This is a genomic window from Shewanella septentrionalis, from assembly GCF_025370265.1.
In the GTDB taxonomy this organism is placed as follows: domain Bacteria; phylum Pseudomonadota; class Gammaproteobacteria; order Enterobacterales; family Shewanellaceae; genus Shewanella; species Shewanella hafniensis.
In genome coordinates this window covers 1-57,671 of the sequence record NZ_JAMTCC010000013.1, presented here as the reverse complement: position 1 = coordinate 57,671, position 57,671 = coordinate 1, and the positions used below count along the sequence as shown (strand labels likewise).

Genomic DNA, 57,671 nt, shown 5'->3' with positions numbered 1-57,671 from the left:
AGCCATTATCGAAGGCATGATAGTGCAAAAAATGGCATTGACCGCTGGCGCTCAGGAAATCCGCGTGGCCGTGATAAGCGATCCCGTCTTTGGTCCAGCGATTTGTTTGGGTGAAGGTGGCTCTGAATGGGATCCAACTAATGACGCCGCCGTTGCCCTGCCACCACTGAATATGGCACTGGCGCGTTACATGGTGATCCAAGCGTTAAAGACGCATAAGTTGAAGGACAGGCATTTACCGCTCGGTTTAGACATGAATGCCCTGTGCGTGATGCTAACGCAAATATCCCACATCATTATCGATTGCCCCGAAATCGCCTCTTTGGATTTAAACCCGGTATTAGCCGCGGGTGAAAACATTACGCTGCTCGATGTGAATACCCGTTTGCACGATGCCAATGCCGACAGTTCATCACGGATGGCCATCATGCCGTATCCGAAGGAATTAGAAGAAGTTGCCGAGCTTAAAAATGGCCTTAAGGTAATGCTAAGGCCGATTCTGCCCGAAGATGAACCCAAGCATTTGGCTTTTGATAATTCGCTCTCCGATGAAGACAGATACAAACGCTATTTCGGGGTGCGCTCTAAAATGACCCATGAAGAAATGGCGGTATTAACCCAAATCGATTACGCCCGTGAGATGGCTTTTATCGCCACGGCCAAAGGCCCAGATGGCGATGACATCACCTTAGGTGCCGTGCGTGCGTCTATCGACCCCGACAATACTGAGGCCGAATTTGCCATGGCTGTGCGCGGCGATCATCAAGGTATAGGTTTAGGTAAATTGTTGCTCGAAAAACTGATTAAGTATTATCAAGCCAATGATACGCCCGTGCTCACCGGCTTTACCATGTTCGAGAATCGCAATATGGCTAGCCTTGCCAAGAGTCTTGGTTTTAAGGTGACCTTCGATATGGAGGAGCATTTGATCAAAATGCATATGGATTTAAAGTCGCCCACTGATAAATAGCCTTATCCTGACTAACAAAAACGCCGCAATGATTTGCGGCGTTTTGTTATCATATCTGCTGGAATCCACAGTACAACCACAAAGTTCAATTTTTATGCAACTGACTCTTATCGATTAATCACTTAAAATGTCAGATGCTTGAGAAGTGTATAGGTAATGAGCCAAGGCTGTGCACCGTTGGCTGAATAAACGCAGCAAAATAAAGCTGTTTATGGTGACTGAACCAGCAAAACTCAGCCGAAAATCACCTATCTATTTATACCCTATCTATTTTATCCCCTGACGCAGTTACGGCCTTCGGACTTGGCTTGATACAGGGCCTTATCGGCGCGACTAAATAGAGTTTCGGCATCGTCGCCTTGCTGCAATGAAGCAAGGCCAATCGAAACAGTAATGGCACCAAGGGAAAGTTTTTTGTCTTTTCCTATGGTTAAGCGGCGCTCAGAGATACGTTCCCGTAGATTTTCAGCCACTTGTAATGCATCGTGAAAATGAGTGTTAGGCAACACCACCACAAACTCTTCGCCGCCATAGCGCGCCACAAAGTCATCCCCTCGCACACATTGTTTTAAGGCTAATGCGACATAGGCTAACACTTTATCGCCGGTTAAATGGCCATAAGTGTCGTTAAAGGCTTTAAAGTTATCGATATCGATCAGTAAAAGGCTGCAACGGGTTTGATGATCTTGGGAAAGGTAGATTTGATCTTGAATACTCAGTTCATAGGCACGGCGATTGTGCAGCGAGGTTAATTGGTCAGTCATCGCTGCCAGGCTCAGGTTTTCCATTTCCGATTTAAGATTTTGCACTTCTTGGCCCATGGTGCACAGGCTTTGCTCCATCTCACGGTTGTTGATGAGCAGCATCTGCATTTCATCGACTACACCATCAACCAGCTCGTTTAAGGTATTAATGTCGGGATTCGTCTGTAGACGTAGACCAAACTCGGCTAATGAACCTGAAAACGCCGCGGTGCCTTGACTCAACTGGCTGATTTTACTTAACAAACTATTGATCAGGATTTGCGTTTCAATCTGCACATTTTCAATCACTTCGGGTGACTGTTCTTGAATGAAGTTCTTATACAGGCTGGTATTGACCTCCTTAGTAAAAGAGACCGAATTAGCCAGAAAGCCATCAATCGCACGATTTAAATCGAGATTTGTCCCTGCAAAATATTCATACCAAACAGTGTAGTTTTCAGGTGTAACGGGGATATCGAGGGCAGACATTTGCGGTACGGCCAAACGCAAAATTTGCGCGGCAGAATCAAGCTCTTTATTTTCTGCAGTAGAAGGCATAAATCGCGAACCATAGACTTGTTATGTTTTTGTATGCATTAAGTTAACTCAAGTGCTTCGATTTGGATATGGGAGAAATCAATTATTATGATAGGGAGCAAAAGAAAAGAGGATGTTGCCATCCTCTTTGAAGTTCGAACTTGGATCGACTAAGACAAACTAACTAGGTATCACTCAATAACTTGTGGTCAGTAGATCATACTTAGTCACAAGATAACATTGAGTCGCACGATAATGTTAGCGACTCAATATTGATGCGTTAATGGGTTGATTAACCTCGGCAACTGGCAAAGATATCTAACTTAGGCTGATATACCTCGGTCTTGACATTCATTAGGCCTAAAAGACTGTCGAATAAATTGTCGTGGGAGAAACCGCCCTTCGCCGCGTGCTCAGCTAAACAAGCCATATCTAAGTGGTTATCTTTACTGAAATCTTCAGATACCCAAGCAAGCATAGGAATACTCGTCTGTTCGATTGGCGCAATGCTATAAGGTGCGCCATGTAAATACATGCCCTTCTCACCTAAAGACTCGCCGTGGTCGCTGAGATACAACATGGCTGGATCAAATTTATCTTGCTGATTTTGTAACTTCTTCACTACTTCGCTGATGATGTAGTCAGTATACAAAATGGTGTTGTCGTAGGTGTTCATCAGCTCATCTGGGCTACAGTTTTGGATATCGCTGCGCTGACAATCCGGTGTGAACTTACGGTGCTCCGGTGGATAACGTAAGAAATACGTCGGTCCATGGCTACCAATCACATGCAACACAATCACAGTATCTTTGCGTTCTGCAGTGGCCAAGGTTTCATCTAATTTGTTGAGTAACACTTGGTCGAAACAATATTGGCCAGTACACAACTCAGGATCGCTGTTCAAATCAATTGTAATGTTTTCAACTTGATCGCACACGCCTTTACAACCAGAGTCATTGTCAAACCATTGCACTTTAATTCCGCCATGGTTCAACACATCTACCGCAGTATCTTGGGCATAGGCGCGGCGTGAATCGTAATCATCCCGTCCCATGCGCGAGAACATGCAAGGAAGAGAAACCGCCGTTGCCGTGCCACATGAACTGGTATCTTTAAAGACAATCAAGCCTTGATCTTGGGTATGGGCGTTGGTTGGCTTGTCATAACCATAATACTGATAACTCATAGACCGCGCGGTTTCACCGACCACAAGAACTAATAAGTTAGGTTTACCATTAGGGTTGGCACTGACATTTTTGGCATCGAGACCCAGTGGCTGATATTCAATCGGCGTTTGCAAATAATGCACATTAATGTACTTAGACGCAGCGCCAATAAAGTACGTCGGCACAATATAACGTTTTGGCTCATCGTTGTTGCGGCCAAAGGCGGCGTAATCTTGGAAATAGAAGAAAGCAATAATGCCGAGTCCCGCCAACATCGCCACCATAAACAACACTTTATGTAGTAACTCTTTGAAAAAAGGCTGGTACTGAATATCGGCCTTATAAATAAGGTACGCAGGTAAAATCCCTGTCAGTAACATATTCATTATCGAAGCAAAATTCACATACATCAGCGCTTCGGCATGATTGGTTTGAAAGGTGTTTTCTATCATGCCGTAATCAAACACGACATTGTATTGATAGGCGGCGAAGAACACACTTGATGACAACAAGGTGAGTATGATGAAAAACGGCTTAACGAGGTACTTCACCGTAAATAAGGAAAACACAAAACTGAGGGCAAAGGCTAAAAACAACGGCATAGTAGCGATGAAGATTGGATCGACATCCGGTTGTTTTTCGATGCCTTTTTTAATGATGCCAAATAGTGGGATATTGAAAATACAAACGTAAAATAACGCTGTGATAAAAGTGAATCGATTCACCGATAGAGTCTTAAATCTTGCTAGCACTGATAGCTCTCACTCAAATTAGTTGTTTGTCGAGACTAACTTAATATTCTTAAGGTAATCTTAGGCTGTAACAGTCAAATTTTTTGCCATAGTAGCAAGCTCTTGGTAATGGCTCAAATTATCTGTGGTTAATGCTCACATTTTAAAAACAAAGTTAAAAAAACGGCCGAACCTCAATGAGTTCGACCGTTTTTTGCTCCCCAACCTATTAGGGCCTTGCTCGGTTTTATCACCAACGAATTAACAATTCATGTTAACCCTGCGGTGATTATCGTAACTGCTGTAATAAGTAGGCAAACGCCATTGAATTAAGTTCCGCAGCTTGATTATTATCTGCAGCGCCGGCGTGGCCACCTTCGATATTTTCGTAGTACAACACATCAATCCCCATGTCTTTCATCTTAGCGACCATCTTACGGGCGTGACCTGGGTGAACCCTGTCGTCACGGGTAGAAGTGGTGAAAAAGACCTTTGGATAATGCACGTCTTTATGCAGGTTATGATAAGGCGAGTAGGTTTTAATATACGCCCATTCTTCTGGAATATCAGGGTTACCGTATTCGCCCATCCAGCTGGCACCCGCTAGCAACTTATTGAATCTAAACATATCAAGTAAAGGTACTTGGCACACGACAGCATTATAAAGATCTGGTCTGCGGGTAAATGCCGCGCCCATTAACAGGCCGCCGTTGCTGCCGCCTTGGATGCCTAAATGTTTGCTTGAGGTGATTTTACGGGCAATCAAATCTTCAGCGATTGCCTCAAAATCCTCATAGGCTTTATGTCGATTTTGCTTTAACGCCGCTTGATGCCAAGCAGGACCGTATTCGCCACCGCCACGAATGTTGGATAACACATAAACGCCGCCCTGCTCTAACCAATTCTTACCAATGGTGGCCGAATAAGATGGACGCAACGACACTTCAAACCCGCCGTAGCCGTAAAGTAGCGTGGGATTAGTGCCATCTAACTTAAGATCCTTAGCCATCACCACAAAATAAGGCACTTTAGTGCCATCTTTAGACGTCGCAAAGTATTGCTCGGTTTTAAACTTGTCCGCCGCAAACTGTTGCGGCATACCTTTAATTTTCTGCGGATTTAGGGTTTTAGCATTCACAGTGTAGAGAGTTGAAGGTTCAAGAAAACTGGTGTAATTCACAAAGAAATCATCACTGTCTTGCTCAACATCCATTACAGTCAAGGCGCCATTCGCTTCGAATGGGACTTGGGTACTTTGCCAAGCGCCCTTTTCGTCTTGCTCATAACGCACTAATTTGCTTTTCACGTTATCGAGCCAATTAACGAAAATTGCACTCTTACTAAAACTGAGCTGCGCTATCGATGCGGTTTGAGTCGGGCTTACAAATAAACTGAACTTGGCTTTTTGAGCGATAAGATCCGCCACATCGGCATACACGACCGCGCCTTGCTTAAAGTTACCGTCTTGATTGGTTAAATCACTCTTTAACTCAATGAATAACTTACCTTTGAAATAACCTTTAATCTCAGCATCTTGCGGTAAAGGCAATCCAATAAGTTTACCGTCTTGGTACACATATTGGCTGGCGGTATAAAAAGTATGCGCTTCGGTGACTAAACTCAGCGGCGTTTTATCATCAAATAACACCCAGCCAGAAACTGCAACTGAAGCCTTATCGCCAGTAAAAACAGGCTTAGCTTGCTCGAGTGGCGTGCCGCGTTGCCACAGTTTAACGCCCCGTGGATATCCAGAGTCCGTCATGCTTTGACCATCACCAAAATCTGTACCGACAAAGGCGTGATCTTTATCTATCCAGCTCAGACTCGATTTGGCTTCTTTTAAAAAGAATGGTTTATCTTTGGCAGCAACAAAGGATTTAGTGTTGAGATTAAATTCACGCACTTCCACCGCATCAGCACCGCCGCGAGACAATGAGACAAAACAGCGCTCATTTTCGGGATACTGACAGCTAATATCCTTAAATACCCAATTGACGGCTTCGGCTTTACCTAAGGCATCGATATCGAGCACGGTTTCCCATTTAGGATCGACCTTGGCATATTCTTCCATTGTGGTACGGCGGTAAATGCCGCGCACATGGGTATCATCCTTCCAAAAGTTATATAACTTGTCACCAATATGGGTGGCGTAGGGAATGCGTTCTTTATCGTTCAGGATGGCGAGACTGTTCGCCACTAAGGTATCAAAACCTTTAAAGGCTTTAATTTCGGCGGCAGATGCGGCATTTTGGGTTTTCACCCATTCCATTGGCTTAGCGCCTTCAACATCTTCCAACCAAATGTATTTATCTTCTTCTGCGTGAAGTTGACCGCTCATTCCGAGCACTCCTGCAATGCACCAAGGCAGTAATTTATTATTCATTCTATTCCTTTTAAACAGAGTCCATCTTGAGATCTGCCCTTACATTACCTTAATTGGTATCCAGTTCAACTATTAATCCAACAAGAATGTAACAAAAGGTAAGATATTGTAATGGCTGATGATTAATCTAGAATGAATCGCGTTTTTAAAGATGACGTGCTATAAAAAAGCGTCCGAGAAGGACGCTTTTTAGTGGATGAAATAGGGTAAATTAAAACTCGTTATTCATGCGTGACAGTAAATTAAGCAGCACGATTCGCTCTTCACTGCTCATTTTTGCGGTGAGATCTGTGGTGAGTTGTAGATGCAAAGCATCATGTTCGAGGAACAAGGCTTGCCCCTTATCGGTTAACTCCACCAGAATCGACCGGCGATCGGTTTCATGGGGACGACGCACAACCCACTGTGCCTCTACCATTTTATCGATTTGAACTGTTAATGTGCCGGTTGTGACGCCAATCTTATCCGCCAGTTCTTTCATCCGCATGGCGCCGTGCACGCCGAGTAACTCAATGGTGTGCACCTGCGATAGACTAAACCCTTTGTCGCGCACAATGGCGTGTTCCCATGACGACAGCTTTTCATAAAATTCAATAATCACATGATTTAATGCATGATCTGTTGAATGCGCGGCCGTTGAATGTCCAGCTGTTGATTGTGCAGCAGGCAAATGTGCCTCACTTGCATGCAGGTTTGATGAGGGATGATGTTCAACAGTCATTTAGGCTTCCTTAGCCATACACTCGCGCTGACGACAAGTATGGAGTTCAATGGTGATATGAGCCAATTCAGGAAATTGTGACAGTAACTGATTAAAATAACTGACATCTTTCGGTGAATGGGACACGATGGACACCATAATAGCATGGTGATCGGCGCTCACTCGCCAAAGATGTAAATCGGCCACTTGATGATCCGGTACGGCCTCAAGAGTTTCCACGACCTTACGCTGCAATGATGCTCTAACGCCGCCGTCCAGCAAAATAGGGCTGGTTTGCTGAATGAGTCCCCAAGACCAACGGCTGATAATCACAGCGCCGACAATCCCCATAATCGGGTCGAGCCAAGTTAGTCCCATGTATTTACCAAACAACAAAGCAGCGATGGCGAGCACTGACGTTAACGCATCGGCCAGTACGTGAAAATAGGCCGCACGTAGGTTGTGATCATGGCCACCGTGGGCCTTCTGGCTCTTGTGCTCATGCTCATGCTCATGCTCATGCTCATGCTCATGCTCTGCAGCATGTTGGTGATCCTGTTCATGTTGGCAATGGCTATGATCATGATGACTTTCATCGTGTGAATGTGCTGTATGGGCATGATCGTCATGGGGGTTTGCTTGGCTGTTATGATGCGCGTGAGCATGTTCGTCTTCATGATCATGGTCGTGACTATGATCATGTCCATGCCCGTGACTATGACCATGAGCGTGCCCATGGTCGTGGGTATGATGATCTTTAAGTAAAAACACACTCATTATATTGACGCTTAAACCAATAACGGCCACAAAAATAGCTTCGTTGAAATGAATTTGCTCGGGACTAATCAGTCGCATTCCCGATTCAATCAACATCACCAGTGCCACAAGTCCTAGCGCTATTGCGCTGGTATAACCGCCAAGCACACTCACTTTGCCAGTACCGAAAGCAAAAGCAGGATCGTTAGCGTGTTTACGGGCATAGGAATAGGCGAATAACGTGATCATAAAGGCCGCGGCATGGGTTACCATATGCCAACCGTCGGCGAGCAGTGCCATAGAACCGTAAATGGTTCCGGCAGCAATTTCAGCCACCATAGTGATGACAGTTAAATACAGTACATAACGCGTGTTCTTTTCGCCATCGCGGTTTTGGCTCGAAAACTCATGGGAGTGTTGCCACTGGGCGAGTGAGTGCCCTTGGCGGTGGGCAGTAGCTTGATGCTCTGTCACTTGCTCGGCTGTAGTTGATTTCATTGTGTTATTCCTACTCCTTGTCCATCGCTATCAATGATTAAAAAACGTGTTGCCTGAATTATAGTTTGATAATCAAAATATATGAAGTTCAAATTAACTATTTATCAAGATATACCGTTTTCAAACTTTTAAACGTGCATGTGGACCCCCATAATGCATCTGTACTCCTGCCATCAGTCGAGACGCCAGTATGTGAAGCAAGAAAGATAACTAGACTAGGCAAAATAGTTCAGGCAAGGTTTAATGAGTAATTGATTTACTTGTAAATAACTAACTCAGCAAAGAATTGAAATCGCCGTTAACGTATAAAATTAGTCTTTGGAGAGTGTCATAAATCCTTATTATTCAAATTGATAAAAATTTTTCGGGTTAAAAATAAATTTTTATTAAATAATTTAACCCTTTCTTGCTTCTGCTGCGTTTATAGGGGCAGAACATCGACAAATTTGTCGACAGCCATTCAGTTCGATTAGGAGAAACAAGATGAAATTTAAGACCTTATTTAGCGTTAGCGCCGTTTCCCTTGCATTTGCACTATTGTCATTTAATGCCACGGCAGTCAGTCCACCACACCCAACAGGGTTAAATGCACCTATGGTTAACATTCAACGTTTCGATAAAAATGATTACCGCGCACATGAAGCCACTAAGATGTTCCCTGCTCCAGCAGCTGGCATGGTGCAGCACATTTTGAGTTTGCCTAAGTTAGAAAACGAAGATGACTACATGATCGAAATCCAAATTGGCCAGACTCAAATGGTCGATTGCAATAAACATGGATTAAACGGGGAATTGAAGGAACTGACTGTACAAGGTTGGGGTTACAATTACTATCAAGTGGATGAGATAGCTGAAGGACCGAGTACTATGATGGCCTGTTTTGAACTGGCGAAAAAAGAGGCTTTTGTTCGTATTCCAGGTGAACTAAAAATGCGCTACGACAGCCGTTTACCTAAGGTATTTTATCTACCTGAAGGTGCTGAACTGCGTTTCAGAACGTGGAAAGTAGATTCAACCTATCAATATTCCAAGTAAGTAGCCTGACTTTAACGTTCGAATCATACATCAAATTCACTTCGCGTCTTTGCTGATTGATAGCAGCAAAGATGCGAAGCACATTGGCTAGAATCGTTTAATTCTAACAACTTGCATGATTTCTATCTCAAAGCCTGCCACCGTTTCTGTCTCTGGATAGTAAATGACATTAACCTTTTGGCCTTGTAGATTCTTATACTTTTTTACGCGTCTGAACTTAAACGGCACATCACAATTTTCAATCATAACAGTATGTTGCACCCATTCAGCCTTTTCCCTTTGCATATGGGAAACCACAGTTACACCTTCAGAGTGAACTAAATGTTCATGGGTGGCTAACATCTTTTTTACGGCCTTATTCATGTTCAACTCTTTTATCATCTAGTTGCGACAACAGTGACTCAACTTTCTGTTTAATTTCAGCATATCTCAATTTTTCACAGCGGCCGAAGCCACTTAACTTACGCACTTGGAACCGACTCACCAAGGGCACCGACATACCAGCGAGGCAACGACAATAGGTATCAAGTGACAAAGTCTCAATGCCCTTTGCCGTTAAATGATGTTTCAACTCTCGCAAATCAGCCAATATCTGCAGATCTGTCGGCCACGTCGGTTCGGTCGAATAACTCAACTTAGCAAAATGACCGCGGCAAACACTGCAATGACCGCATGCAACCGGTGTTGCATTATCATCAAAATATCGAGATAAATTGTGGCTTAAGCATTTATCAAGCTCAAAAAAACGCACTAACTGCGCTATTCGCGCAATTTCTTTCTGCTCTTTATCAATAAAATAATGGTACAGCTCATCGATGAGTTCGGGACGCGCTAATGCGGCAACATCCACCCGATAAACATCGGTAATTCGTTTAGTCTCTAATTCAATCAACTGATGTTCAGCTAAATATTCCAGCGCGGCTAACACGCGGCTGCGCTCATGACCCGTTGCACTGTACAAGGCATCAAAATCTAACGCGCCCCATATTTTCTTCATCTGAGTATGATTAAAAATCTGCATCAAAAACGCCTGCCGCTCGGGATTAAATCGGCTCAGAATGGCGTGTTTGTCGACCAAAAACTTGTAATTAACGTCAGCGTAGTAAGCGAATAACGGCTTAACCACACCTAAAATTTCTAGCTGCACAAGTAACGTTTTTAACGGTAACTGGCGAATATTACTCGCCGTCGACACGCCATTGAGCTGACATTCCCACTGACCGAAATCTTGTTCAAGTCGAATAGTCTCAATGACTTGTGCTATACCTTCTCGCTCCGGCGTATCGCCATACACAAAATTTTCAACGGTATTGAGCCCGTCAAGATTGGCCAAAGTGACACAATGGGATAACGCACCATCACGCCCTGCTCTGCCGATTTCTTGGCTGTAGTTTTCAATGGATTTAGGCAAATCGTAGTGGATCACAAAACGAATATTGCTCTTATCGATTCCCATGCCAAAAGCGATGGTTGCCACTACCACTTGCAGCTTATCCTGCATAAAATCATTTTGAATTTGTTGACGTTTTTCATCTTCAAATCCAGCATGATAGGCACTGGCGACTATACCTTGTTGGCTCAAAAGTCGTGCGACCGTTTCGGCGGTTTGCTGCAAAGTTACATACACAATGCCGGCACCTGAGAATGATGCAATCTGCTGAACCAGTAAGGTATTCTTCTCTTGCGTTGATACAGGCAGAACAGTCAAATCTAAATTGGGTCGATAAAATCCCGTTTGCACTATGTGTTCAGGCGCAATATCAAAGCGCTTGGCCATATCCAGTTTCACTTTACGTGTTGCTGTGGCCGTCAATAACAGTACCAATGGGATCTCAAGCTCACGCCGATAGTCGGGCAATTTAAGATAATCGGGCCGAAAATTATGGCCCCACTCTGAAATACAATGCGCCTCATCGACGACCAGCATTGACAGCGGAACCGATTGAATAAATTGCCGAAAACGTTCATTTTTGAAACGTTCAACCGACACCATCAAAATTTTCAACTTGCCAGAACGCGCATCTGTCATCACTTGCTGACTTTGCTCAGCACTTAAGGTTGAATCTATGCTAGCCGCATGAATTCCCTTAGATTGTAAAAATTCCAACTGGTCTTTCATCAAGGCGAGTAAAGGTGAAATCACTAAACTCAAATGGGGTAATTGCAATGCTGTAAATTGGTAACAAAGGGATTTACCAGAACCCGTGGGAAAAATAGCCAAACTCGACTTCCCCGCCAACAGTTGGGTTATCGTTTGCGCTTGGCCAGAACGAAATTCAGAAAACCCGAAATCCCGCTGCAACAAACTAATGTATGGATTAGTTTCTGGAATGGAATTAAACATCAACCGTCCTTTACACTCATCCTTACCACCCCAAAAATTGGGTATACCGCAAGAAAAAGATTCAGCATTAAGTGAGTCGACTAGTCTAGCAAATTTTGAGCTACTTTACGGAGTTAATTACCGACAACTGAGTTTTGACGCTGAGTTTATCAATTGGAATCAATGATGCCGCAGATGAAGAATGATGGTTAATGTATTGATTTTATGAGAAGTAAATAGCCATTTTTATAAAAAATTGAATGCGAAAATAAAAATGGCTTTAGATATTTGAGCTATGGCTAACGTATGCGCCGAGGCTAAAGCTGAGGTTAATCTCGGCAAAGCAAAGCCTTCAGTTTACGGTTTTCTCGCAAGGTATAAATTAATCAGCGAGGTGAGTTTATCCTGAAATCTTTCTTCAAAACTATCAATATCACGTCCGATAGAGACAAGATATTTAGTCGCTTGTTCGCGGGAAAGTAATTTATTGGCAACACTGTATTGCATCTCTTCCAAGGTTTTATCGTATCTTGGGATCAGCAACCAAGTGCCAACATCGACGTCGAAATGTTGCATCGCTTTCTGGGCCAAAGCACAAAAAGCCTCAATATGATCCACACCATCTGGTCCGAGACAGCCAGGTTCAATTCGGCACAGGACAGCAATTTTCCTTTCATTTGCAATGCTTACACTCATTTCTGATGCCCCATGTTACTTAATCCTAAACTAAAAATATCCCTTTAAACTTAACAGCAATTTTACGTGTCTGCACAGATAAGTCACGGCTAACTTGCTCATTTAAGCGATTATTAATCACGTATCTCGACGCCAATAATATTGTCAACAATGTCATCTGGATGCTGCAAATGGCTTTGTGAGATATCGGCATCATGCTCTGACAATAAGTTATCAATCGCCTGATCAAAACTGTCTAACTTTTGTGTCTCCATATAACGCTTTAATCTCTGAATAATATCCCTACTTACCTCTATATGGGATTTTTTCTGACGCTTTTTTATTTGAGATAGCTCTTTACGAACCATGCGCCAACCCAAATCAGTAAAATACTGATTGAGCATTTTATTTACCTTCATGAGCTCGTTGTCGAGTCGCTGTGCCTTTTTGCGTAATCGGACTAATTCATTTAATTGCGTCACCAACTCAGTATATAAAACCGTTTGTAACTCAGCGCCACAAAACCAATCTGGTTTAGATGCGACGGCTTCAGGATTGATAAGGCGATAAATTAAGGGTAAGGCAAAAATCAATTCTGCTTCCTCAAGCAATAATAATTTTCTGCCTGAGGTTGGTTTGTCTTGTTGATATATCCAAGCTTGCGGTTCCATAAATACGTTTCTTCAGTTAAGCATGCGTTCAATGCGGATAAAATAAATGGGAACTCATGCTAGTACAAATCGACAAGTATTAATATATGGTTCAACCATTTTATTGATTAATGATCGATTCCTTATGCTTCATTTTACCCTAGACTGAAATAGCTCAATGCATATCACCTCAATAACCAGATAAGCGGTTGTCGTTATTCGCTTAAATTTCACCCAACATACAAGCCTAGTTTAACGGCCTTCTATTCAAGAATGGCAAATAAAATGGTTACACCATTCTTTTAATCTGCACATCTGTGGCTAACCGAGTTCAAAACTATCTCATATACAAAGTATAAATTTCATACTAAATTTGGCTCTTATTATAACTCTGCTGAATTAATCACCATTGTTATAACGGGTTTATCTTGGCTATTTTTTAAACTAAACAATCCAACTTAATGATATTTAATTTCCCCTTCACTGATAAAAGAGGATTATTTAAACAAATAAGCACTCTACCAGTGATAATGACGATTATCACTGGTAGATATAGCCATGATTTGCGTATAATTATGCCTTCTTAATTCAATATCAGGTGACTTCAACGGCATGTCTAAAATCATCCGGACAAATACTAATGCTCAAAATAACGCCAATATATTGAATGAAAGAGCGACTGGCTCAGATCATCACCAGAATAACCGTGCTGAGCAGCCACGTTTTTTTGAAGAGTCTTTCCTACCACAATCGGTTCGAAGTGATTATTTAAGCGCCGCCGAAGAAACTGAATATGAAATTTCAGTGAACACTCGCCGTGTTTATAATACGAGCTTTAGTGTATTCAGTCGTTATTGTGCCGAGCACCAACTGCAGGCCCTGCCCGCAGATCCACGAAGCGTGATTTCATTTATTGGTCATCAAAAAGAATTGATCCAAGAAAGCACTGGCGTTCAACTTTCTAAGCAAACATTAACCACAAGATTAGCAGCAATTCGCTACCATCATATTCAAGCGGGATTCCACTCGCCTACCGAACATCCCCTGGTGATGAGAGTAATGCGCGGTTTGAGCAGAAATCAATCCCGCTATGTGAGTGATTATGATCAGCAACCCATTATGTATGATGAAGTGGAAATGTTGATCCAAGCTATCGATGAACAAGAGCAGCCATTAACCCGAGCGCGGGACAAAGCAATTATTCAGTTAGGACTGCAAGGTGGGTTTCGCCGCTCTGAACTCGCAGATATAAAAGTTCAGTATGTCAGTTTTCTGCGTAACAAATTAAAAGTACGTTTGCCCTATTCGAAGAGTAATCAGCAAGGCCAGCGTGAATGGAAAGACTTACCAGATCATGAACCTTTTGCAGCACTCGATGCAGTAAAAAATTGGTTATCACTAGCCAATATTGAAGACGGACATTTATTTAGATCGCTTTCCCGTGATGGAAAAAATTTACGGCCGTATCAAATGAAGGATCGACATTCCGGAGCGAGTTCATTATTGAATAAAAATAGTGGTTTCCTTACTGGCGATGATATTTATCGCATCATAAAAAAATATTGTACTAAAGCAGGATTGCCCGCCAGATTTTATGGTGCCCACAGTTTGCGTAGTGGTTGCGTAACACAACTCCATGAAAATAATAAAGATCATTTGTACATCATGGCCAGAACCGGACATACCGATCCGCGTTCACTTCGTCATTATTTAAAACCTAAAGATTAACACTTAACTGTTAAAGATTAAGTGTCAACATTATCGACTCATCGGAAAACTAACCGCATAAATATCGTTTTCTAAGCATATAAATAATTTAAACTTTTTTATTTTAAGAATATTAACCTGAGAAAATCCTATGAGTTGATAATGATTTCACTATCAACTCATATTTTATATTTATTTCAAGCTTCAAATTGGAGCAATAAGTCTAATTAATGTTATTTTAAGTTTTATGCCTTGTTATCTTAAAAAACACATCACGCCAGTTCTAACATTATTCAAACATATCGATTGGATAACTCTTTAAATTATTCCTGTAATATAAAATCAGCTTTATTGTCATATTGGTACTTTAGCCTTAGGCACGAAATTTAATTCATCGTACTAGCCGGAGTAAAACATGAGTAAGGCCACCTTTGATCCTACACTTTATAATAAAAGTAATAATGAACCCTTTAATCAAGTGTTGGATAAGCATTTATCTCGCCGTAATTTCGTAAAAAGTGGTCTAGGCCTCAGCGCTATGACTGCTTTTGCCAGTGTTGGCTTAACCGCTTGTGGTTCAGACAATGAAGCTATTCCTAAACCTGTCGATCCAGTCACGCCAGTGCCACCGACTAAAAGTAGTGCCAAGCTTAACTTTACATCGGTTGCGGGTTCTCGCTTAGATGCGGTTGTCGTGCCTGAAGGTTACACAGCGCAGGTGTTAGCACCTTGGGGCACGCCATTAAACGCAAAAGCGGCGCCATGGAAAAACGATGGTAGTAATACGGCCGATGACCAAGCCAACTCAGTGGGTATGCACCACGATGGCATGCATTTCTTCCCATTAAACGATGCGGGTGATGACGGCCTACTCTGCATTAACCACGAATACATTGACGAAGATGCCTTGCATCCTACGGGCCAGACATTTGACCCCACTTCTGGTCTTCGCACTGTGATCGATGAAGTGCGCAAAGAAATTAACGCCCATGGCGTGTCGGTTGTACGTATAAAACTGATGAATAATCAATGGGAAGTCGTCAGTAATGATGGTCATAACCGTCGATTCACTGGCGCGACTGTGATGGATATCAGCGGTCCTCTGGCCTACTCTTCGCTACTCGAAACCCGCTATTCTCCCGACGGCAGCCAAGCACGCGGCACCTTAAATAACTGTGGTAATGGCTACACGCCTTGGGGCACTTACCTGACCTGTGAAGAAAATTGGCCAGGCTATTTTGCCAATCGTGGCAGCTTAACCGCCGATCAGAGTCGCATCGGGATCAGTAAAACCAGTACACGTTATGGCTGGGACGATCTTGCGGGTCATGATGAAGAACGCCTCGATGAATTTGCCCGTTTTGATGTCACGCCAAAGGGCGCAAGTGCGCAGGATGACTACCGTAATGAAGCAAACGGCCACGGTTATATTGTCGAAATTGACCCGTACAATGCCACATCTCGCGCGGTAAAACGTACCGCCCTTGGTCGTTTCCGCCATGAGGGTTGTACCTTTGGTAAATTAACCGAAGGCAAGCCCGTGGTGTTCTATTCTGGCCACGATTCGCAATTCGAATACCTCTATAAATTTGTTTCAAATGCGGCCTGGGATGCAAAGGATGCTGACAGCAGCAACCGCCTTCAAACTGGCGATAAGTACATGAATGAAGGTACTTTATACGCGGCTAAATTCAATGAAAATGGTGGCGGTATTTGGTTGCCTTTGACGTTAGATAGCCAAACCACAGACGGCAAAACCTTAAGCGATAGCTTCGCAACTTTGGCCGACATTATTTTAAACACAGCGGGCGCAGCGGACCTAGTCGGCGCGACACCTATGGACCGACCTGAATGGTGCGCGGTCGATCCATTCACAGGTTCAGCTTATTTGACCCTGACCAACAACTCGAAACGTACCGAAGCGAATCCTGCCAACCCAAGATTGAAAAACTATTTCGGCCATATTATCCGTTGGGATGAAGGCGACAAAGCGACTGAATTTACATGGGATATTTTTGTTTTTGGCTCTCCCAGCGATGGCAATGCTGAGACCAACTTGTCAGGCTTAACCGATCTCAATCAATTTGCCAGCCCAGATGGTTTAGCCTTTGATAAACGCGGTATCTTGTGGGTTCAAACCGACAACGGCGCCAAGGAAGTTGCCGAAGAAACTAACGATCAAATGCTCGCAATAGTGCCTTCAACACTTGTAGATGGCCAAGAGAAACAAGTAGGCGTAACCGCCGATAATCAAATGGAATTAAAGCGTTTCTTTGTCGGCCCCAACGACTGTGAAGTGACAGGTTTTGCCATTAGCCCAGATTACACTTCGGTATTTGCTAACATTCAGCACCCAGGTAACTGGCCTTATTCGTCTAATGCCGCTGAACAAACACCAGCCGGAATCACATTACGGCCTCGCGCCGCCACTGTGGTTATTCGCAAATTAGATGGTAAAGAAGTCGCTGTATAAGTCGTTATCTGTGGATATATCGGCATTGGTCGAAGTGTAAATAAAACGTTATTGCCAAAAAATATATACGCTTATATAAACTCCCCTTACCTGAGGGGAGTTTTTTTATTTAAGATAATAGCGGACTTAAATGCTTTAAATACACATTCATTTAGAAGATGAATTAACGCTTGCCGTTATTGGCCTGTTCAAAAGCTAGTTCAAAGGCATCGGTAAAATCTGTGATTGGCAGAAGATCTTCGCGGCAACGACGATTACGACCCAGTAATGATGATTCGACAAACAAATCAAACCATGTACTTAAGGCTTTGCCATTAGCCGCTTCGCCAATCGCCCCTAAAGCTAATGATGCCACCTCGGCGGTGCCAAGTTGAAAGTCATGGCTGCCTTTACGCAATGCATAGGTTGCCAGCGTATCTGGGTCAAAGGAAAGCAGTGGCAAAGAATGCAAGTATGGACTCTTACGGAACATTTTAATCGCTTCACGCCAACTGCCATCGAGCATGATTAACAACGGCCGTTTGCCTTCGGCTAACATCGACATAGGTACCTGATTTAGTACCGTTTGTCCTTGCTCCGCATATTGGGCAGGAAACACTAAATAGGGTTGATATTGCGGCGAATTGAGTAAGGTAAGTAATGCCGCTTCAGGTTCAGTGCGCGACCAAATATAGGCGTGTGTATCTGGGATGAGATCCGCAATCAAGCGCCCACTGTTAGTTGGTTTTAGCACTTCATCGTTGTACATGATCAGCAGAAAACTCGCTTGAGTCTGTAACTGACGGCGCAGCGCGCAGGTACAGAACTGCTCACCTAAAAGACATAATGGACAGCGGATCAGTTTTTTACCACGGGCACCAAAGGGCTTAGTCGATAGAGACTTACGGTACTGATATAAATGGTGCACTGCATGTGGGGCTAAAGCCATAAAACCTATTCTCTTTCAAACTTATTAGGGATTGCAGCTAAGTTATTCAGCACTTTCCTCTCGCGGTGGCGCAGTTTATCCCTTGGCCGTAAAGGGCGCAACAGCTGTAATGCCAAACTCCATGTCACCACATCGCTTTTAACACAGGGTTAGCGAAGTTAACGCTTTAGTTACCTTCAAAGGGAAAATAATGCTAAATATCAGTAAGGACTTAACTTAATGGGGAATTACCGTAATATCGTGTGCAATCTCTACTCTATAAATGCAATTTCGATAAAAGGTCAATTATGCAACGACATACCCTGCTCGCTACCATGCCGTTATTAAGCGGTGTATTGCTCACTGCAACGCTTTTTTCTAATGTCACGACGGCCGAAACGCTTAATACCAAAGACATCCAGTCACTTGTTGATTCCGCAGTCAAACCTCTGATGGCCGAGTACGGTATTCCCGGTGCGGTGATTGGCATCACCATTGAGGGTAAACAGTATTTTTACCAATATGGCGTCAGTTCTAAAACCACAGGGCAAAGTGTGACTGAACATACTCTGTTCGAGATTGGCTCTATCAGTAAAACCTTTACCGCGACACTGGCGAACTATGCACAAATCGAAGGCAAATTATCACTCACGGATATGACTAGTGATTATGTTCCGGCATTAAAAGGCAGCCATTTTGACAAGATTAGTCTCATCAATCTAGCGACTCACACTGCGGGAGATCTGCCGATGCAAGTGCCCGACAAGGTCACGAATAACGCAGAATTAATGGATTATCTTAAGCATTGGCAACCGTCATTTGCCCCAGGGACGCACAGGAATTACGCCAATCCAAGCATTGGCCTGCTCGGCATGATTGCCGCACAGAGTTTAGATAAAACGTTTCAACAAGCTCTTGAGCAAACGCTATTTCCACAATTGGGTATGGCTAGCAGCTATATTCAGGTTCCGAGCAGCAAAATGGCTGATTATGCCCAAGGCTACAATAAACAAGACATGCCAGTGCGGGTCAATCCCGGTGTATTAGCCGATGAAGCCTATGGCGTTAAAACCACAGCCACGGATCTGCTGCATTTTGTGGAGGCCAATATTCAAATGCACCCGCTAGCTAAGCCACTGCAAACGGCACTCGATGAGACCCACACGGGATACTTTGATGTGGGCATGATGACCCAAGATATGATTTGGGAGCATTACTCCTATCCTATTGATCTTGATAAAATACTTATGGGCCACACTCAGGAAGTGGTGTTTGGCAGTACGCCAGTTAAACCCATAGTGCCGCCCCTCGCGCCGCAGCAAAATGTGTGGATTAATAAAACCGGCTCAACCGGCGGTTTTGCCGCTTATGCAGCATTTATTCCCGCGCAAAAGCTTGGCATAGTATTGTTAAGCAATAAAAATTATCCCGTTCCGCCACGGGTGACTGTGGGCTATCAGATTTTAACTGGCATAGAGAAATTACAAAAATAGCATCTTGCTGGTAGCGACTATCTAGCATTAAGGGAAATAAGGGGATAGCCCGATTCGCTATCTCCTTTTTTATTTGTTCCTTATCTATATTTTTAGCGTGATTTTTTTAGGGTGGCTTGTATTAGACATCTTATCCACTTGCTTACCTCCAATCTCTTAATAGCCAATATTTTTAAGCAAACTCCCATGTAAGAAAATAGGCAGTGAAGGGTTAATCTGAGTATTAATTCATTTGCAATTATTCGACCTGGTTAACAGATAAATAACCCTACGTAAGTTTAGCTTTACAGCTAAAAATGAAGAGAAAAACTTATGCGTCGCATTAAAAATTATTTCATCAAATCAATATGATTGACACTTGAAGTTACGCTTTTAGGGAGTAAGATGCGCGCAAATACATTAAGTGACCTTTTTCGGAAATATCATGTCAGGCACGCCTCACTCTCCTATTCATCACGATGTCGCTCCAACGGCGAGTCAGTCTAGTTTACTGTTAATGATTGTCTTTATGGTCGCCTGTGGCCAAATGGCGCAAACGATTTTTGTGCCTGCCCTTCCGCAAATTGCACTCGGGCTCAATGTGGACGCCAGTCAGCTACAAGCAGTGATGGCCTGTTACTTACTCTCCTACGGGATGTTTCAATTTGTGTATGGCCCAGTGTCAGATCGCGTTGGTCGTAAAATGCCACTCATCGTGGGTATCGCAATTTTCGTTCTAGGCGCAGTGTTCGCGGCGAAGGCCACAAGTTTTAACCAACTGATAATGGCAAGCCTTATCCAAGGATTAGGCACAGCCAGCGCAGGCGCATTATGCCGTAGCATTCCCCGCGATCATTACTTTGGCGACCGACTGGTAAAATTTAATAGCTATGTCTCTATGGCTGTGGTGTTTTTACCTTTACTGGCACCATTTATCGGTAGCGCCAGTGCGGCCTACTTTGGCTGGTAAGCCGTGTACTGGGTGTTAGCGGGATTCGGTGCCGTGGTCTGGCTGTTATTGATATTCGCCTTTAAAGAATCGTTACCTAAGGCGCAGCGGGAACATCAAGCCGTTATCGCATCCTATCGGCATGTCCTGCGCCATAGAGCATTTCGAGCTTATCTATTTTCATTGATCGCAACCTTTGCGGGTATTGCGGCGTTTGAAGCCATTGCCGGCGTTCTCTATGGCCAATATCTTGGGCTGACGCCTTTTATGGTCAGTTGCTATTTTGTGGCGCCGATTCCAGGCTATTTATTGGGCGCGCTGATCGCAGGTCGACAAAATAAGCCGCAAAGAGTTATCTATCAAGGTGTTGCGCTGCTCGGTGCTGGCGCCTTATTCATGTTGATCCCGGGGCTTTTCAATTTAGTCGTCGGTTGGAGTTTACTGGTTGGATCGATTTTATTCTTCAGTGGCGCTGGCATGCTGTTCCCTACCCTGACCTCGGCGGCTTTAGAGCCATTTCCACGTCAAGCAGGAATTGCGGGGGCATTACTGGGAGGATTACAAAATTTTGGTGCCGGACTTGCCGCATTGACTATGTCTTTAGTGCCTATGGGCGGCCAGTTGAGCATAGGTTTATTAAGCGCTGTCATGGTGGTGTTAGTGATTTTGTCTTTGTATTACGCCAGAGATCAAAATGACACTCACCACAATTTGATGCCACAGATTTAATACCCTAAATTTAAGATCCTAGATTTAAAACCATAGATTTAATGCCGAAAAATAGACGCGATAGCGTTCTTAGCTTAAGCAAAATCTATTGTCGTAATTAAACAAAAAAGCCCACTACAATGTGGGCTTTTTAATCGGTAACAAACTGTACTTAAACAGAAATATTGGCAAATTCGTTGTGCTATAGAACCCAGCGTTACAGAATACGGCGCAGTAAGAAATCGGCTTTAAGGCGACGAATTCGGGTCATGATCTTCTTCACAGGTGCAGGATAACTCTGCAAGGTATCCACTTGGCTGTAGTGATATAACCGCTGTGTGTGCTCAAGAATATGCGCCTGCTCGGCTTCAAACTGAGCTTTCCAGCAACCAATTTCATCTTGGATCAACAAACCATTCTCAAGATCCAGCGCCCAAGCTCTTGGATTCAAATTCGAACCTGTAATCAAATGCTTATTGCCGTCAGCACTGATGCCCTTAAGGTGATAACTGTTGATGCCGTGTTTCCACAGATGGATATTCAGCTGACCATTATCAATCGCCCACTGTTGGCGTTTAGCAAACTTACGCAATGATTGCTCATACATATAGGGCAAAGCACCAATGGTGGAGAAATCCTGCTCAGGCGGAATATAAAAATCGTTAGCCGTCTTATCGCCCACCACGATGTCGATGCGTTTGCCATTGCGTAAATGCTTAGCTAAAGCACGCACCAAAATATACGGCGGATTAAAATAGGGCGTGCAGATAAACAGCGAGTCCTTTGACTCTTCCACCAAGGCGACAACCACTTTATTGAGTAAGTTTTTCTTGCGCCCTAGCCCAAGTAACGGCGTGATGCGGTTGCCATCACGGGTTTCCTGAAACTGGTACTCAGCGTCAGACAATCTCAGCTTAAAGCTGCGCATGTCCGTCTTAGGCGGTAGTACTTCTTGCTCTGCGTCTTGGGTTAACGAACACACAGCAGGATCGGCAATGATATTTTTCTGGATCATCGCACGCATACTGCGGGCTAACTCGGCCGACTCAATCAAGTGATAACGGTCGAAACGATACTTATCATTTTGTTGTAAATAGATATTATTGAGACTGGCACCGCTATAGATCACCGCATCATCGATAATAAAGCCCTTTAGATGCAGTACGCCCATAAATTCACGGGACTTAACGGGGACACCTAAGATATCGATAGGATGTTCGGCTTCAGCCATCACTTTGCGGTACATTAAATAGTTACCGCTATCGCCTTTATGGCCAATCAAACCGCGTCTTGCGCGGTGAAAGTCCACTAATACTTTAACATCAAGCGCTGGATTTGCTGCTTTGGCATCCATCAGGGCTTGTAATACTTCACGGCCAGCTTCGTCATCTTCTAAATACAGCGCCGCAATATAAATACTGTGCTTGGCGCTCGCGATACGAGCGAGTAATTCTGCCTTGAAACGGCATGGCGTGAGCAACCACGTTAAAGCCTCGGGTTGAACGGCTATTCCACCAAGCTTATCTAGCAAGGCATCCTCCTTTAATCATGCTGACCACCCCGATAGGAAGCACTGGGGTTCAGTGATAAAAACATCACAGCAATATGTGTTAACTCTGGATAGGCCTCTGTCACTGCCTGCCTGATCGTTTGTTCTACTTTAAGATGGATATCAGGGTCCTTAGGGAACCAGAGTAACTCAACTTGGACGAAGCGTTGATCAATTTTTCCATTTCGAAAACTGATGCTTGGGATCCAATCTAACGTGAAACTCTCTGCATTACCTTTACATATATCCGCCAATGACTGCAGTAATGTTTGGCTGAACGCTGCAACGACCGCTTGTGGTAAGCCGCGCATACTAATATGTGGCATGGTTTAGTTGTTACCTAAGAACCTAAAATCGTAAGGGGTAGAAATTACCGACTTCACCTCGTCTCGGCAAGACTTTTCTCCCAAAAGCTCTGTTAAAGCTCGCGGTTTTGCTGGTAATTTGACCTTACGCGATGTTATCCCGCTGTAGCGCCACTATTTAGCTAGAAATCATGTCTTTTGGGCAAGGATTACAACCACATTTAAGGGCTGATTTTTTGGTACAACTATCATGTTAAGGGCAATGCAAAAGTGTGAATATTATCGCTTCTATATTAACCTGACAGTCCCTGAATTAAATGATGTTTAACGCAAGCTGCCTATACAAACCGTCGCTGGCTTTACTGAATATCTGCAAAAATGTCGGTCAAATCACAAAATAATCTTCAAACCTATTTCGTTTACCCCGAACCCAATGATTTAGCGTAAACTAAAACGCCTATTTGCGATTAAATCAACACGATAAAAGACCAAAACCATGAACAAAAAAATTCTGCTGACGTTAGCGCTGACACTGCTGTTTGCTTGGGGTATTTTCCATTTTAAAGCCCAATTGGGATTACTGATCCTGCCACTGTTTATCGGACTGGTATTGTTTGTTACCCTACGTTTATATCGCTTGATGGAAAAGGATGACGGCAGCAGTGAAGATTAGCCCTGCATTGTTTCACTTTAACCTGAAGGCCCATGATGTTCTTAATAAAAATGGCCAATCGCTAACATGGAAACGTTACTGAAAACCACTCTGTATGCCAGCCTACTCTTAGCGGCGAGCCACAATATCGCCCGCGCTGAGCAAATCGACGCAGGAGCGATAGAGATCCAAACCACTTCGCTTAGCCAAGCGGTCAGCAAAATCAGCCCTCGTCACTCGCAAATTGCACTGCTGGCAATGGACATGTCGAGCAATCAAGTGATCTTTAGCCAACAGGCCGAGACGCTGTTTATTCCCGCAAGCACGCAAAAGTTGCTCACAGCTGTGAGTGCCATGGCCCAGCTTGGGCCTGATTTTCGTTATATCACTGAATTATGGACGGACGCACCAATACGCAAGGGCCATATCGCCGGCAGCGCTTATCTGCGTTTTAGTGGCGATCCGACGCTCACTCAACCCGATCTCAAGGCCATTTTTGCCAGTCTCGTGAAACAAGGCATTAATCGCATTGATGGACATCTGTATTTGCTCGGCGATAAACAAGAGCAAATGCAAGCCCCTGGTTGGGTTTGGGATGACTTAGGCATTTGTTTTGCCGCGCCTGTGTCGAGTTACATTATCAATCAAAACTGCGTCTATGGTCAGTTCAATCCCAGCACGGCCAACAAACCTTCACAGGTGAGCCTGCGCACGGGGAGTTATGGGGTAAAAGTCAGCAGCGATGCGGTATTTGATCCCAAGGCGAGTCGTGAATTTTGCCAGCTCGATTTGGTACGACTAGCCCAAAACAACTATCATCTACGTGGTTGTTATCCGGGTGGTGAAGCGATTGGGCTGGCGATTGCGGTCAGCGATCCGTTCAAATTTGCCCAAGATAACCTCACCTCGCTGCTCAAAGGTGAGATGTCACTGGCGGGTAAAGTTAAGCTCGGCACTAGCTTGCCCAAAAAGGCGAAACTGATTGCCAGCCATAGCTCGGCGCCACTGCCTGAACTGCTCGATGCTATGCTGCTCAAGTCGGATAATTTGATTGCTGATAGCCTGTTTAAACAGCTTGGCAAAAGTTATTTCAATGCCCAAGGTAGCTTTACTAATGGCGCGGCAGCCATGCAGCGGATTTTAACGGAGTTAGGCGTCGATCTGAGTAACGCTAACATTGTCGATGGTTCAGGGCTGTCACGCTATAACTTGCTCAATGCCCAGCAGTTAGCGGCGGTATTGGCACTCATCCATAAGGACAGCCGCTTTAGCCCGTTAATGACCAGTCTGCCGCAAGCAGGAATAAGCGGCACCTTAAGGTATCGCATGGGTTACAACAAGCCGCCGCTGAAACAGCAAATTTTTGCTAAAACAGGCTCGATGCAAGGCGTGTCTAACTTAGCGGGGTTTATCCGTTTGCCTGAGCACAGTGACACCCTGTTTGTGGTGCTTGAGAATGGCATGAGTCCCGAGCTTAAACATCAGCATAAACCATCGTTTAATGCCGAGTTTCTCAAGCAATTGATTTCAGTGCTGCAAGTGCCATCCCCCACCACTGCAGCGCTTAGTACCGCAGCTCACTCGGTCCAAGATTAAATACTGCCGAGTTGAAATAGCATGATATAAAACAAAAAAGCACTGAGTCATCAGTGCTTTTCTCGTTTTTATTTCGTTTCTATTTAAACGAATCTATCGAAGCCTTGTTAAAACAACTCTGCAGGCATCGCCATAGTGGTCGCATCACCGGCTCTAACTTGAGCGATATGGTAATCCGCTTTAGGCAGTAACTTATCAAAATAGAACTTAGCTAAATAGGCTTTCTGCTCGGCGAAAGCTTTATCTTCATGATCAGCGACTTTATCGACCATAGCCAACCAGTAGAAACCATAAAGGGTATAACCAAAGGCATCTAAAAAGTCGACCGCGCAAGCATTAATAAGCGCAGGCTGAGCGACTTTGTGCTCATTAATCGACTCAGCGACTATGACCAAGGCATCTAAACGTGCGCATACTGCCGCCACTTTCACCGCATCAACGTGAGTAAATGCGCGCATTTGTGCTTTCAAGTCAGCGACAAATTCATTTAATGCGGCAAGATTATCGCCTGTGACTTTACGGCCGAGGAAATCGATGGCTTGAATGCCATTGGTGCCTTCATAAATCTGTGCGATACGGGTATCACGAACTAATTGCTCAATACCCGTTTCACGAATATAACCATGTCCACCAAAGACTTGCTGCGCCATGATCGTCGCATCAAGACCGCGATCGGTTAAAAAGGCTTTAGCGACTGGCGTTAATAAACCCACATAACGCGCCGCTTTGGCTTTAACTTCATCTTGAGCATATTTGGCCAAATCTAGCTGTTGCCCAGTAAACACAGACAAAGCACGGCCCGCTTCTGTCATCGCTCGAATGGTCAACAACATACGGCGCACATCGCCGTGGACGATAATAGGATCAGATTCACTGCCCGTCGGCGAGCCGCCAGCGGCAACGCCTTGATTACGCTCTTTAGCATAATCAGCTGCCATCTGATACGCCGCCTGAGCACTGCCCAGCCCTTGAATACCAATCGCTAAACGCTCGTAGTTCATCATAGTGAACATGCATACGAGACCGCGATTGGGTTCACCAATCAAGAAACCTTGTGCATTATCAAAGTTCATCACACACGTTGCTGAACCTTTAAGGCCCATCTTGTGCTCGATAGAACCGACTGATACACCATTCGCATTAGCTAAGCTGCCATCAGTATTTACCGATATTTTAGGCACTAGGAAGAGTGAAATCCCTTTGCTATCCGGTAGCTTGGCAAGCACTAAGTGGATGACGTTTTCAGTTAAATCGTGATCGCCACCCGTAATGAAAATCTTGCTGCCCGTAATGGCATAACTACCATCATCCTGCGGTAAAGCTCGAGTGCGAATATTACGCAGATCAGAACCCGCTTGCGGCTCTGTCATATCCATAGCACCCGCCCATTCGCCGGAATATAACTTAGGCAAATAAGCTTGTTTTAATGCTTCGCTGCCGTGGGCATTGATACATAAAGCCGCACCCGCAGTTAACGAGCCATAAAGCGTAAACGCATTACAGGCACTGTAAGCCATTTCGTCAACTAAGATCCCCAGCATCTTTGGCATGCCCATGCCACCAAATTCAGGATCGCCACACAAGCCAATCCAACCGCCCTGCGAATACTGTTCATAAACGGCTTTGTAGCCATCAGGAGTAATCACTTGATTGTCTTGATGCAACACGCCCTGCTCATCGCCCGTCCGGTTCAACGGATGGATCAACTCACTGCTGATCTTGGCTGCTTCTTCAAGAATGGCATTGGCCGTGTCGATATCGACCATTTCAGCAATCTCAGGCAATTGTGCCCAAGTGTTTGGGGCATCAAATACCTGTTCCAGTAGGAAACGCATATCCGTTAACGGGGCTTGATAAGGGTTCATTGGTAGACTCTTAAACGTAGGATTAAAACAGTTGTTTTAATTTATACCAGTTCACTGTAGAAAACAATCTCATTACAAATACAGCCGCGAATAATATGGAGGTAAGTGAGCCCAGTATAAATCCAACCCATAAAAAAACCCTTAAGCTTGAACTTAAGGGTCTCTATTTTATAAGCTTTACCACAGGATTGTCACAGCGTTAGCTCACAGGCTTGTGCTTATTACCACATTAAATCATCTGGGATCGCATAATCCGCATAGGGATCATCTTCAACCACCACAGCTTTAGATTCATCCTGCTGCCACAGATAACCACACCACTGCGGCACCAGCAGTTTCACTCGCTCGGCTAACTTATGTGGTACTAAGTAACTCTTATCTTCGTATCGCACTATGCCTAACTGCCCTTTGAGCAATTCTGCCTGCAGTTTTTCATCTATGTATAAAGAATAGATTTTATTATCAAGAGTATAGTTAAATTTCACTTCTGCATAAGCTGGGATCTTAATCGCAGACTTAGTGAACTCTGTGATTAAACCGCGCACCTGTCCACGCTCTGATGCTTCTGCAAAACGTTGCTCATTTAGCGCTTTATCTTTTTCCGCCTGCAGCCGTTTTTGCTCGGCCACTTCTTGCTTAAAAGCACTGGAGCCATCATCAACTCGTGATTTTTTGTCACGGCGTTTTTGAGTCTTAACGTCGCGAACCTTTTGTTTACTGGCAAGCCCTGCTTTGAGTAGCTGCTCTTGTAATGCATTAGCCATGGATCATTACCTACTTAATTTCTATAAAATCAAAGTTCTCGATTTTGAATATCAAACATCTAAAACCAAACTACATTTTCGCGGCCAGTTCGCCAAGCTCTGTCATCGCAATACTGGCGCCGCCAAGTGACCAACCGCCATCAACCGGTAGCACAACTCCCGTAATATAGGACGCCAATTCAGAGCCTAAAAATAACGCTGCATTGGCGATATCCTGACCTGCGCCGTTGCGTTTTAATGGAACGGATTGGGCAACCTTCTGCTGTAATGCGGCGCTGGGTGCAAGGCGATTAAAGCCTTCAGTGTTAGCTATAGGGCCTGGCATAATCGAATTAATTCTCAGCCCCTCACAGCCCCACTCTAAGGCTAAGGTTCGCGTCAGCATATCCACGCCCGCTTTTGCCGCACACACATGAACTTGCATGGGCATAGCAATCGAAGCCTGCGGCGCCGAAATCTGGATAATATTGCCATTGGGGCGACGTAGCAAAAGATAAGCCTGCTTTAGCACTTGAAAACTGCCGAGCAAATCAATGTCCATCACCGACTTAAAACCATTGGCCGAAAGCTTTGCGGCGCTGGCGGGGAAATTACCCGCCGCGCCGCTAACCAGCACATCGATAAAACCAAACTCAGAAGCGACTTTATCAAAACCGACTTCAAGGGCGCTAAGATCGCGCACATCAAAACTCACACCTAAATGAATACCGTCAGGATTGGCCTGTTGCAGCTGCAATACCGCGGCATCAACTTTATCTTGGCTGCGACTCGCGACTGCGACATTGGCGCCAGCCTGCGCGAACGCAATTGCAATGGCGAGATTTATCCCACTGGTGCCACCGACAACGACAACATTCTTACCTTGATAGTTAAACATCGTAGCATTAAACATGGGCGTTCTCCGTGAACTGTGAGATATGCACTCAGGGTGTGATTAATTATTTTATGTTGTCATTCAAGATACTATTTCAATTTTTATCCATCATATCAAGGTTACTAACGAGCGATTTCAAGCCTTTTTTATTCAAACGACGGTCAAACCGCGATTGAGACGACTATTGAAACGTCTATGCCAATGATTGGTGAATCGCTTGCAATGCCGCTAATGGATCGGCGGCTTTGGTGATCGGACGGCCTATCACTAGGTAATCTGAGCCCGCTGCTATCGCTTGAGGCGGCGTCATCACGCGGTGTTGATCGCCAGCATCACTACCAACTGGGCGGATCCCCGGCGTCACGAGTTTGAAGTCCTTACCTAACAGTGATTTTAACGCTGTTGCTTCTTGGGCTGAACACACCACGCCGTCGAGTCCTGCTTGCTGCGTCAGCTTAGCTAAACGTTGCACATGCTCAAACGCAGGCACATTGATGCCGAGTAATTTAAGATCATCATCACTCATGGAGGTTAATACCGTCACAGCGATCAGCATAGGCGCTTTGTCGCCGTATGGCAGCAAGGCCTTTTTGGCCGCTTCCATCATGGCTAAACCACCACTGGCATGCACGTTCGTCATCCATACACCCAGCTCTGCGGCAGCGGCCACGGCTTTGGCGACAGTATTGGGAATATCGTGAAATTTCAAATCGAGGAACAAATCAAAGCCACGATCATGGATATCTTTCACCAGTTGCGGGCCAAACAGGGTAAACATTTCTTTGCCGACTTTAAGGCGACACATGTTGGGATCGAGTTTTTCTATCAGTTGTAAAGCGTGGTTTTTGTTATCGTAATCAAGCGCTACGAGGATAGGTTTAGTCGTCATCATCTCTCCAACAGAGTTACACTAACTATAGATATTATCTTATTTACTCGCCGTCTAAGCCTCTGATCCGCTTGATACTGCCCCAGTTTTTACAGGAAGGACAATGCCAGTAAAGTGCATGGGAAGGGAAACCACACTCTTTACAACGGTAGCTTGGACGGAATTTAATTTGTTGCTCAACGAGCTGCTCTAGCATAGTTAAACTTTGCTTGGCTTGCCCTTCCTCTGCTTGACGCAAATGCATTTGCATCAAGTGCTGAAAACCTTTCATGGTCGGATGGCGATATAGGGCATCGAGCACCATGGTCTCTGCCGCTTTAATCTCATCCAGACTTATCATGTGCTGCGCTAAGGCAACAACCACAGATGCACCGGCACCGTCGGCCATGGCGCCCGCCAGTAACTCTTGGAAGCCTTCTTTGTCTTGCGTGTCGCGATAAACTTGTTTGGCCGTGGGGATTGCATCGGCAAAAAGCTCGATATCGGCTTTTTTCAGTTGCAGCAGCATTTGCTTGCACTGGGCATAATCTTGAATATCGAGGAATTTTTTCGCCAAGGTCAATAACGCACGTCCGCATTGCGGATCTTGCTTTAGCGCTTGTTGCAGCAGTTTAATCTTCTGTGCATCGTCGCTGGCTTCATCGGCTAACTGGCAATAGAAATGCGCCGTTAACGGCTTTAAGACTTGCTGACGTTTACGACTCAAACGCTTAGTGATATCAATGGCTTTTTGCCACTCTTTAATCACTTGATAGATAGCAATCAGCTGAGTTTCAGATTCTTCGCTGTGATCATCTTGGCTAACCAAGTTGATAAAAATTTCTTCGGCCCTGTCGTAAAAACCCGCGGCCAGATAATCTTTACCCAGCTCCATCATAGCGATGTCGCGCTGCTCATTGGCTAGGTTTGGACGGGCAATTAAATTCTGATGGATACGAATGGAGCGGTCGACCTCGCCTCGCTTGCGGAACAGCGAACCAAGTGACAGATGGGTATCTATGGTTTCATCGTCAACATCTAGCATACTGATAAACAAATCAACCGCTTTATCCGATTCGTTCGACAGTAAGAAATTGAGGCCAGTAAAATAGTCCCGGCTCAATTGTTTACGTTGATTGCTTTGATTCTGCCTTATGCTCCGTCGCCCCATATACCAACCGTAGGCGGCAGCAATGGGAAGCAACAGAAAGAGTATCTCAAGCATATTAGGCGTCTACATCCTGAGGGGCTTTAGCCATCACTTGGTTTAGTTTCTTTCTCGTTGTCGCTAAGCTCAATTTCAAGCGCACGATATAGTAGCTTGCAACTAACCAGCTCAAGATGAAACCAGCAAAAAAGACGATCGCTAGCACAACAGGTAAACGATATTCACCCTGTGCGACAAAGTAGCTGATGGTCACCACTTGTTCGTTACGCGCGCCAAAGATCAACGCCAGAATAAATAACAGTGCCACAAGCACAGTTGCTACAAATGATTTCACGCTGCACTCCCTAAACGCGTTTCAATTTAATGATTATCCAAGAAATTCACTGAGCTGACCAGCATTGCCTTGCAATAGATACAAAAAAGCCTCCTAACGGAGGCTTTTTACTATGCGGTCAATCACACATTAACGGCGTCAACACGCTCGCGCAGTTCTTTGCCTGGCTTAAAGTGCGGGACGTATTTACCTTCCAAATCGACTGATGAACCAGTCTTTGGATTACGGCCAGTCCGCGGTGCACGATAGTGAAGCGAGAAACTACCAAAGCCACGGATCTCAATACGATCACCGCTTTCTAATGTTGTTGCCATTTGCTCCAACATTTCTTTGATTGCGCCTTCAACCTCTTTCGCCGACAGCTGCGACTGCCTGGTGGCGAGTTTTTCGATAAGTTCAGATTTCGTCATCCTAGCTATCCCCTATTATCAAGCCAAACACAGTCGCCTAATGGGGAGAGAAGTCTCCCCAAACAACAGGCGATTATTTACGAGCTGCTTTAAACGCTTCAGCCATTGCATTGCTAATAACAGCGTCATCTTGTTTGTTCAGAGTCGCCATTACTTCTTTCTCTTCAGCTTCGTCTTTCGCTTTGATTGACAGGCTGATAGAGCGGTTCTTACGGTCAACACCCATGAACTTAGCTTCGATTGCATCACCTACATTATAGACAGTAGATGCATCTTCGATACGCTCACGTGAAATGTCAGCTACACGGATGTAACCTTCAACAGTGTCAGCCAGTTCAACAGTCACACCTTTAGCATCAACAGCAGAAACAGTACCGTTTACGATAGTACCTTTCTTCTTGTCAGCCAAGTATGCGTTGAATGGATCATCTTCAGTTTGCTTAACACCTAAGCTGATGCGCTCACGCTCTGGATCTACAGACAGAACCACTGCATGGATTTCATCGCCTTTCTTGTATTCAGAAACTGCGTCTTCGCCAGTACCGTTCCAAGAAATGTCAGACAGGTGAACTAGACCATCGATACCGCCGTCAAGACCGATAAAGATACCGAAGTCAGTGATTGACTTGATCTTACCAGAAACCTTGTCGCCTTTGTTGTAACGAGTTGCGAAGTCATCCCATGGATTGGTCTTACATTGTTTCAGACCAAGAGAAATACGACGACGCTCTTCATCGATGTCCAGAACCAGAACTTCAACTTCATCACCTAAGTTAACAACTTTAGATGGGTGAATGTTCTTGTTAGTCCAATCCATTTCAGAAACGTGAACCAGACCTTCAACGCCTTCTTCGATTTCTACGAAGCAACCGTAGTCAGTTAGGTTAGTAACGCGACCAGTTAAACGTGTGTTTTCTGGGTAGCGTTTGCTGATTTCTAACCATGGATCTTCGCCAAGTTGTTTCAGACCTAGAGACACACGAGTGCGCTCACGATCGTACTTCAGTACTTTAACGTTGATTTCATCGCCAACATTGACGATTTCTGATGGATGTTTAACACGTTTCCACGCCATATCTGTGATATGTAGCAGACCGTCAACACCACCTAAATCTACGAATGCACCGTAGTCAGTCAGGTTCTTAACGATACCCTTAACTGCTTGACCTTCTTGCAGGTTTTCTAACAGTGCATCACGCTCAGCGCTGCTTTCTGATTCGATAACTGCACGACGAGAAACAACAACGTTGTTACGCTTCTGGTCTAGCTTGATAACTTTGAATTCTAATTCTTTGTACTCTAAGTGAGCGGTGTCGCGAACTGGGCGCACGTCAACTAGAGAACCTGGTAAGAAGGCACGGATACCGTTTAATTCAACAGTGAAACCGCCTTTAACTTTACCATTGATGATACCGATTACAGTTTCAGCATCTTCATAAGCTTTTTCCAGAACGATCCAAGCTTCATGACGTTTCGCTTTTTCGCGAGACAGTTGAGTCTCACCGAAGCCGTCTTCAACAGAGTCAAGAGCTACGTCAACTTCATCACCAACAGCGATTTCTAAAACACCTTGAGCGTTTTTGAATTGTTCAGCTGGGATTGGGCTTTCAGACTTCAGACCCGCGTCAACCAGTACCATACCGTTTTTGATTGATACAACAGTACCACGAACGATAGAACCTGGACGGAATTCCAGAGTTTGAAGGGATTGTTCAAATAGATCAGCAAAAGATTCAGTCATGTTTAGGTTACTTTCTTTATTAAACCACTGTCCGTCCTAGACGTGGAGTCAGTCAAATTATCCGTATCATCCTTAATACGAATACCTATCCGGTGGGCTAACTTAGTTAGTGTCGGATAATTTTTGGTTGATAAAGTTAAGCGCAAGCGCTAACACTTCATCAATACCCTTTCCGCTTGTATCGATAATGAGCGCGTCCTCGGCGGGGACTAAAGGAGCCACCGGACGATTCATATCGCGGTCATCACGTTCGATAATTTCACTTAAAAGGCGCTCGATATTAACATCGAAGCCCTTGTCCTGCAACTGATTATAGCGTCTTTGGGCACGCTCTTCAGCTGAGGCGGTTAAATATAATTTTGCCGGCGCACTTGGGAAAACCACAGTTCCCATGTCGCGACCATCGGCAATTAATCCTGGCGCCGTTTTAAAGGCCCGTTGACGACGTAATAAGGCTTCTCTCACCCGTGGAAACGCGGCGACTTTTGAAGCGGCATTCGAGCACTCTTGAGTGCGAATGTCAGTGGTGACGTCTTCACCTTCCAATATCACTTGAACAGGATCGGTATCATTGCCTGTTAAAAACTTCACATCGAGATGTGCCGCTAACAGCGTGATAGATTCTTCATTTTCCAGTTCAACGTTATGATGAATTGCTGCGAGCGCAAGAACTCGGTAAATAGCACCACTATCAAGTAGTTGCCAACCTAGATGCTGAGCCAATAATTGACTAATTGTACCTTTGCCAGCACCACTTGGGCCGTCGATTGTGACTACAGGAGCCCGTTCAGACATACATTCCTCCGCAAAAAATAACCATCATCCGTGAGTTCATCAAGTGAGCCCCCGAAAATGAGCGCGCAGCATTGTACAACAAAAGACAAACAAAATCCGTGGATTTTTTATGAAGATTAGCAGCCGCGCAAATACGGCTGACTATTCTTGACATCGCTTGTTGTTACAATAACGAAACAAACGGACTTAGCCTTGCAGACTCGCAAACTGCTTAAAGTAGTCGGGGAATGTTTTAGAAGTGCAATCAGGATCATTGATAGTAATACCGCAATCGGCAAATGCCAGCATCGAAAAACACATGGCCATACGATGATCATTGTAGGTATCAATTTCTGCGGTGTTAATCACCGCAGGCGGGGTGATTTTAATGTAATCGTTGCCCTCTTCCACTTCAGCGCCTACTTTACGTAATTCCGTCGCCATGGCCGCTAAGCGGTCGGTCTCTTTAATGCGCCAGTTATAGATATTACGAATAACGGTCGTGCCTTTAGCAAATAACGCTGCGGTAGCAATGGTCATAGCCGCATCGGGAATGTGGTTCATGTCTAAATCAACGGCCGTTAATTGAGAGCCACGGGCAATAATATAGTCATCACCCCACTCGATATCAGCACCCATTTTTTCAAGCACATCGGCAAATTTCACATCGCCTTGAATACTTAAACGGCCCACACCGGTGACTTTGACTTCACCGCCCTTAATCGCCCCTGCGGCGAGGAAATACGATGCCGATGACGCATCACCTTCGACCAGCACTTTACCCGGTGATACATAACGCTGGCCTGCAACAATCTCAAAACGGGCATAGTCATGGTTGATGACAGTTACGCCAAATTGCGCCATCAGGGCCAACGTAATATCGATATACGGCTTAGAAACTAACTCGCCTTTGACATGGATATTTACGCTGCCCTTTGCAAGCGGCGCCACCATCAATAGGGCTGTTAAAAATTGGCTCGATAAATCGCCCGCAATTTCAACATCGCCGCCACTAAGACCCGTCGCATTAATCGTCAGCGGGGGGAAACCGTCATTTTTAAGATAAACGACATTGGCACCGAGTTGCCTTAAGGCATCGACTAAGTCGCCAATCGGGCGCTCTTCCATACGCGGTTCGCCCGTGAGGGTAAATTCGCCTTGGCCAAGAGTTAAGGCGGCGCACAAGGGGCGCATTGCCGTGCCCGCATTGCCTAAAAACAATTCCTGCGCAGATTCTGAGGAAATCACACCGCCTAAGCCATCAAGTTCACACACAGTATTGTTTTGAGATAAACGATAGTTCACCCCTAACTGCTTGAGGGAGGCCAGCATGTGGCGAATATCATCTGAGTCGAGCAGATTGGTAAGCGTGGTCGTGCCTTGGGCTAAGGTGGCCAATAATAAGGCACGATTTGAAATACTTTTTGAGCCCGGAATATTGATCTCACCGCGGACTTGCACAACAGGTTCAAGACGTAATTGCTTCATGAATAAATCTTCTTTCTCTATAGGGCGTCATCATCACGATCACGCGGACTGAATACGCAAAATGGCAACTTCACGCTACACAGCGTCAAGTTAAGATTACAAATAAAAGGAGATTGGGGCCTTGTTGGTGCTTCGTCGTTATAAAATTACCGATTGTCGCTAAGGATTCAACCGTTTTTTCGAGAAAAATGGCATTTTGGTCAGATTATTTACTGAGTTCAGTGTAAAAATAACAAAAACGCAAAATTTAAGCGGTTAATTTAGGATTTAATCGTATTTTTGGCAGACTTTTTTGCCAAGATAACTGGCGTGTAATCACAGTTTTCACTTTAAATACGTTACCTTTCCGCGCTATTCTAAGCCCCAAACGATAAATAACGCATATCTGATACAAACAATCACGTTTGCACTATAACCAGAAAGGTAGATGGAGCTATGTTTAACTCACTCATCGCAATGCCAGCAGATCCCATCCTTGGCTTGTTGACTCAGTACCGCGAAGACACCCACCCACAAAAAGTTGATTTAGGTGTGGGCGTTTATAAAGACCCTACAGGCGTGACCCCGATCCTGAGCTGCGTGAAAAAAGCCGAGAAATTCCGTCTCGATACCGAAACCACTAAAGTGTATATCGGTCCAACCGGCTCGCCACAATTCAACACCTTGATGACTGAACTCGCCTTTGGTGCTGGTCACAGTGCCATCATAGCTAACCGTATCCGCACTGTATCGACACCCGGTGGTACTGGTGCACTGCGCGTGGCCGGCGACTTTATCAAACGCTGCAACCCGAATGCGGTGTTATGGGTAAGCGACCCAACTTGGGCAAACCACATCGGTTTGTTCGAAGCGGCTGGTATTACCGTTAAAACCTATCCTTATTATGACTACGATAGTAAATCATTGAAATTTGATGAGATGCTTGCTGCACTATCGCAAGTGAGTCCTGACGATGTGGTGTTATTCCACGCCTGTTGCCATAATCCGAGCGGAATGGATTTAACCACAGCGCAATGGGATAAAGTGGTTGCCCTGACAAAAGAGCAAGGCTTTACCCCACTGATTGACATGGCATACCAAGGCTTTGGTGATGGCGTTGATATTGATGCCTACGGCGTGCGTCAAATGGCGGCAGCAGTCGATAATATGATCCTTTGCAGCTCATGCTCGAAAAACTTCGGTTTATACCGTGAACGTATCGGTTCGTGTTCTGTGATTGCTAAAGATGCCAATACCGCCAATGTAGCGCAATCAGTGCTGCTTTATGTGGTTCGCTGCCTCTACTCTATGCCACCTGCCCACGGTGCCGCGATTGTTGAGACGATTTTAGGATCGGCAGAATTGACCCGAGAATGGCGAGATGAGCTGAAAGTGATGCGTGATCGCATTAACGGCAACCGCGCCATTTTAGTGGATAAACTTAAAGCCAATGGCGTAGACCGTGACTTTAGCTTTATCGCCCGCCAAAAAGGCATGTTCTCCTTCCTTGGGGTGGATCCAGAGCAAGTGGCGCGCCTGCAAAAAGAATTCAGTATTTATATGGTGGGTTCAAGCCGCATCAGTATTGCTGGGATCAGTGAAGATAACGTCGATTACTTAGCCCAATCGATCGCTAAAGTGCTTTAAGCACGACTGAGTTTATCTGCACAGCTTACTCTGCTGTATTGCTTCGATTCAGGATGCAGTAGAGTTAATTTCCCCCTTACAAGCTTAAAGCTTTGCAATTATCACACTGCAATCAGAGCTAACAAACCTCCCTTCAGTTCTGAATCCCCAAAACCTTATCAAGCAACGCTAGATCTTACTGTTCAAACTTTTATTTTCAATGGTAAAAACTACTTTCTCGCGTTTAAAAAACAGTCGTTTAATGCAATAAATCTCAAGTTGTGACCTCGGTCGGCGGATTTCCATTTCATCAATCAGGGCTGCGGCTATTTTCACTTTTTAAAGCCAGACCTCCCCAGTAGATTAGTGGTCATCATAGAACTTGTGGTTATTCTGCCATGTTATTACAAGATAAATTAGTGCAAATCGTCACCAACCCGCAGCTTTCACCTAAGCAAAAATCCAACTATTTAGCGTTGGAGGCAGAGGCGAGCTTGCCCTACATGCCGATATCGACTGAGGTAAAAGCGGCGATGAATGATGGTATTATTTGCGACATGTTTGAAGGCCATGCGCCATTTAAACCACGCTATGTGTTGCCAGATTATGCCCGCTATCTAAAGCAAGGTTCAGAATATTTAGAGCTTTCACCTGCGCAGGATTTAGATGAAGCCCTCAATGCTTTAACCATCCTTTATCACCACGTGCCATCGGTGACCAATATCCCCGTGTATTTAGGTCAGCTGGATGACATATTAATGCCTTTCATCGAGGGAATGGATGCGGAAGTCCTTTATCGTAAACTTAAACTGTTCTGGATCATGCTCGACAGAACCCTGCCCGACGCCTTTATGCACGTCAATATTGGCCCGACAGACAACCTAGTTTGCCGCACCCTACTGCGCATTGATGCCGAGTTAAAACAAGTTGCCCCCAATTTGACCTTTATGTACAACCCCGCCGTCACGCCGGATGATTTGTTGCTGCTTGCGACCACCAATATTTGTCACTGCAGTAAGCCGCATATCGCCAATTATCCTCTGCATGCCAGTGTGTTTGATGAGCACGGTTTTGGGATTGTCAGTTGCTACAATGCCTTGCCGTTAGCGGGCGGCGCCAATACCTTGGTTCGGCTCAATCTTAAAGAAGTTGCGTTAAAGGCCAATTCTATAAACGATTTTTTTGATACTGTATTGCCAAATTACTGCTCACTCACCTTTGAACTTATCGAGGCACGCTCGGCATTTTTGCATCAAGAATCACACTTCTTTGACAGTTTTTTAGTTAAAGAGCAATTGATTGATGAGTCGCGTTTTGCGCCTATGTTTGGCATTTACGGCATGGCGGAAGCGGTGAATATTCTGCAATCATTAACAGCCAGTGGAGAAGTTAAGCAAGCTAAACACGCTAGATATGGCCATGAAACGGATGCAAATCAGCTGGGCTATCGTATTTCTGCCACGCTCGATGCCATAGTGAAATCCACACCCGTCGCGCATGGTTACCATGGGCGAGCACTGCTGCATTCACAGGGCGGCATCAGTATCGATAAAGACGTGACCCCAGGCGTTCGCATCCCCTATGGCACAGAACCCAATCCCATCGCCCATATTCAAGCCCTAGCACAACATCATCAATATTATACGGCGGGAATTAGCGATATTTTGACTATCGATGAAACCGTAAAATCCAATCCTCAAGCCATGTTGCAACTGTGTAAAGCCGCGCTTGAGTTAGGTTTTAGGGAGTTTACCGCCAATGTCGCCTCTAACGATTTAATGCGCGTGACTGGCTATATGGTAAAACGCTCAGATATTGAAGCGTTTAAACAGTGCGGCTCGCGTCTCAATACCACAGGCTTAGCCGCAGAAGCTGCGGTCAATACGGGAATATTGCAACGACAAGCACGCGTTATAGCCCATGAGCATTCCCCCTGTGTCGTTAAATAAGCCAGCCATAAATAAACAGGCAATAGTCAGTCAGCTGTTGCCCTTTTCTTGCGTCGACGGGCCTGGTAGCAGGCTAGTGTTATTCCTGCAGGGCTGCAACTATCAATGCAAAAACTGCCATAACCCACATACCATAGGTTTATGCGATGCCTGTGGCGATTGCATTGCCACCTGTCCTGACAAGGCACTGACTTTGATAAACCTCAATAACAAGCCTCGCATTCGCTGGGATAATGAGCGTTGTAGCCAATGCGATACCTGTCTTGCCGTGTGCCCGAAACAAGCGAGCCCTAAGGTCACGCATTACACCGTTGAGGCGATACTGACGATTCTCCATAGTCAGCGTCACTTTATTAATGGTATTACCGTGAGTGGCGGCGAAGCGAGTCTGCAACTGCCATTTATTATTGCGCTGTTTCAAGCTATTAAGGCCTCAAAGCCGTTATCACACTTGAGTTGTATGCTCGACACCAATGGCAGTTTGAGTCTAACGGGTTGGCATAAACTACTGCCGTTTTTAGATGGCGCTATGGTGGATCTTAAAGCATGGCAGCAAGATACCCATAGGTATATTACCGGGCGAGATAACCATGCGGTATTCAAATCCATTCAGCTATTAGCTAAACAGCAAAAACTGTATGAGGTGAGATTGCTGCACATTCCGAGCATCACGGATTACGAGGAAGAAATAGACGCACTAGCGACCTATTTACTTCTGCTAGGCCCAGATACGCGAGTTAAGTTAAATGCCTTTCACCACCATGGTGTTGTCGATGAAGCACTCAATTGGCCAAGCTGTAAACAAGCCGATATTGAACGCTTAGCCGCAACGCTTGCAAAGCGAGGCGTAACCAATCTCGTGTTACCGTCCATCTACCTTTAACGACTGCAAAGCAAAATTTGCTCATAAAGCCAGCGCAGTGCGGGATCTTTCATGCTTTGTTTATGCCAAACGAGGCTATAAGCCACTTTGCCATATTCTATGGGTAAAGATTTAATCGTTAAGCCTTTGGCTTGGCTAGCGATGGATGCCCAGCGGCGCGAGCAGGTAAAGAGCAACTCACTGTGATGGCACATTAACGCCGCACTGCCAAAGTCTGGGACCGAAATGGGCACGGCGCGTTTTTTAGATTGCTGGGCGAGTAAAATATCAAAATATGGCGTGCTCAGATCTGTGTCCGTAATGCCGATATGGCTAAAACGTAGGTAATCATCAAAGCTGATGTGTCGCTGCTTTGCCAAGGGATGGGATGAATTCATCAGGCAGACCATTTCATCGCTGAATAAGGTTTCCCACACCAGATCGTCTTGAAGAGGATTAGGTTGACTCAGATCATGGGGTAACAACACAAAATCTAACGAGCCTTTGATGAGTCCATCAAAACCAATATTGTCTTTGCTATAAATATCGAGATGAATATGGGGCGCCAAACTCAAAATATGGGCGCTGAGTTTAGCGGCCAGTAGCTCAAAGGTACTTTCGCGCATCGCAAGCGAGAAACGCCCCTCAAAATGGGCAGGATTAAACGCATCCTGACTCATGATCTGATTCATATCATTGATCATTTGCTGCACGCTTGGCCCTAATCGTTTTGCCAATGGCGTTGCTACCAGTGAGTTGCCGTTACGATAGAACAGTTCATCGTTTAAACTGTCCCTAAGCTGGCTTAAGGTTTTACTGACGGATGAGGGGCTAAGACATAAACGTTCGGCGCTGGCGGTTACGCTCAGGGTATCGAGCATCACATGTAAAGTGATCAAATGCTTCATACTAATGCGCGAAAGCTTGGCCAAATCCATCTGTGACATCCTATTGATTTATCTTCTATGCACACTCAAACGCGTACTTTTAAGCATGATAAACAATAGCATGCAACTGACCAAACATATTGCTGAGAATATTCCCCAGTAATGCGCGCCAGCTCACAGGCTTGCTCACTGCTCTCTCTAATTCAAGCCATGTCTAATCCAAGTTATCTTTAATATAAGGTTCTTCCCAAGGTCATCTTGCTTAACGCCAATAATCGATAAATTACAGCCAACAAAAAAGCGAATGCATTTGAGCATTCGCTTTTGGGATATCTAACTTTGGATAGCTAACTTGGAATGGCTAGCTGATGATAAACATTCAATAAGCATAACGTTTATGTGCAGGCAGCAAAACCTAGGCGCTAAGCGCCGCAAGCTAGAGAGTGACTATATAGCTAAGCCTAGCTATGTTTAGCCGCAAACTCGTTCATAAACTTGACCAAGGCAACTATGCCATCGAGTGGCATCGCATTGTAAAGGCTAGCACGCATGCCACCTACGATACGATGGCCCTTTAAGGCAACGAGTCCAGCTATTTGGGCTTGCTTTAAGAACTCACCATCGAGCGCTTCGTTGACTAACTGGAAGGTCACGTTCATTTGTGAGCGGTTCGCTGCAACAACACCATTACGGTAGAAAGCATTACCATCAATGCATTGATACAACATCTGCGCTTTTTGTTGATTAATTTTCGCAATACTCGAAATACCGCCAGTCGATTTCAGCCAAGCAAAGACTTCAGCGGCAAGGTACCAAGCAAAGGTTGGTGGCGTGTTGAACATAGAATCATGCTCGACGGCTAGACGATAGTCCATGATGGACGACTGCGGTAAACTCGGCAGTTTTAACATGTCATCGCGTACTATCACTATCGACAGACCCGATGGGCCTATGTTCTTTTGCGCACCGGCGTAAATCAAGCCGTAGCGGCTGACGTCGATCTCACGGGACATGATTGTTGACGATAAATCGGCAACAATCGGCCATGGTGAGTCTAATTCGTCAAAAATTTCGATACCATCTACTGTCTCATTGGGACAGTAGTGAACATAGCGATAATCGGCATCGATTTTATGTAAGTCAGGTAGGACAACGGCATTGAGTCCGTTGTGTTTTTCAACAATGTTCAGACTATCAATCTGTGCTTCACCCGCTAGTTTCTGCGCTTCTGCTAACGCGGCAGATGACCATTGGCCACTGACTAAATACAGGGCTTTACCCTGCTCGCCGAGAAAATTATTCACGACAGCAGAGAACTGTCCGCGACCACCGCCGTGCATAAATAGCACATGGTAATTTGCAGGGATCTGCATCAGTTCACGTAAATCGGACTCGGCTTGCTCGGTCAGCGCGATGAACTCTTTACTTCGGTGGCTGATTTCCATCACGGAAACGCCTTGGCCATTCCAATCAAGTAATTCCTGTTGTGCTTTTTTCATTACCGCTGCGGGTAACATTGCAGGTCCAGCACAGAAATTATAAATCGCGCTCACTGACACTCTCCTTAATCCCAACCATGATGTATGTATTGATAAAACGAAACCATTCTAAAACGAACAATGCTACCAACAATCAATGCCATTAAAAAAACGAGCGTCCAATTGGACGCTCATTAATATGACACTTAATTACTCTTCGTCTTGCTCATCATCAGCAAGCTCGTCTTCATCTTCGTCCAACTCTTCTTCGTCATCCAGCGCTTCTTCAAGCGCCTCGTCGGCTAATTCGCCTTCGATAATGACAGGAACAATCGGTAAACCGTTTTCATCCAGCTCGACTTCATCTTCATCAGTTTGGATTTCGTCGATACGTTGCAGGCCAACCACTTTCTCGTCGCCCGCGGTGCGGATAATCGTCACACCTTGGGTGTTACGGCCAATGATAGACACGCCGCCCGCTGGTGTACGCACTAAGGTGCCTTTATCACTGATGAGCATCAGTTCGTCGTTAAGACCCACTTGCACTGCGCCAACAACTGCGCCGTTACGCTCGCTCACCTTGATTGAAACCACACCTTTAGTCGCACGGCTCTTCGCAGGGTATTCAGAGAGTTGCGTCCGTTTACCGTAACCGTTTTCAGTCACAGTCAGAATCGCGCCATCACCTTTAGGTACGATAAGCGACACGACTTTTTGACCTTCTTCTAAACGGATACCACGAACGCCCGTTGCAGTACGGCCCATAGGACGTAAGGACAAGACTTCTTCACCGGTTTCTGGATCGAGTTTCACTTCGCCTGTTTCAGAATCACGGACTTTCTCACCAAAGCGAACCACTTTACCTTCGTTCGAGAACAACATGATTTCGTCATCACCGTTCGTGATATCGACACCGATCAGTTGGTCACCGTCTTTGAGGTTAACGGCGATAATACCGTTTGCACGTGGGTTGCTATAAGCAGTCAGAGCGGTTTTCTTCACAGTACCGTGTGAAGTCGCCATGATGATGTATTTATCAGCGGCGTATTCACGTACTGGCAGAATCGCCGTAATGCGTTCACCTTCAGCCAAAGGTAGCAAGTTAACAATTGGACGACCACGTGCCGTACGGCTCGCTAATGGCAATTGATACACTTTAAGCCAGTACATTTTACCAAAGTCAGAGAAGCACAAAATGGTGTCATGGGTATTGGCAACTAACAGTTTTTCAACGAAATCTTCGTCTTTTACCTTAGTTGCCGCTTTTCCTTTACCACCACGGCGCTGAGCTTGGTAATCGGTTAACGGTTGATACTTGGCATAACCTAAATGCGACAGTGTGACCACAACGTCTTCTTCGTTGATAAGATCTTCAAGACTCATATCGACTTCGTTAGCATTGATCACAGTACGGCGTGCATCACCGTATTCTTCAAGAATGAGTTCTAACTCTTCCTTGATGACTTCCATCAAACGCTCAGGGCTACGCAGAATAAACAGTAGCCCCGCAATAAATTCGAGCAGTTCTTCGTATTCGGCGATGATCTTATCGTGTTCAAGACCAGTTAAACGGTGTAAACGCAGTTCCAGAATCGCCTGAGCTTGTTGCTCAGTCAGGAAGTATTGACCGTCGCGGATGCCATATTGTGGCTCTAACCACTCAGGACGCGCGGCGTCGTCACCCGCTTTTTCAAGCATGCCTTGAACGTGGCCTAATTCCCAACCTTGCTCCACCAATTTCACTTTGGCATCCGCAGGCGTGGGTGAGGCTTTGATCAGTGCAATAATCGGGTCGATGTTAGCCAGAGCAACCGCTAAGGCTTCCAAAATATGGGCGCGTTCACGGGCTTTACGCAGTTCGAATACGGTACGGCGCGTTACCACTTCACGGCGATGAAGAATAAAGCATTCGAGCATTTCTTTAAGGTTAAACAGTTTAGGCTGACCATTAGTCAGAGCCACCATGTTAATCCCGAAAGAACACTGCATTTGTGTTTGAGCATACAGGTTGTTTAATACCACCTCGCCCACTTCACCGCGCTTGATTTCGATAACGATACGCATACCGTCTTTATCAGACTCGTCGCGTAGACCGCTGATCCCTTCAAGTTTTTTATCTTTAACCAGCTCGGCAATCTTCTCGATTAAACGGGCTTTGTTCACTTGATACGGGATTTCAGTGACGATAATGCGCTCACGGCCATTATCTTCGGTTTCCACATCTGCCAGTGCACGCATGATCGCGCGGCCACGGCCAGTTTTATAGGCATCAATAATGCCTTTGCGACCGTTGATAATTGCTGCCGTTGGGAAATCCGGACCTGGAATGTATTCCATCAACTGTTCAATCGACAGTGAAGGTTCTTCAATCAATGCCAAACAGCCTTTCACCACTTCCGTTAGGTTGTGTGGTGGGATGTTGGTTGCCATACCGACCGCAATACCCGATGAACCGTTAATTAACAGGTTAGGTACGCGTGTGGGTAGTACGGCGGGAATTTGTTCAGTGCCGTCGTAGTTAGGGACGAAATCCACTGTCTCTTTTTCAAGATCGGCGAGTAATTGATGCGCTAACTTATCCATACGGATTTCGGTATAACGCATTGCCGCCGCTGAGTCACCGTCGACCGAACCGAAGTTACCTTGGCCGTCTACTAAGGTGTAACGCAGTGAGAATGGCTGGGCCATACGAACGATAGTGTCATAAACAGCAGAATCACCATGGGGGTGATATTTACCGATGACGTCACCGACCACACGGGCAGATTTTTTGTAAGGCTTGTTCCAATCGTTCTTCAATTCACTCATGGCAAACAGAACGCGGCGATGAACCGGCTTTAAGCCGTCGCGCACGTCTGGTAATGCACGTCCCACGATAACGCTCATGGCGTAATCAAGGTACGAATTCTTTAGTTCGTCTTCGATATTAATTGGCGAAATAGATGATGCCAGATCAGTCATAAACTGCTCGTTCCCCTGAAAAATAGCCGACAACGTATAATCCGTATCATTGCCTAGCCCAAAAACGTGATTTGGCATTCTAACACAGTTATTTAATGTCGCCAGACCTATCCTTATCGAATTGAGAGTCTGGTGGCTTAATAGATGAAAACACTGTCAATTTGGTCGTTTGAACGATAAACAAGCATTGGAATTCGCAGCTTAGGATGAGAAAAAATCGTCAAAGGGATGAAGTAAAAGATAGATACAGAGCACAACAATTAACATAAAGCCAGAAAACTGCTGAAAATTCACTCAACCACAAGGGCTTAGCTTAGTCGAACACTTTGTTTATCAAACATAGTCGTTATAATGGCCGCACAATAACGCTACTTCAGGTAATAGCATGCATCAGAATACCAATGTGGACCCACAGGAAATCGCAAAGTTTGAACGTATGGCCGAAACGTGGTGGGATCTCAACGGCGAATTTAAGCCGCTGCATCTATTAAACCCGCTGCGCTTAAACTATATCGATCAAACCGCAGGCGGTATTTTCGGCAAGAAAGTGCTCGATGTCGGTTGCGGCGGCGGGATTTTATCTGAAAGCATGGCCCGCATCGGCGCCGAGGTTGATGGTCTCGACATGGGTGATGAGCCCCTCGAAGTCGCCCGCCTTCACGCCCTCGAAACCGGCGTAAGCATAAATTATGTAAAAAATACCGCCGAGGCCCACAGCCAAGATCATCAAGCTTATTACGATGTTGTGACCTGCATGGAAATGCTGGAACATGTGCCCGATCCACAATCTGTGATCAAAGCTTGCTGTGACATGGTCAAACCCGGTGGCTTTGTGTTTTTCTCCACCATCAACCGCAACATTAAATCCTACGTTCACACGATTCTCGGCGCAGAATATTTACTGAAGATGCTGCCAGTTGGCACCCACGAGCATAAAAAATTCATTAAGCCTTCTGAGCTGATTGAGCTTGTGGACAATACCGATCTTATCTGTACCGATGCATTAGGCATCAGCTACAACCCGTTGACGGGCATTTTCAAATACACGCCTAAGGTTGATGTAAATTACATGATCGCGACGCGTAAGGTTGATTGATATGAGTCTGGCACAGATCAAAGGCGTACTGTTCGATCTCGACGGCACCTTAGCCGATACCGCGCCGGATCTGGTGCAGGCCCTTAATTTAAGTCTTCAAGACGTCGGCATCGCCGCGCAGCCGTTAGCGGCCATGCGCTACGCCGCATCCCACGGCAGTTTTGCCTTAGTCGATGCGGCGATACCCAATGCGGCGGATGATCTTCGTACTCAAGTTCAACAAGGGCTGCTCGCCCACTATCAGCGCATTAATGGCGATCACTGTGCGCTATTCACAGGCATTGCAGCATTACTCGACTGGCTCGAGTTAATGCAGCTGCCATTTGGGATCGTCACCAACAAGCCTGCGCGCTTTACCCGTCCCTTATTGCGAAAACTGAATTTACACTTACGTATGCCCGTTATCATCAGTGGCGATTCAACCAAACACCCAAAACCCCACACGGCACCTATGTTGTTAGGCGCACAGCAACTGAACTGCGCACCTGAGCACATTTTGTATCTTGGGGATGCTGAGCGGGATTTGTTGGCAGCTAGGGCGGCGGGCATGTTAGGCGGCGTTGCCCTATGGGGTTATCTGGGTGTTAACGACAAGCCATCTCAGTGGCCAGCTCACGCACACTTTGCCAGCCCTACTGAGTTACATCAGGCATTAGCCGACGCATTCGCCTGAAAACTCGCCCATAAAATGGTTAACAAACTTCACTTTTGCACTCGAAGATAAACCTTTTACTAAAGTGACTATGCAGACGCACATATGTATGTTTGCCTGATTTTTTACCTGCGAATAAAATCAGGCTGCGAAAGGTCGGCGGATAAAAGATCGGCACTTGTGCGCTATCGCGATCTAAAGAAAAGATCGCCTAAAAATCCCCCATGAGTGCGACACGCTAACCTGAAATTGAGCTTCAAGGTTAGTCGTTACTAACGCTAAGGCTTATCCTCAACTTATCCACAAGATGTCCCCTGAATTCAGACTTGCAAATAGGGTCAAACCTCACTATCTTGTATCCCAGATAATTTAAAACACCATATCTTGTGTATAGGTAGCAATCAGACACACTAGAAGTTCGCCGCTTAATTGACTCGTTTTCAACCAGTCAGCTGTATTTAAGGGACGGTTATTGATTGTTTTACAAGGATACGTACGGTGAACTTGCTCACCTAAATAGATATAAGAACCAAGGCCTATCTCCAAATGAATAGCACTATGACAGTCACAAAACGCTGTGGCGATCGTGAGAATATCGATCTCGAAAAAATACACCGCGTAATTACTTGGGCAGCCAAGGGATTAAAAAACGTTTCTGTTTCTGAAGTTGAACTGCGCTCGCACCTACAGTTTTTCGATGGCATCCCAACCGAAGCCATCCATGAAACCATTATCAAAGCGGCAGCGGATTTAATTTCTCCAGAATCACCGGACTATCAGTTCCTCGCCGCCCGTTTAGCGGTGTTTCATTTGCGTAAGAAGGCCTTCGGTCAATTCGAGCCGCCAGCACTGTATACTCACGTGACTAAGTTAGTTGAGCTTGGCAAGTATGACATGCACATTCTGCAGGATTACAGCCGCGAAGAACTCGACGTGATGGATACCTATATCGACCATTGGCGCGATATGGACTTCTCTTACGCAGCGGTAAAGCAGCTTGAAGGCAAATATTTAGTTCAAAACCGTGTGACGCACGAAATCTACGAAAGCGCGCAGTTCCTCTACATTTTGGTCGCGGCCTGTTTGTTTGCCCGTTATCCAAAAGAAACGCGCCTGAAATACGTTAAAGATTTCTATGACGCGGTATCGACCTTTAAGATTTCGCTGCCAACGCCAATCATGGCTGGTGTGCGCACGCCAACACGTCAGTTCAGCTCTTGTGTACTGATCGAATGTGGTGACAGCTTAGATTCAATCAACGCGACAGCTTCATCGATTGTGAAATACGTCAGTCAACGTGCGGGTATCGGTATTAACGCTGGTCGTATTCGCGCCTTAGGTAGCCCAATCCGTGGTGGTGAAGCCTTCCACACCGGTTGTTTACCTTTCTATAAGTATTTCCAAACCGCAGTTAAGTCTTGCTCTCAAGGCGGCGTGCGTGGTGGTGCTGCGACCCTCTTCTACCCGATTTGGCACTTAGAAGTCGAATCTCTGCTGGTATTGAAAAATAACCGCGGCGTTGAAGATAACCGTATCCGTCACTTAGACTACGGTGTGCAGTTGAACAAAGTCATGTATCAACGTCTGATCAAGGGCGAAAATATCAGCCTGTTTAGCCCATCAGATGTACCTGGTTTATACGATGCGTTCTTTGAAGATCAAAACGAATTCGAACGTTTATATCTGCAATACGAGCAAGACAGCAGTATTCGTAAGAAAACCATAAAGGCAGTTGAGCTGTTTTCACTGATGATGCAAGAGCGCGCCTCAACCGGCCGTATCTACATTCAGAACGTGGATCACTGCAACACCCATAGCCCGTTCGATTCTAAAGTCGCGCCGATCAGACAATCTAACCTGTGTCTTGAAATCGCCCTGCCGACAAAACCATTGAACAACATCGATGATCCTAATGGTGAAATCGCGCTTTGTACGTTATCAGCACTCAACTTAGGTTCAATCAAAGAATTATCTGATATTGAACCATTAGCCGACCTCGCGGTACGCGCACTGGATAATCTGCTGGATTATCAAGATTATCCTATCAAGGCAGCACAACTTGCCTCGATGAATCGCCGTACCTTAGGTATAGGCGTAATTAACTTCGCTAACTACTTAGCGAAAAATGGCATGAAGTATTCCGATGGCAGCGCGAACGATCTGACCCACAGAACCTTCGAAGCGATTCAGTTCTATTTACTGAAAGCCTCAATGAACTTGGCCAAAGAGCAAGGTGCGTGTCCGTTATTCCACGAGACCACATACTCTCAAGGTATTTTGCCAATCGATACCTACAAACGTGACCTAGATAAAATTTGTGCTGAACCATTGCACTTAGACTGGGAATCACTGCGTAGCGATATCAAGCAATATGGCCTACGTAACTCGACGCTGTCGGCATTAATGCCTTCAGAAACCTCGTCGCAAATTTCCAATGCGACCAATGGTATCGAGCCACCACGTGGTCTTATCAGCGTGAAATCGAGCAAAGACGGTCAGCTAAAACAAGTGGTACCTGATTTCGATACGCTGAAAGATAGCTATGAATTGCTATGGAAAATGCCAAGTAATGATGGTTACTTACAGCTAGTGGGTATCATGCAGAAGTTCGTTGACCAAGCGATTTCGGCTAACACTAACTACGACCCTTCACGTTTTGAAGGCCGTAAAGTACCGATGCAAACCCTGCTGAAAGATTTGCTCAATGCTTACAAGTTAGGTGTGAAAACGCTTTACTACCATAACACTCGCGATGGTGCGTCGGATTCACACGATGACATCACCAATTTAGAGAAAGAAGACGACGGTTGCGCCGGCGGCGCGTGTAAAATCTAGTCTTTAACGTTAACGCGGCTCTTACAAATAAAAAGTATAGGGATCCCGATTGAGTGGATCCCTATCCATTGGAAAATAGCACCATGGCCTACTCTACCTTCTGTCAAACACCCAACGATGCCACCCGTGAACCTATGTTTTTAGGTCAATCGGTCAACGTGGCTCGTTACGATCAACAAAAATATGAAGTGTTCGAAAAACTGATAGAAAAGCAGTTATCTTTCTTTTGGCGCCCGGAAGAAGTAGACGTCAGTCGCGATAAGATTGACTACGGTGCATTGCCTGATCATGAAAAACACATCTTTATTTCGAACCTGAAATACCAAACCCTACTCGACTCGATTCAAGGCCGCTCGCCCAATGTGGCCTTTTTGCCGCTGGTGTCACTGCCTGAATTAGAAACCTGGATTGAGACTTGGTCTTTCTCTGAGACGATTCACTCGCGCTCATACACCCACATCATTCGCAATATTGTTAACGATCCTTCAGTGATCTTCGACGATATCGTCGTGAACAAAGAAATCTTAAGCCGTGCGACCGATATCGCCGCTTACTACGATCACTTGATCCAACTGACTCAGATATTCCATTTACTCGGTGCAGGAACCCATGTTATCGATGGCAAAGAAGTCATAGTCAACACCCGCACCCTGAAAAAAGCTTTGTACCTGTGCATGATGTCAGTCAACGCCCTAGAAGCGATTCGTTTTTATGTTAGCTTTGCCTGCTCCTTTGCCTTTGCTGAACGTAAACTGATGGAAGGTAACGCGAAAATCATTCGCCTTATTGCCCGTGATGAAGCCTTACACTTAAACAGCACTCAGCATATTTTAAGCATAATGCAAGGCGGTAAAGACGATCCAGAAATGGGTGAAATTGCCGCAGAATGCCAACAGGAAGCCTTTGATTTATTCTTCAAGGCCGCAGAGCAAGAAAAAGAATGGGCCAAATACCTGTTCAAAGACGGCTCTATGATAGGTTTGAATGAACAGATACTCTGCCAATACGTTGAATTTATTACTAACCAACGGATGAAGTCGGTGAATCTGCCACAACCTTATCCTGAAATAACCAATCCATTACCTTGGATGAAAAACTGGTTAGAAAGCGATGCTGTGCAAGTCGCGCCTCAAGAAGTGGAAGTGTCTTCATACCTAGTCGGTCAAATCGACTCAGCGGTTGATGGCGATGAATTCCTCGACTTCGATCTCTAAGACGCTCAACAGTGACGTTAAAAATGGCATTACAACAGTGACATCGAAAAAACGGCCACAAAACCTGTTTGCGAAGGCGCCAATCGTGCGCCTTCAAGGCCAACCTGTGTTGCTCTTTACCGAGCAACAAGGCACCTTGCTGCAAGCGCTCGAAGCCAAAAAAGTCAAAATCTTCTCAGAATGTCGCAATGGTTTCTGCGGTGCCTGCAAAACACGCGTCATCAGCGGAAAAGTCAGCTACTTAAACGAACCCTTAGCCGAACTCAAACATGATGAATGTTTGCCCTGCTGCTGTGTACCAACCGAAGATTTAGAGCTGGATCTATCACCTGAAGGGGCAGCTGTCGTCACCTATGCAGCCAAAGGGTCACAACACATGGGCCGCAAAGGCCATTCACCAACACAGAGCGCTATATCCCACGGTTCAAAGCAGCAAGTCTCGCCAACATTCATCGAAGTGTGCGAAAAATAACCTCTGAGTCTGATAGGGGCTAATTGAGCCTAGCGGTTTAAATGTCTTTTTTCGCCATCACACTATGCAGCTCATTGACCTCTGTCAGCGCCGCACTGCCATACCAAGGTAATAATTCCAGCACTAGACTGCCCGCTTGAATTGCAGGATCGGTTTCCGTTAAGGCTTTTGCCTCTTCAACCGTTGTAACGTCAAAGACATAAATACCGCGTAATTCGCCATCGTGTAAAAAGGGCCCCGCCAGCACTAATTTGCCCTCATTGGCAAGGCGGGTGATATTGTCCAAATGCGCCCTTTGCAATTGTTCGGCCTGTGCCTGTGTTCTATCCCGATTAGGGCCCCGCTTTAAAAAAGCCATTACATAGTGCTTCATACCGTATTCATCGGCACCGGCATTTTTAGCACGCTGCTCGTCAAACGGTGGAGTACTGTGGGCCGAAAAACTCACCATTAATCCACATAATAGGCAAGTGATAAGGCTGATGGTGATCTTAGCGTTAAAGACAGTGTTAAGCTGCATAGCGGTTCCCTCTGCGTGGGTTATGGGCGAGTTATGTGCTTAATTTAAGCATTTAAACCTTAGCGTATTTGCGGCAACTATGTTGAAAAGGCAATAAAAAAGCCTGATTAAGACTCAGGCTTTAGATGCTATATGGGCTTTTGAAAATGACTATAAACGCATCGCCAGTTCGGCACCTTGGCGAATCGCCCGTTTAGCATCAAGTTCTGCGGCGACATCGACACCGCCAATTAAATGCACTGGCATGCCTGTCGCTCTCATCTCATCCACCAAAGTGCGATTCGATTCTTGGCCAGCGCAGAGGATAACATTATCCACTGGCAATACTTCTGCTTGCTCGCCAACGCGAATATGTAAACCCGCGTCATCAAACTTGTCGTAACTCACGCCTGTTTTCATCTTCACATCATGTTGCTTAAGCACAAGACGGTGGATCCAGCCGGTGGTTTTACCTAAGCCCTTGCCCATCTTCGACGTTTTACGTTGCAGTAAATAAACCTTACGATGATCGGTATTGTCGGAATGTGGTTCTGTTAGGCCGCCCGCATGCTGGTAAGTTTTATCTATGCCCCACTGTTGCAGCCATTTATCTGGGTCCAAGGTGCTAGATTGGCGCTCACATAAGTAATGCGCCATATCAAATCCGATACCGCCAGCACCAATCAAGGCTACTGTATTACCGACAGTCACTTCACCCGAGAGCACTTTTTGATAATCGACCACCCGTGGGTCATCAAAGCCGGGTAAGACTAAATCACGCGGCACAACACCTGACGCTATCACTACTTCATCAAATTTTTCGGTCGCCAATACGCTGGCATCGAGGCGAGTGTTTAATCTCAGCTCCACCTTATGCAGCTTAATTTGATTGATGAAGTAACGGATAGTCTCGTTAAACTCTTCCTTTCCTGGGATTTTACGGGCGAGATTAAACTGTCCACCCACCTCGGATTTCGTTTCAAACAAGACAACATCATGGCCACGCATGGCGGCATAAACAGAAAATGCCATGCCCGCAGGACCTGCGCCCATCACAGCGATACGTTTTTTATTTGCTGTGGGTAAGAAGTTGATTTCAGTCTCATAACAGGCGCGAGGATTCACTAAGCAGGTCGCGCGCTTGAGTGAAAAAGTATGGTCAAGACATGCTTGGTTACAGCCAATACAAGTGTTAATCAGCTCTGGTGTGTTCGCCGCGGCTTTATTGACAAACTCAGGATCGGCGAGAAAAGGCCTTGCCATCGACACCATGTCAGCTTGACCAGAGGCAATGATCTGCTCACCAATCTCAGGGGTGTTAATGCGGTTAGTCGCAATTAAGGGCACAGAAACTGATTGTTTGAGTTTTTCAGTCACCCACGCAAAGGCGCCGCGGGGCACACTTGTCGCAATGGTCGGTACACGCGCTTCATGCCAACCAATGCCGGTATTCAAAATGGACACGCCAGCTTGCTCTAACCACTGGGCGAGCTGCACCACTTCATCCCAAGTCGAGCCGTTATCCACTAGATCGAGCATAGATAAACGGAAGATAATGATGAAGTCTTTACCGACTTTTGCCCGTATCGCGTTAACAATCTCAATTGGGAATTGCGCGCGCTTTTCAAACGCGCCGCCCCATTCATCGGTGCGGGTGTTGGTGCGCGCACTGACAAACTGATTGATCAAATAACCTTCTGAGCCCATGACCTCGACGCCATCGTAACCAGCTTTCTTGGCAAGGGCGGCTGAGCTGGCATAATCCTTAATGGTCGAGCGTACTTGGCGACTAGACATAGCAGACGGCGTAAAAGGTGTAATGGGTGATTTAATCTTGCTCGGTGCTTGGGAAAAAGGATGATAACCGTAGCGGCCCGCATGCAAAATTTGCATACAGATCTTACCGCCCGCCCCATGCACAGCCTGCGTGACCACGCGATGCTTACCGACTTGCCAAGGAAAACTCAGCTGACAAGCGTGGGGCGTAAGGCGGCCACGAAGATTAGGGGAAATACCTCCCGTCACAATCAAACCTACACCGCCCAGAGCACGTTCTTTGTAGAACGCTGCCAGTTTCTCAAATCCGCCCTTTTCTTCTTCCAAACCTGTGTGCATTGAGCCCATAAGCACGCGGTTTTTGAGCTGGGTAAATCCCAGATCTAAGGGTTCTAATAAATGGGGAAACGACATTCAAACATCCTTTTAAAACAAGTGATTTAAATCAGCATACCTTGAGTCAAATCTAAGCTCAACCGTTGGATCGAGGCCATCAGTCAAAATCCTTTACAATTGTGTTTAGCCTGTAGCGCCATTTTCAGTTAGCATGGGCAGATTGGACTTATAAAGGAGTGGCAGATGTCCGCTAACCCATCGTTTTTCAAGAGAATATGTTTGTTTATTTGGCACACCCTCAACGTGACGCGTAAACTGATCCTCAATCTGATCTTTTTTGGCATCTTAGCCGCCATTATCATCTCCATTGGCAGCAGCGAAGATATCCAAGTAGAAGACAACTCGGCGCTGGTGCTTAATCTGGCCGGCTCGATTGTCGATCAGAAACAACAGGTTGATCCCTTAGAAGCCGCATTCAAGCAAGGCCAAAATGCCAACGCCGATGGGGAAATCCTGCTAGCCGATGTGCTGTATGTAATTGACAATGCCGCGCAAGATCAAAGGATTAGTACCCTAGTACTTGATCTAGCCGATTTGAAACGTGCCGGGATCAGCAAGCTGCAATCTATCGGAGATGCACTTAACCGCTTTAAAGAAAGCGGCAAAAAAGTGGTCGCCATCGGCAATTACTACGAGCAAAATCAATATTTCCTCGCCAGCTTTGCCGACACCATTTACCTTAATCCCCAAGGCGGCGTGTCGCTTGATGGCCTGAGTATGTACAACCAGTACTTCAAATCGGCCTTAGATAAACTCAAAGTTAAAGCGCATATTTTCCGCGTAGGGACTTTTAAATCTGCGGTTGAACCCTACATGCGTGACGATATGTCCGACGCCGCTCGCGAAGCCAGCAGTGCGCTTTTAGCGGATGTATGGCAAAGCTACACCCAGACTGTCGCAGGCAATCGCAATATTGAGCCTAACTCACTGGTACCCGATGCAACCACTTATTTGGCCGAGCTCGATAAAGCCAATGGTGACTCTGCGGCAATGGCCATCAACATGAAATGGGTTGATAGCTTAGCTACCACGGAAGATTTTCGTCAAACCATGCTAGAAACCGTGGGCAAAGCCAGCAGCGGTGACAGTTTCAAGCAGGTGAGTTTTTATGATTATTTAACCTTAGTGACGCCATTGCCAAGCTTTGTTGAGCAAGACAGTGTCGGCATTATTGTCGCAAGCGGTACGATTCTGAACGGCACTCAACCTGCTGGCCAAATTGGCGGCGAAAGCACTGCCGAGCTGCTACGTAAGGCACGTTTCGATAAACACGTTAAAGCCTTAGTGCTGCGCGTCGATAGCCCTGGCGGTAGCGCCTTTGCCTCGGAGCAAATTCGTCAAGAATTACTGGCACTTAAAGCAGCGGGCAAACCTGTTGTCGTCAGCATGGGCAGTTTGGCCGCATCGGGCGGTTACTGGATTTCGGCCAGTGCCGACTACATCTTCGCAACGCCAACCACACTCACGGGTTCGATTGGGATCTTCGGCATGATCACCACCTTCGAAGATTCTCTGGCCAGTATAGGCGTACATACCGATGGCGTATCGACGTCGGAATGGGCGGGATTGTCTGTGACGCGCACGCTGTCACCGCAAGTTGAAGCGATTATCCAACGTCATATTGAACGTGGCTATTTAGACTTTATCTCGCTGGTCGCTAAAGAACGCAAGATGACCATAGAACAAGTCGATAAGATTGCCCAAGGCCGAGTGTGGAGTGGTAAAAAAGCCCTTGAGCTTGGCTTAGTCGATGAACTGGGTGATTTAGATGAGGCGATTGCTAAAGCCGCTAAACTCGCTGATATGACGCTATTTGATACCCGCGTTATCGAACAAGAACTGACACCCGAGCAACGCTTAATGCAACAGATGTTTGCCTCAGTATCGAGCTACCTGCCCGCCTCACTCAGCCAGTCATCGATGTTAGAGCAAATGCTAGCGCAATGGACCAGCAGCTTGAAAACGTTAACCTCTTTTGATGATCCAAATAACGTCTACATCTACTGCGATACTTGCAACATGATGAACTAAATCTGCCAGCGTCTAGGTTGCAGCTCGCAACTTCAAGATGATGACAAAGACAAAGCCCGGATCTCCGGGCTTTTTTATTGGGTTTATGTCAGTTAAATCGTATAATTCGGCCACTTGAAGCTAAGAAAACGACAAGAATGACTAAACGCTCCATTTATGTTGCCTATACAGGCGGCACCATAGGTATGCAAAAAACCGATAACGGCTTCGTCCCCGTTGCGGGATTCCTGACTCAGTGCGTGCAATCTATGCCCGAGTTTTACCATGAAGAAATGCCGACATTCGTTATCCACGAATATTGCCCACTTATCGACTCTTCCAATATGGCGCCGACTGATTGGCAGATGATCGCTGATGACATACAAGCTAATTACGATAAATACGATGGCTTTGTGATCCTCCACGGCACAGATACCATGGCGTATACGGCTTCAGCGCTGTCATTTATGCTGCAAGGTTTGTCAAAACCTGTGATTGTAACGGGCTCACAAATTCCCCTCGCCCAACTGCGCTCAGACGGTCAAACCAATTTATTAAATTCACTCTATATTGCGGCCAATTATCCGGTCGCAGAAGTGTGTTTATTCTTCAATAACAAACTCTTTCGGGGCAATCGCTCGACGAAGGCCCATGCCGACGGTTTCGATGCTTTTGCTTCGCCTAACTTCCCGCTACTGCTTGAAGCTGGGATTAAAATCAATCTGCGCGCAGGCAAAATCACTGTTGCCAACGATATCCCATTGGAAGTGGCGCATATCAGTCCGCAGCCTGTCGGTGTGGTGACCTTGTATCCGGGGATCTCGACCCAGATTTTTGAGAACATTCTGCAGCAGCCGGTTAAAGCCCTCATACTACTGACATTTGGTGTGGGTAACGCGCCGCAGGATGCGGCCTTACTCAAAACCTTAAGGCAAGCGGATGAACGTGGCATAGTGCTGGTGAATCTTACCCAGTGTTTCCAAGGTAAGGTGAATATGGGCGGCTACGCCACGGGTAATGCGCTCGCTAAAGCTGGCGTGATCAGTGGCGCCGATATGACTATAGAAGCAGCCTTAGCTAAACTGCATTATTTACTATCTAAAAATTTGCAGCCAGCCGAGATAAAAGCGGCCATGTTGCAAAATCTAGTCGGTGAACTGAGCATAGATTAACGCCATAGTCTTTAAATATTTCCCTTATTGCACAAT

Annotated in this window: 43 protein-coding genes and 2 pseudogenes (1 of these 45 running past the window's edge); 18 read left to right on the top strand and 27 right to left on the bottom strand. The window is 45.5% G+C overall.

Features of this window, described 5'->3' with window-relative positions:
• On the top strand, positions 1-970 hold the 3' portion of the coding sequence (locus NE536_RS09350; RefSeq protein ID WP_261272524.1) for an acetate--CoA ligase family protein. It extends 1,736 nt beyond the left edge of the window; 970 of the gene's 2,706 nt are visible here — the last part of the coding sequence; its start codon lies beyond the left edge, outside the window; the stop codon is at positions 968-970.
• Between the two features lie 272 nt (positions 971-1,242).
• Here the strand turns inward: NE536_RS09350 and NE536_RS09345 are convergent, their stop codons facing one another.
• The 5 genes from NE536_RS09345 to dmeF all read right to left on the bottom strand — a co-directional run bounded on the left by NE536_RS09345 (position 1,243) and on the right by dmeF (position 8,484).
• Positions 1,243-2,271 carry a GGDEF domain-containing protein gene (locus NE536_RS09345; RefSeq protein ID WP_063882908.1) on the bottom strand — a complete coding sequence of 343 codons (1,029 nt, stop codon included), beginning with the start codon at positions 2,269-2,271 and terminating at the stop codon, positions 1,243-1,245.
• A gap of 271 nt (positions 2,272-2,542) precedes the next feature.
• A complete protein-coding gene (locus NE536_RS09340; RefSeq protein ID WP_261272523.1) occupies positions 2,543-4,168 on the bottom strand; it encodes a phosphoethanolamine transferase in 1,626 nt (541 codons plus the stop codon).
• 268 nt (positions 4,169-4,436) lie between these two features.
• Positions 4,437-6,530 carry a prolyl oligopeptidase family serine peptidase gene (locus NE536_RS09335; protein WP_259573751.1) on the bottom strand — a complete coding sequence of 698 codons (2,094 nt, stop codon included), beginning with the start codon at positions 6,528-6,530 and terminating at the stop codon, positions 4,437-4,439.
• A gap of 211 nt (positions 6,531-6,741) precedes the next feature.
• Positions 6,742-7,251: a MarR family winged helix-turn-helix transcriptional regulator gene (locus NE536_RS09330; RefSeq protein ID WP_220776880.1), complete on the bottom strand. Its 510-nt coding sequence runs from the start codon at positions 7,249-7,251 to the stop codon at positions 6,742-6,744.
• Positions 7,252-8,484, bottom strand: a complete 1,233-nt coding sequence (gene dmeF / locus NE536_RS09325) for a CDF family Co(II)/Ni(II) efflux transporter DmeF (protein WP_261272522.1) — start codon at positions 8,482-8,484, stop codon at positions 7,252-7,254.
• A 483-nt stretch (positions 8,485-8,967) separates the two neighbouring features.
• On the opposite strand from dmeF, the gene eco reads away from it, so the two are divergent.
• The gene (eco, locus tag NE536_RS09320) at positions 8,968-9,519 is read left to right on the top strand and encodes a serine protease inhibitor ecotin (RefSeq protein ID WP_261272521.1); all 552 of its coding nucleotides are present in this window, start codon (positions 8,968-8,970) and stop codon (positions 9,517-9,519) included.
• Positions 9,520-9,606: 87 nt separating this feature from the next.
• Here eco and NE536_RS09315 read toward each other — a convergent pair whose 3' ends face one another.
• The 4 genes from NE536_RS09315 to NE536_RS09300 form a co-directional block, all read right to left on the bottom strand.
• Positions 9,607-9,882 carry a hypothetical protein gene (locus NE536_RS09315; RefSeq protein ID WP_106650557.1) on the bottom strand — a complete coding sequence of 92 codons (276 nt, stop codon included), beginning with the start codon at positions 9,880-9,882 and terminating at the stop codon, positions 9,607-9,609.
• Positions 9,875-11,863, bottom strand: a complete 1,989-nt coding sequence (locus tag NE536_RS09310) for a RecQ family ATP-dependent DNA helicase (protein ID WP_261272520.1) — start codon at positions 11,861-11,863, stop codon at positions 9,875-9,877. Before NE536_RS09310 ends, NE536_RS09315 begins: the two co-directional genes overlap by 8 nt.
• A gap of 336 nt (positions 11,864-12,199) precedes the next feature.
• A complete protein-coding gene (locus NE536_RS09305; RefSeq protein ID WP_220590293.1) occupies positions 12,200-12,538 on the bottom strand; it encodes a hypothetical protein in 339 nt (112 codons plus the stop codon).
• Positions 12,539-12,651: 113 nt separating this feature from the next.
• The gene (locus NE536_RS09300; protein ID WP_261272519.1) at positions 12,652-13,188 is read right to left on the bottom strand and encodes a hypothetical protein; all 537 of its coding nucleotides are present in this window, start codon (positions 13,186-13,188) and stop codon (positions 12,652-12,654) included.
• 591 nt (positions 13,189-13,779) lie between these two features.
• Between NE536_RS09300 and NE536_RS09295 the strand changes: the two genes are divergently transcribed.
• Both NE536_RS09295 and NE536_RS09290 read left to right on the top strand, forming a co-directional pair.
• The gene (locus NE536_RS09295) at positions 13,780-14,895 is read left to right on the top strand and encodes a tyrosine-type recombinase/integrase (RefSeq protein WP_261272518.1); all 1,116 of its coding nucleotides are present in this window, start codon (positions 13,780-13,782) and stop codon (positions 14,893-14,895) included.
• 394 nt (positions 14,896-15,289) lie between these two features.
• Positions 15,290-17,347 carry a PhoX family protein gene (locus NE536_RS09290; RefSeq protein ID WP_261272517.1) on the top strand — a complete coding sequence of 686 codons (2,058 nt, stop codon included), beginning with the start codon at positions 15,290-15,292 and terminating at the stop codon, positions 17,345-17,347.
• A 163-nt stretch (positions 17,348-17,510) separates the two neighbouring features.
• Here NE536_RS09290 and NE536_RS09285 read toward each other — a convergent pair whose 3' ends face one another.
• Complete coding sequence (locus NE536_RS09285; RefSeq protein WP_106650563.1) at positions 17,511-18,275, bottom strand: tRNA-uridine aminocarboxypropyltransferase; 765 nt, start codon at positions 18,273-18,275, stop codon at positions 17,511-17,513.
• A 287-nt stretch (positions 18,276-18,562) separates the two neighbouring features.
• Between NE536_RS09285 and ampC the strand changes: the two genes are divergently transcribed.
• Both ampC and emrD read left to right on the top strand, forming a co-directional pair.
• On the top strand, positions 18,563-19,747 hold the full coding sequence (gene ampC / locus NE536_RS09280) for a class C beta-lactamase (protein ID WP_261272516.1): 1,185 nt from the start codon (positions 18,563-18,565) through the stop codon (positions 19,745-19,747).
• Positions 19,748-20,171: 424 nt separating this feature from the next.
• Positions 20,172-21,404 (top strand): annotated as a pseudogene (gene emrD, locus NE536_RS09275) (multidrug efflux MFS transporter EmrD).
• Positions 21,405-21,600: 196 nt separating this feature from the next.
• On the opposite strand, the gene pssA reads toward emrD, so the two are convergent.
• Entirely contained in the window at positions 21,601-22,914 is a 1,314-nt protein-coding gene (gene pssA / locus NE536_RS09270) for a CDP-diacylglycerol--serine O-phosphatidyltransferase (protein WP_261272515.1), read from the bottom strand.
• Positions 22,915-22,925: 11 nt separating this feature from the next.
• Positions 22,926-23,258: a DUF1904 domain-containing protein gene (locus NE536_RS09265; protein WP_006081709.1), complete on the bottom strand. Its 333-nt coding sequence runs from the start codon at positions 23,256-23,258 to the stop codon at positions 22,926-22,928.
• 475 nt (positions 23,259-23,733) lie between these two features.
• On the opposite strand from NE536_RS09265, the gene NE536_RS09260 reads away from it, so the two are divergent.
• On the top strand, positions 23,734-23,910 hold the full coding sequence (locus NE536_RS09260; protein WP_006086754.1) for a hypothetical protein: 177 nt from the start codon (positions 23,734-23,736) through the stop codon (positions 23,908-23,910).
• 66 nt (positions 23,911-23,976) lie between these two features.
• Positions 23,977-25,485 (top strand): D-alanyl-D-alanine carboxypeptidase/D-alanyl-D-alanine endopeptidase, encoded by a 1,509-nt coding sequence (gene dacB / locus NE536_RS09255; RefSeq protein WP_261272514.1) that lies wholly within the window; start codon positions 23,977-23,979, stop codon positions 25,483-25,485.
• 107 nt (positions 25,486-25,592) lie between these two features.
• Here the strand turns inward: dacB and NE536_RS09250 are convergent, their stop codons facing one another.
• The 10 genes and pseudogenes from NE536_RS09250 to aroA form a co-directional block, all read right to left on the bottom strand.
• On the bottom strand, positions 25,593-27,350 hold the full coding sequence (locus tag NE536_RS09250) for an acyl-CoA dehydrogenase family protein (protein WP_012089278.1): 1,758 nt from the start codon (positions 27,348-27,350) through the stop codon (positions 25,593-25,595).
• Positions 27,351-27,571: 221 nt separating this feature from the next.
• A complete protein-coding gene (locus tag NE536_RS09245; RefSeq protein WP_220775889.1) occupies positions 27,572-28,114 on the bottom strand; it encodes a DUF2058 domain-containing protein in 543 nt (180 codons plus the stop codon).
• A gap of 70 nt (positions 28,115-28,184) precedes the next feature.
• Positions 28,185-29,006, bottom strand: coding sequence for an SDR family oxidoreductase (locus NE536_RS09240; RefSeq protein WP_261272513.1), 822 nt, complete (start codon positions 29,004-29,006; stop codon positions 28,185-28,187).
• Positions 29,007-29,181: 175 nt separating this feature from the next.
• The gene (pyrF, locus tag NE536_RS09235; protein WP_006081715.1) at positions 29,182-29,877 is read right to left on the bottom strand and encodes an orotidine-5'-phosphate decarboxylase; all 696 of its coding nucleotides are present in this window, start codon (positions 29,875-29,877) and stop codon (positions 29,182-29,184) included.
• A 43-nt stretch (positions 29,878-29,920) separates the two neighbouring features.
• A complete protein-coding gene (gene lapB / locus NE536_RS09230; RefSeq protein WP_006081716.1) occupies positions 29,921-31,081 on the bottom strand; it encodes a lipopolysaccharide assembly protein LapB in 1,161 nt (386 codons plus the stop codon).
• Between the two features lies 1 nt (position 31,082).
• A complete protein-coding gene (locus NE536_RS09225) occupies positions 31,083-31,358 on the bottom strand; it encodes a LapA family protein (protein ID WP_006081717.1) in 276 nt (91 codons plus the stop codon).
• Between the two features lie 122 nt (positions 31,359-31,480).
• Entirely contained in the window at positions 31,481-31,768 is a 288-nt protein-coding gene (gene ihfB / locus NE536_RS09220; RefSeq protein ID WP_006081718.1) for an integration host factor subunit beta, read from the bottom strand.
• 73 nt (positions 31,769-31,841) lie between these two features.
• Positions 31,842-33,512, bottom strand: a pseudogene (rpsA, locus tag NE536_RS09215) (30S ribosomal protein S1); the annotation flags it as partial.
• A 99-nt stretch (positions 33,513-33,611) separates the two neighbouring features.
• Positions 33,612-34,304, bottom strand: coding sequence for a (d)CMP kinase (cmk, locus tag NE536_RS09210; protein ID WP_006081720.1), 693 nt, complete (start codon positions 34,302-34,304; stop codon positions 33,612-33,614).
• A gap of 186 nt (positions 34,305-34,490) precedes the next feature.
• Positions 34,491-35,771 (bottom strand): 3-phosphoshikimate 1-carboxyvinyltransferase, encoded by a 1,281-nt coding sequence (gene aroA / locus NE536_RS09205; RefSeq protein WP_011846774.1) that lies wholly within the window; start codon positions 35,769-35,771, stop codon positions 34,491-34,493.
• A 435-nt stretch (positions 35,772-36,206) separates the two neighbouring features.
• Between aroA and NE536_RS09200 the strand changes: the two genes are divergently transcribed.
• From NE536_RS09200 to NE536_RS09190, 3 genes are all read left to right on the top strand, one after another.
• Positions 36,207-37,397, top strand: coding sequence for an amino acid aminotransferase (locus NE536_RS09200; protein WP_261272512.1), 1,191 nt, complete (start codon positions 36,207-36,209; stop codon positions 37,395-37,397).
• A 377-nt stretch (positions 37,398-37,774) separates the two neighbouring features.
• Positions 37,775-39,325: a YjjI family glycine radical enzyme gene (locus NE536_RS09195; protein ID WP_261272511.1), complete on the top strand. Its 1,551-nt coding sequence runs from the start codon at positions 37,775-37,777 to the stop codon at positions 39,323-39,325.
• Complete coding sequence (locus tag NE536_RS09190) at positions 39,297-40,208, top strand: YjjW family glycine radical enzyme activase (protein ID WP_261272510.1); 912 nt, start codon at positions 39,297-39,299, stop codon at positions 40,206-40,208. Before NE536_RS09195 ends, NE536_RS09190 begins: the two co-directional genes overlap by 29 nt.
• Here NE536_RS09190 and NE536_RS09185 read toward each other — a convergent pair.
• From NE536_RS09185 to gyrA, 3 genes are all read right to left on the bottom strand, one after another.
• Positions 40,205-41,125 carry a LysR family transcriptional regulator gene (locus tag NE536_RS09185; RefSeq protein WP_261272509.1) on the bottom strand — a complete coding sequence of 307 codons (921 nt, stop codon included), beginning with the start codon at positions 41,123-41,125 and terminating at the stop codon, positions 40,205-40,207. The two genes, NE536_RS09190 and NE536_RS09185, sit on opposite strands and share 4 nt — an antisense overlap.
• Positions 41,126-41,535: 410 nt before the next feature.
• A complete protein-coding gene (gene serC / locus NE536_RS09180) occupies positions 41,536-42,627 on the bottom strand; it encodes a 3-phosphoserine/phosphohydroxythreonine transaminase (RefSeq protein WP_006086766.1) in 1,092 nt (363 codons plus the stop codon).
• Positions 42,628-42,762: 135 nt separating this feature from the next.
• Positions 42,763-45,513, bottom strand: coding sequence for a DNA gyrase subunit A (gyrA, locus tag NE536_RS09175; RefSeq protein WP_261272508.1), 2,751 nt, complete (start codon positions 45,511-45,513; stop codon positions 42,763-42,765).
• 385 nt (positions 45,514-45,898) lie between these two features.
• Between gyrA and ubiG the strand changes: the two genes are divergently transcribed.
• The 5 genes from ubiG to yfaE all read left to right on the top strand — a co-directional run bounded on the left by ubiG (position 45,899) and on the right by yfaE (position 51,782).
• On the top strand, positions 45,899-46,609 hold the full coding sequence (ubiG, locus tag NE536_RS09170) for a bifunctional 2-polyprenyl-6-hydroxyphenol methylase/3-demethylubiquinol 3-O-methyltransferase UbiG (protein ID WP_106650580.1): 711 nt from the start codon (positions 45,899-45,901) through the stop codon (positions 46,607-46,609).
• Between the two features lies 1 nt (position 46,610).
• Positions 46,611-47,282, top strand: a complete 672-nt coding sequence (locus NE536_RS09165) for an HAD family hydrolase (RefSeq protein ID WP_261272507.1) — start codon at positions 46,611-46,613, stop codon at positions 47,280-47,282.
• 525 nt (positions 47,283-47,807) lie between these two features.
• Positions 47,808-50,096, top strand: a complete 2,289-nt coding sequence (nrdA, locus tag NE536_RS09160; protein WP_261272506.1) for a class 1a ribonucleoside-diphosphate reductase subunit alpha — start codon at positions 47,808-47,810, stop codon at positions 50,094-50,096.
• An 83-nt stretch (positions 50,097-50,179) separates the two neighbouring features.
• Positions 50,180-51,310 (top strand): class Ia ribonucleoside-diphosphate reductase subunit beta, encoded by a 1,131-nt coding sequence (gene nrdB / locus NE536_RS09155; RefSeq protein WP_028759863.1) that lies wholly within the window; start codon positions 50,180-50,182, stop codon positions 51,308-51,310.
• Positions 51,311-51,347: 37 nt separating this feature from the next.
• Positions 51,348-51,782, top strand: a complete 435-nt coding sequence (gene yfaE, locus NE536_RS09150) for a class I ribonucleotide reductase maintenance protein YfaE (RefSeq protein WP_261272571.1) — start codon at positions 51,348-51,350, stop codon at positions 51,780-51,782.
• Positions 51,783-51,819: 37 nt separating this feature from the next.
• Here yfaE and NE536_RS09145 read toward each other — a convergent pair whose 3' ends face one another.
• Together NE536_RS09145 and NE536_RS09140 are read right to left on the bottom strand one after the other, a co-directional pair.
• Complete coding sequence (locus NE536_RS09145) at positions 51,820-52,302, bottom strand: YciI family protein (protein WP_261272505.1); 483 nt, start codon at positions 52,300-52,302, stop codon at positions 51,820-51,822.
• Positions 52,303-52,452: 150 nt separating this feature from the next.
• Positions 52,453-54,471 carry an oxidoreductase gene (locus NE536_RS09140; protein ID WP_261272504.1) on the bottom strand — a complete coding sequence of 673 codons (2,019 nt, stop codon included), beginning with the start codon at positions 54,469-54,471 and terminating at the stop codon, positions 52,453-52,455.
• A 165-nt stretch (positions 54,472-54,636) separates the two neighbouring features.
• Between NE536_RS09140 and sppA the strand changes: the two genes are divergently transcribed.
• Together sppA and ansA are read left to right on the top strand one after the other, a co-directional pair.
• Positions 54,637-56,484, top strand: coding sequence for a signal peptide peptidase SppA (gene sppA / locus NE536_RS09135; RefSeq protein ID WP_261272503.1), 1,848 nt, complete (start codon positions 54,637-54,639; stop codon positions 56,482-56,484).
• 137 nt (positions 56,485-56,621) lie between these two features.
• Entirely contained in the window at positions 56,622-57,635 is a 1,014-nt protein-coding gene (gene ansA / locus NE536_RS09130; RefSeq protein WP_261272502.1) for an asparaginase, read from the top strand.
• The last annotated feature ends 36 nt before the right edge of the window (positions 57,636-57,671 follow it).

What these genes read in the sequence shown, in the direction of transcription:
- NE536_RS09335 (WP_259573751.1), bottom strand. Translation starts at nt 6,530, where the DNA reads ATGAATAATAAATTACTGCCTTGGTGCATTGCAGGAGTGCTCGGAATG.
- ansA (WP_261272502.1), top strand. Translation starts at nt 56,622, where the DNA reads ATGACTAAACGCTCCATTTATGTTGCCTATACAGGCGGCACCATAGGT.
- NE536_RS09265 (WP_006081709.1), bottom strand. Translation starts at nt 23,258, where the DNA reads ATGCCACATATTAGTATGCGCGGCTTACCACAAGCGGTCGTTGCAGCG.
- NE536_RS09315 (WP_106650557.1), bottom strand. Translation starts at nt 9,882, where the DNA reads ATGAATAAGGCCGTAAAAAAGATGTTAGCCACCCATGAACATTTAGTT.
- NE536_RS09165 (WP_261272507.1), top strand. Translation starts at nt 46,611, where the DNA reads ATGAGTCTGGCACAGATCAAAGGCGTACTGTTCGATCTCGACGGCACC.
- NE536_RS09195 (WP_261272511.1), top strand. Translation starts at nt 37,775, where the DNA reads ATGTTATTACAAGATAAATTAGTGCAAATCGTCACCAACCCGCAGCTT.
- NE536_RS09185 (WP_261272509.1), bottom strand. Translation starts at nt 41,125, where the DNA reads ATGGATTTGGCCAAGCTTTCGCGCATTAGTATGAAGCATTTGATCACT.
- NE536_RS09290 (WP_261272517.1), top strand. Translation starts at nt 15,290, where the DNA reads ATGAGTAAGGCCACCTTTGATCCTACACTTTATAATAAAAGTAATAAT.
- sppA (WP_261272503.1), top strand. Translation starts at nt 54,637, where the DNA reads ATGTCCGCTAACCCATCGTTTTTCAAGAGAATATGTTTGTTTATTTGG.
- NE536_RS09300 (WP_261272519.1), bottom strand. Translation starts at nt 13,188, where the DNA reads ATGGAACCGCAAGCTTGGATATATCAACAAGACAAACCAACCTCAGGC.
- dmeF (WP_261272522.1), bottom strand. Translation starts at nt 8,484, where the DNA reads ATGAAATCAACTACAGCCGAGCAAGTGACAGAGCATCAAGCTACTGCC.
- lapB (WP_006081716.1), bottom strand. Translation starts at nt 31,081, where the DNA reads ATGCTTGAGATACTCTTTCTGTTGCTTCCCATTGCTGCCGCCTACGGT.
- NE536_RS09260 (WP_006086754.1), top strand. Translation starts at nt 23,734, where the DNA reads ATGAACAAAAAAATTCTGCTGACGTTAGCGCTGACACTGCTGTTTGCT.
- NE536_RS09240 (WP_261272513.1), bottom strand. Translation starts at nt 29,006, where the DNA reads ATGTTTAATGCTACGATGTTTAACTATCAAGGTAAGAATGTTGTCGTT.
- eco (WP_261272521.1), top strand. Translation starts at nt 8,968, where the DNA reads ATGAAATTTAAGACCTTATTTAGCGTTAGCGCCGTTTCCCTTGCATTT.
- NE536_RS09285 (WP_106650563.1), bottom strand. Translation starts at nt 18,275, where the DNA reads ATGGCTTTAGCCCCACATGCAGTGCACCATTTATATCAGTACCGTAAG.
- ampC (WP_261272516.1), top strand. Translation starts at nt 18,563, where the DNA reads ATGCAACGACATACCCTGCTCGCTACCATGCCGTTATTAAGCGGTGTA.
- ubiG (WP_106650580.1), top strand. Translation starts at nt 45,899, where the DNA reads ATGCATCAGAATACCAATGTGGACCCACAGGAAATCGCAAAGTTTGAA.
- NE536_RS09200 (WP_261272512.1), top strand. Translation starts at nt 36,207, where the DNA reads ATGTTTAACTCACTCATCGCAATGCCAGCAGATCCCATCCTTGGCTTG.
- NE536_RS09310 (WP_261272520.1), bottom strand. Translation starts at nt 11,863, where the DNA reads ATGTTTAATTCCATTCCAGAAACTAATCCATACATTAGTTTGTTGCAG.
- nrdB (WP_028759863.1), top strand. Translation starts at nt 50,180, where the DNA reads ATGGCCTACTCTACCTTCTGTCAAACACCCAACGATGCCACCCGTGAA.
- cmk (WP_006081720.1), bottom strand. Translation starts at nt 34,304, where the DNA reads ATGTCTGAACGGGCTCCTGTAGTCACAATCGACGGCCCAAGTGGTGCT.
- NE536_RS09295 (WP_261272518.1), top strand. Translation starts at nt 13,780, where the DNA reads ATGTCTAAAATCATCCGGACAAATACTAATGCTCAAAATAACGCCAAT.
- NE536_RS09145 (WP_261272505.1), bottom strand. Translation starts at nt 52,302, where the DNA reads ATGCAGCTTAACACTGTCTTTAACGCTAAGATCACCATCAGCCTTATC.
- NE536_RS09140 (WP_261272504.1), bottom strand. Translation starts at nt 54,471, where the DNA reads ATGTCGTTTCCCCATTTATTAGAACCCTTAGATCTGGGATTTACCCAG.
- pyrF (WP_006081715.1), bottom strand. Translation starts at nt 29,877, where the DNA reads ATGACGACTAAACCTATCCTCGTAGCGCTTGATTACGATAACAAAAAC.
- NE536_RS09330 (WP_220776880.1), bottom strand. Translation starts at nt 7,251, where the DNA reads ATGACTGTTGAACATCATCCCTCATCAAACCTGCATGCAAGTGAGGCA.
- dacB (WP_261272514.1), top strand. Translation starts at nt 23,977, where the DNA reads ATGGAAACGTTACTGAAAACCACTCTGTATGCCAGCCTACTCTTAGCG.
- NE536_RS09345 (WP_063882908.1), bottom strand. Translation starts at nt 2,271, where the DNA reads ATGCCTTCTACTGCAGAAAATAAAGAGCTTGATTCTGCCGCGCAAATT.
- NE536_RS09250 (WP_012089278.1), bottom strand. Translation starts at nt 27,350, where the DNA reads ATGAACCCTTATCAAGCCCCGTTAACGGATATGCGTTTCCTACTGGAA.
- NE536_RS09305 (WP_220590293.1), bottom strand. Translation starts at nt 12,538, where the DNA reads ATGAGTGTAAGCATTGCAAATGAAAGGAAAATTGCTGTCCTGTGCCGA.
- aroA (WP_011846774.1), bottom strand. Translation starts at nt 35,771, where the DNA reads ATGAAGCAATTACGTCTTGAACCTGTTGTGCAAGTCCGCGGTGAGATC.
- NE536_RS09190 (WP_261272510.1), top strand. Translation starts at nt 39,297, where the DNA reads ATGAGCATTCCCCCTGTGTCGTTAAATAAGCCAGCCATAAATAAACAG.
- nrdA (WP_261272506.1), top strand. Translation starts at nt 47,808, where the DNA reads ATGAATAGCACTATGACAGTCACAAAACGCTGTGGCGATCGTGAGAAT.
- ihfB (WP_006081718.1), bottom strand. Translation starts at nt 31,768, where the DNA reads ATGACGAAATCTGAACTTATCGAAAAACTCGCCACCAGGCAGTCGCAG.
- NE536_RS09245 (WP_220775889.1), bottom strand. Translation starts at nt 28,114, where the DNA reads ATGGCTAATGCATTACAAGAGCAGCTACTCAAAGCAGGGCTTGCCAGT.
- gyrA (WP_261272508.1), bottom strand. Translation starts at nt 45,513, where the DNA reads ATGACTGATCTGGCATCATCTATTTCGCCAATTAATATCGAAGACGAA.